At 68.4% G+C, this 57,671-nt stretch carries 52 protein-coding genes (2 of these 52 only partly in view); 41 read left to right on the forward strand and 11 right to left on the reverse strand.

Annotation, left to right across the window (positions count from 1 at the left end; genetic code table 11):
• Window positions 1-325: the end of a sigma-70 family RNA polymerase sigma factor gene (locus G3I17_RS01280; protein ID WP_203589582.1), read on the forward strand. It extends 521 nt beyond the left edge of the window; only the last 325 of its 846 coding nucleotides appear in the window; the start codon falls outside the window, past its left edge; its stop codon occupies window positions 323-325.
• Here G3I17_RS01280 and G3I17_RS01285 read toward each other — a convergent pair.
• On the reverse strand, window positions 307-1,959 hold the full coding sequence (locus tag G3I17_RS01285) for a bifunctional 3'-5' exonuclease/DNA polymerase (RefSeq protein WP_164593073.1): 1,653 nt from the start codon (window positions 1,957-1,959) through the stop codon (window positions 307-309). The genes G3I17_RS01280 and G3I17_RS01285 overlap by 19 nt on opposite strands.
• A 924-nt stretch (window positions 1,960-2,883) precedes the next feature.
• Between G3I17_RS01285 and G3I17_RS01290 the strand changes: the two genes are divergently transcribed.
• The 15 genes from G3I17_RS01290 (at window position 2,884) to G3I17_RS01360 (ending at window position 18,186) form a co-directional block, all read left to right on the forward strand.
• Window positions 2,884-4,212 carry a PLP-dependent aminotransferase family protein gene (locus G3I17_RS01290; RefSeq protein ID WP_203589583.1) on the forward strand — a complete coding sequence of 443 codons (1,329 nt, stop codon included), beginning with the start codon at window positions 2,884-2,886 and terminating at the stop codon, window positions 4,210-4,212.
• 141 nt (window positions 4,213-4,353) lie between these two features.
• The gene (gene pdxS, locus G3I17_RS01295) at window positions 4,354-5,256 is read left to right on the forward strand and encodes a pyridoxal 5'-phosphate synthase lyase subunit PdxS (protein WP_164593077.1); all 903 of its coding nucleotides are present in this window, start codon (window positions 4,354-4,356) and stop codon (window positions 5,254-5,256) included.
• Window positions 5,257-5,285: 29 nt separating this feature from the next.
• Window positions 5,286-5,831, forward strand: a complete 546-nt coding sequence (locus G3I17_RS01300; RefSeq protein ID WP_203589584.1) for a hypothetical protein — start codon at window positions 5,286-5,288, stop codon at window positions 5,829-5,831.
• A gap of 2 nt (window positions 5,832-5,833) precedes the next feature.
• Complete coding sequence (gene pdxT / locus G3I17_RS01305) at window positions 5,834-6,421, forward strand: pyridoxal 5'-phosphate synthase glutaminase subunit PdxT (protein WP_343238195.1); 588 nt, start codon at window positions 5,834-5,836, stop codon at window positions 6,419-6,421.
• Window positions 6,422-6,455: 34 nt separating this feature from the next.
• Window positions 6,456-7,217, forward strand: coding sequence for a YebC/PmpR family DNA-binding transcriptional regulator (locus tag G3I17_RS01310; protein ID WP_164593083.1), 762 nt, complete (start codon window positions 6,456-6,458; stop codon window positions 7,215-7,217).
• 100 nt (window positions 7,218-7,317) lie between these two features.
• Complete coding sequence (locus tag G3I17_RS01315) at window positions 7,318-7,779, forward strand: hotdog fold domain-containing protein (RefSeq protein WP_164593085.1); 462 nt, start codon at window positions 7,318-7,320, stop codon at window positions 7,777-7,779.
• Between the two features lie 60 nt (window positions 7,780-7,839).
• A complete protein-coding gene (locus G3I17_RS01320) occupies window positions 7,840-9,009 on the forward strand; it encodes a GNAT family N-acetyltransferase (RefSeq protein WP_164593087.1) in 1,170 nt (389 codons plus the stop codon).
• Window positions 9,010-9,095: 86 nt separating this feature from the next.
• The gene (ruvC, locus tag G3I17_RS01325) at window positions 9,096-9,707 is read left to right on the forward strand and encodes a crossover junction endodeoxyribonuclease RuvC (RefSeq protein ID WP_164593089.1); all 612 of its coding nucleotides are present in this window, start codon (window positions 9,096-9,098) and stop codon (window positions 9,705-9,707) included.
• Window positions 9,708-9,759: 52 nt separating this feature from the next.
• A complete protein-coding gene (gene ruvA, locus G3I17_RS01330) occupies window positions 9,760-10,362 on the forward strand; it encodes a Holliday junction branch migration protein RuvA (protein ID WP_164593091.1) in 603 nt (200 codons plus the stop codon).
• A 3-nt stretch (window positions 10,363-10,365) separates the two neighbouring features.
• On the forward strand, window positions 10,366-11,418 hold the full coding sequence (gene ruvB / locus G3I17_RS01335) for a Holliday junction branch migration DNA helicase RuvB (RefSeq protein ID WP_164593093.1): 1,053 nt from the start codon (window positions 10,366-10,368) through the stop codon (window positions 11,416-11,418).
• A gap of 235 nt (window positions 11,419-11,653) precedes the next feature.
• On the forward strand, window positions 11,654-12,109 hold the full coding sequence (gene yajC, locus G3I17_RS01340) for a preprotein translocase subunit YajC (RefSeq protein WP_164593095.1): 456 nt from the start codon (window positions 11,654-11,656) through the stop codon (window positions 12,107-12,109).
• Between the two features lie 83 nt (window positions 12,110-12,192).
• Window positions 12,193-13,944, forward strand: a complete 1,752-nt coding sequence (gene secD, locus G3I17_RS01345; RefSeq protein WP_164593097.1) for a protein translocase subunit SecD — start codon at window positions 12,193-12,195, stop codon at window positions 13,942-13,944.
• On the forward strand, window positions 13,944-15,137 hold the full coding sequence (gene secF / locus G3I17_RS01350; RefSeq protein WP_164593099.1) for a protein translocase subunit SecF: 1,194 nt from the start codon (window positions 13,944-13,946) through the stop codon (window positions 15,135-15,137). Before secD ends, secF begins: the two co-directional genes overlap by 1 nt.
• Window positions 15,137-15,676, forward strand: a complete 540-nt coding sequence (locus tag G3I17_RS01355) for an adenine phosphoribosyltransferase (protein WP_164594120.1) — start codon at window positions 15,137-15,139, stop codon at window positions 15,674-15,676. The genes secF and G3I17_RS01355 overlap by 1 nt, the downstream gene beginning before the upstream one ends.
• Window positions 15,677-15,795: 119 nt before the next feature.
• Entirely contained in the window at window positions 15,796-18,186 is a 2,391-nt protein-coding gene (locus tag G3I17_RS01360; protein WP_203589585.1) for a bifunctional (p)ppGpp synthetase/guanosine-3',5'-bis(diphosphate) 3'-pyrophosphohydrolase, read from the forward strand.
• Here G3I17_RS01360 and G3I17_RS01365 read toward each other — a convergent pair.
• A complete protein-coding gene (locus G3I17_RS01365) occupies window positions 18,145-18,462 on the reverse strand; it encodes a hypothetical protein (RefSeq protein WP_164593103.1) in 318 nt (105 codons plus the stop codon). The genes G3I17_RS01360 and G3I17_RS01365 overlap by 42 nt on opposite strands.
• Between G3I17_RS01365 and G3I17_RS01370 the strand changes: the two genes are divergently transcribed.
• The 3 genes from G3I17_RS01370 (at window position 18,449) to infA (ending at window position 20,364) form a co-directional block, all read left to right on the forward strand.
• Entirely contained in the window at window positions 18,449-19,123 is a 675-nt protein-coding gene (locus G3I17_RS01370; protein ID WP_203589586.1) for a hypothetical protein, read from the forward strand. The genes G3I17_RS01365 and G3I17_RS01370 overlap by 14 nt on opposite strands.
• 213 nt (window positions 19,124-19,336) lie before the next feature.
• Complete coding sequence (locus tag G3I17_RS01375; RefSeq protein WP_164593105.1) at window positions 19,337-20,137, forward strand: GNAT family N-acetyltransferase; 801 nt, start codon at window positions 19,337-19,339, stop codon at window positions 20,135-20,137.
• A gap of 2 nt (window positions 20,138-20,139) precedes the next feature.
• Entirely contained in the window at window positions 20,140-20,364 is a 225-nt protein-coding gene (infA, locus tag G3I17_RS01380) for a translation initiation factor IF-1 (protein WP_164593107.1), read from the forward strand.
• Between the two features lie 258 nt (window positions 20,365-20,622).
• Here the strand turns inward: infA and G3I17_RS01385 are convergent, their stop codons facing one another.
• Both G3I17_RS01385 and G3I17_RS01390 read right to left on the reverse strand, forming a co-directional pair.
• Window positions 20,623-21,168 carry a hypothetical protein gene (locus tag G3I17_RS01385; protein WP_203589587.1) on the reverse strand — a complete coding sequence of 182 codons (546 nt, stop codon included), beginning with the start codon at window positions 21,166-21,168 and terminating at the stop codon, window positions 20,623-20,625.
• A 62-nt stretch (window positions 21,169-21,230) separates the two neighbouring features.
• Window positions 21,231-22,457, reverse strand: coding sequence for a DUF349 domain-containing protein (locus G3I17_RS01390; RefSeq protein WP_164593109.1), 1,227 nt, complete (start codon window positions 22,455-22,457; stop codon window positions 21,231-21,233).
• A gap of 263 nt (window positions 22,458-22,720) precedes the next feature.
• Here G3I17_RS01390 and G3I17_RS01395 point away from each other — a divergent pair, with 263 nt between their 5' ends.
• The 6 genes from G3I17_RS01395 to G3I17_RS01420 all read left to right on the forward strand — a co-directional run bounded on the left by G3I17_RS01395 (window position 22,721) and on the right by G3I17_RS01420 (window position 30,354).
• Window positions 22,721-23,401, forward strand: a complete 681-nt coding sequence (locus tag G3I17_RS01395; protein ID WP_164593111.1) for an MBL fold metallo-hydrolase — start codon at window positions 22,721-22,723, stop codon at window positions 23,399-23,401.
• Window positions 23,402-23,406: 5 nt separating this feature from the next.
• The gene (hisS, locus tag G3I17_RS01400; RefSeq protein ID WP_164593113.1) at window positions 23,407-24,762 is read left to right on the forward strand and encodes a histidine--tRNA ligase; all 1,356 of its coding nucleotides are present in this window, start codon (window positions 23,407-23,409) and stop codon (window positions 24,760-24,762) included.
• Window positions 24,759-26,531: an aspartate--tRNA ligase gene (gene aspS / locus G3I17_RS01405; protein ID WP_164593115.1), complete on the forward strand. Its 1,773-nt coding sequence runs from the start codon at window positions 24,759-24,761 to the stop codon at window positions 26,529-26,531. Before hisS ends, aspS begins: the two co-directional genes overlap by 4 nt.
• Window positions 26,532-26,720: 189 nt before the next feature.
• Entirely contained in the window at window positions 26,721-27,674 is a 954-nt protein-coding gene (locus tag G3I17_RS01410; protein ID WP_164593117.1) for a glycoside hydrolase family 19 protein, read from the forward strand.
• A 115-nt stretch (window positions 27,675-27,789) separates the two neighbouring features.
• Window positions 27,790-28,143, forward strand: coding sequence for a GntR family transcriptional regulator (locus G3I17_RS01415; RefSeq protein ID WP_164593119.1), 354 nt, complete (start codon window positions 27,790-27,792; stop codon window positions 28,141-28,143).
• Between the two features lie 177 nt (window positions 28,144-28,320).
• Window positions 28,321-30,354 carry a GxGYxYP domain-containing protein gene (locus G3I17_RS01420; RefSeq protein ID WP_164593121.1) on the forward strand — a complete coding sequence of 678 codons (2,034 nt, stop codon included), beginning with the start codon at window positions 28,321-28,323 and terminating at the stop codon, window positions 30,352-30,354.
• 4 nt (window positions 30,355-30,358) lie between these two features.
• Here the strand turns inward: G3I17_RS01420 and G3I17_RS01425 are convergent, their stop codons facing one another.
• The 4 genes from G3I17_RS01425 to G3I17_RS01440 all read right to left on the reverse strand — a co-directional run bounded on the left by G3I17_RS01425 (window position 30,359) and on the right by G3I17_RS01440 (window position 34,397).
• Window positions 30,359-31,597: a vanadium-dependent haloperoxidase gene (locus G3I17_RS01425; protein WP_164593123.1), complete on the reverse strand. Its 1,239-nt coding sequence runs from the start codon at window positions 31,595-31,597 to the stop codon at window positions 30,359-30,361.
• A gap of 221 nt (window positions 31,598-31,818) precedes the next feature.
• Complete coding sequence (locus G3I17_RS01430; RefSeq protein ID WP_203589589.1) at window positions 31,819-33,000, reverse strand: MFS transporter; 1,182 nt, start codon at window positions 32,998-33,000, stop codon at window positions 31,819-31,821.
• Complete coding sequence (locus G3I17_RS01435) at window positions 32,997-33,755, reverse strand: DeoR/GlpR family DNA-binding transcription regulator (RefSeq protein WP_164593124.1); 759 nt, start codon at window positions 33,753-33,755, stop codon at window positions 32,997-32,999. The genes G3I17_RS01430 and G3I17_RS01435 overlap by 4 nt, the downstream gene beginning before the upstream one ends.
• Before the next feature lie 51 nt (window positions 33,756-33,806).
• Complete coding sequence (locus G3I17_RS01440; protein WP_164593126.1) at window positions 33,807-34,397, reverse strand: hypothetical protein; 591 nt, start codon at window positions 34,395-34,397, stop codon at window positions 33,807-33,809.
• A 94-nt stretch (window positions 34,398-34,491) separates the two neighbouring features.
• Here G3I17_RS01440 and G3I17_RS01445 point away from each other — a divergent pair, with 94 nt between their 5' ends.
• The gene (locus G3I17_RS01445) at window positions 34,492-35,292 is read left to right on the forward strand and encodes a GNAT family N-acetyltransferase (protein ID WP_164593128.1); all 801 of its coding nucleotides are present in this window, start codon (window positions 34,492-34,494) and stop codon (window positions 35,290-35,292) included.
• A gap of 60 nt (window positions 35,293-35,352) precedes the next feature.
• Window positions 35,353-37,824: an accessory Sec system translocase SecA2 gene (secA2, locus tag G3I17_RS01450; protein ID WP_239062087.1), complete on the forward strand. Its 2,472-nt coding sequence runs from the start codon at window positions 35,353-35,355 to the stop codon at window positions 37,822-37,824.
• 500 nt (window positions 37,825-38,324) lie between these two features.
• Here secA2 and G3I17_RS01455 read toward each other — a convergent pair whose 3' ends face one another.
• Together G3I17_RS01455 and G3I17_RS01460 are read right to left on the reverse strand one after the other, a co-directional pair.
• Complete coding sequence (locus tag G3I17_RS01455) at window positions 38,325-39,518, reverse strand: GGDEF domain-containing protein (protein WP_164593132.1); 1,194 nt, start codon at window positions 39,516-39,518, stop codon at window positions 38,325-38,327.
• 293 nt (window positions 39,519-39,811) lie between these two features.
• Window positions 39,812-41,053, reverse strand: a complete 1,242-nt coding sequence (locus tag G3I17_RS01460) for an MFS transporter (RefSeq protein WP_164593134.1) — start codon at window positions 41,051-41,053, stop codon at window positions 39,812-39,814.
• Window positions 41,054-41,212: 159 nt separating this feature from the next.
• Between G3I17_RS01460 and G3I17_RS01465 the strand changes: the two genes are divergently transcribed.
• The 10 genes from G3I17_RS01465 to G3I17_RS01510 all read left to right on the forward strand — a co-directional run bounded on the left by G3I17_RS01465 (window position 41,213) and on the right by G3I17_RS01510 (window position 52,654).
• Window positions 41,213-41,416 carry a hypothetical protein gene (locus G3I17_RS01465; RefSeq protein ID WP_164593136.1) on the forward strand — a complete coding sequence of 68 codons (204 nt, stop codon included), beginning with the start codon at window positions 41,213-41,215 and terminating at the stop codon, window positions 41,414-41,416.
• Between the two features lie 100 nt (window positions 41,417-41,516).
• Entirely contained in the window at window positions 41,517-42,881 is a 1,365-nt protein-coding gene (locus G3I17_RS01470) for a replication-associated recombination protein A (protein ID WP_343238196.1), read from the forward strand.
• Between the two features lie 481 nt (window positions 42,882-43,362).
• Window positions 43,363-44,472, forward strand: a complete 1,110-nt coding sequence (locus G3I17_RS01475; RefSeq protein ID WP_203589590.1) for a Gfo/Idh/MocA family oxidoreductase — start codon at window positions 43,363-43,365, stop codon at window positions 44,470-44,472.
• Window positions 44,469-45,635 carry a DegT/DnrJ/EryC1/StrS family aminotransferase gene (locus G3I17_RS01480; protein ID WP_164593138.1) on the forward strand — a complete coding sequence of 389 codons (1,167 nt, stop codon included), beginning with the start codon at window positions 44,469-44,471 and terminating at the stop codon, window positions 45,633-45,635. Before G3I17_RS01475 ends, G3I17_RS01480 begins: the two co-directional genes overlap by 4 nt.
• Window positions 45,632-46,336, forward strand: coding sequence for an acyltransferase (locus G3I17_RS01485; RefSeq protein WP_164593139.1), 705 nt, complete (start codon window positions 45,632-45,634; stop codon window positions 46,334-46,336). Before G3I17_RS01480 ends, G3I17_RS01485 begins: the two co-directional genes overlap by 4 nt.
• Before the next feature lie 83 nt (window positions 46,337-46,419).
• Window positions 46,420-47,019 carry a sugar transferase gene (locus tag G3I17_RS01490; protein WP_203589591.1) on the forward strand — a complete coding sequence of 200 codons (600 nt, stop codon included), beginning with the start codon at window positions 46,420-46,422 and terminating at the stop codon, window positions 47,017-47,019.
• The gene (locus G3I17_RS01495; protein WP_164593141.1) at window positions 47,016-48,740 is read left to right on the forward strand and encodes a lipid II flippase MurJ; all 1,725 of its coding nucleotides are present in this window, start codon (window positions 47,016-47,018) and stop codon (window positions 48,738-48,740) included. The genes G3I17_RS01490 and G3I17_RS01495 overlap by 4 nt, the downstream gene beginning before the upstream one ends.
• On the forward strand, window positions 48,737-50,251 hold the full coding sequence (locus G3I17_RS01500; protein ID WP_164593143.1) for a hypothetical protein: 1,515 nt from the start codon (window positions 48,737-48,739) through the stop codon (window positions 50,249-50,251). Before G3I17_RS01495 ends, G3I17_RS01500 begins: the two co-directional genes overlap by 4 nt.
• On the forward strand, window positions 50,248-51,627 hold the full coding sequence (locus G3I17_RS01505; protein WP_164593145.1) for a polysaccharide biosynthesis tyrosine autokinase: 1,380 nt from the start codon (window positions 50,248-50,250) through the stop codon (window positions 51,625-51,627). The genes G3I17_RS01500 and G3I17_RS01505 overlap by 4 nt, the downstream gene beginning before the upstream one ends.
• 67 nt (window positions 51,628-51,694) lie before the next feature.
• Window positions 51,695-52,654 (forward strand): hypothetical protein, encoded by a 960-nt coding sequence (locus tag G3I17_RS01510; protein WP_164593147.1) that lies wholly within the window; start codon window positions 51,695-51,697, stop codon window positions 52,652-52,654.
• On the opposite strand, the gene G3I17_RS01515 is transcribed toward G3I17_RS01510, so the two are convergent.
• Window positions 52,610-53,821 carry a glycosyltransferase family 4 protein gene (locus G3I17_RS01515; RefSeq protein ID WP_164593148.1) on the reverse strand — a complete coding sequence of 404 codons (1,212 nt, stop codon included), beginning with the start codon at window positions 53,819-53,821 and terminating at the stop codon, window positions 52,610-52,612. The genes G3I17_RS01510 and G3I17_RS01515 overlap by 45 nt on opposite strands.
• Before the next feature lie 206 nt (window positions 53,822-54,027).
• Between G3I17_RS01515 and G3I17_RS01520 the strand changes: the two genes are divergently transcribed.
• The 4 genes in view from G3I17_RS01520 to ruvX are tightly spaced (at most 58 nt apart) and all read left to right on the forward strand, a layout consistent with a single transcriptional unit that may run on beyond the window.
• Window positions 54,028-54,450, forward strand: coding sequence for a DUF948 domain-containing protein (locus G3I17_RS01520; RefSeq protein WP_164593150.1), 423 nt, complete (start codon window positions 54,028-54,030; stop codon window positions 54,448-54,450).
• Window positions 54,447-54,701, forward strand: a complete 255-nt coding sequence (locus G3I17_RS01525) for a DUF6167 family protein (protein WP_164593153.1) — start codon at window positions 54,447-54,449, stop codon at window positions 54,699-54,701. Before G3I17_RS01520 ends, G3I17_RS01525 begins: the two co-directional genes overlap by 4 nt.
• Window positions 54,702-54,706: 5 nt before the next feature.
• Window positions 54,707-57,376, forward strand: coding sequence for an alanine--tRNA ligase (alaS, locus tag G3I17_RS01530; RefSeq protein ID WP_164593155.1), 2,670 nt, complete (start codon window positions 54,707-54,709; stop codon window positions 57,374-57,376).
• Window positions 57,377-57,434: 58 nt separating this feature from the next.
• On the forward strand, window positions 57,435-57,671 hold the start of the coding sequence (gene ruvX / locus G3I17_RS01535) for a Holliday junction resolvase RuvX (RefSeq protein ID WP_164594132.1). The gene runs 240 nt beyond the window's last position; only the first 237 of its 477 coding nucleotides appear in the window; its start codon is at window positions 57,435-57,437; its stop codon lies beyond the right edge, outside the window.

The following is a 57,671-nucleotide window of genomic DNA, read 5'->3' on the forward strand; positions in this document are numbered from 1 at the left end:
CGCCGCGCTGATGCACGAGGACATCCGGATCACGATGCCGCCGTACCCGTTCTGGTTCTCGGGCCGGGTGGACGCCGAGCGGATCTGGGCCGCAAACCTCGAACCGGGCGGCGACACCAACCGGGGCGACTGGCGGTTCGTGGTCATCGGCGTGAACCGTCAACCCGGGCTGGCGGGCTACCTGAAGGTTCCCGGCGACAGTCTCTACCGGCCTTTCGGCATCGACGCCTTCCGGATCGAGGACGGCCTGATCGCCGAGCTGACCGCCTTCGAGTTCACCGACTTCGAGCGACTCGGACTACCGCCCTATTTGGCGTCGGCATAGACCTCCACGATGGCGGTCGTGAAGGGGAAGCGGGTGGGGGTCTCGCCGAAGGTGATCCGGCCCGCCAGGTCGCCCGCGGCCTGGATCGCCAGGGCAACCTCGTCGGCCTCACCGGCCGGGCAGTGCACGATCACTTCGTCGTGCTGGAAGAAGACCAGCTCGGCCTTGAGCTCGGTGATGGACTGTCGGAGCGCCGCCATCATCAACAGCGCCCAGTCGGCAGCTGACCCTTGGACAACGAAGTTCCGGGTGAACCGGCCGCGTGCCCGAGCGTGTCGTGCATCCGTCTGCCGCTCCTCCGACGGACCTTCCAGCATCGCCTCGTCGATCGGCGAGCCCGATGGCGGACAGGTCCGCCCGAGCCAGGTGCGGACCAAGCGGCCCTCCTCACCGGCTCGCGCCGCATCGTCGACGTACGCGACGGCCTTCGGGAACCGCTTCCGCAGCATGGCCAGATTCTTCAGCCCGTCGCCTGACGTCTGCCCGTAGATCGAGCCCAGTACGGCGAGCTTCGCCATCCCGCGATCGCCCGAGAACGCCTTGTCCGAAACGGCTTTGTAGAGGTCGCCCGAGTCGCCGGCGACCTCCATCAACCCGGGATCGCGGGAGATCGCGGCCAGTACGCGGGGCTCCAGCTGCGACGCATCGGCGACCACCAGCCGCCAGCCGGGATCGGCGACCACCGCGCGGCGGATGACCTTGGGGATCTGCAGCCCGCCACCACCGTTCGTCACCCAGCGCCCGGACACTGTGCCGCCGGGGATGAAGCCCGGCCGGAACCGCCCGTCGTGGACCCAGTCGTTGAGCCACGTCCAGCCGTTGGCCGTGTAGATCCGGTAGAGCGTCTTGTACTCCAACAGCGGCGCGACGGCCGGGTGGTCGATCCGCTCGAGCTCCCACTTCCTCGTCGTGCTGACCTGGTGCCCGGCGTTCTTGAAAGCCTTCAGCACGTCGGCGGGCAGATCCGGCCGGACCCGTCGGCCGAACGCCTCCGAGATCTGATCGGCCAACTCGGTCAGCCGTCGCGGCTCGCCACTGCCGGCGAACCGGTCGCCGAGCAGCTCGTGCAGCAACGCGCGATGCGTCTCCGCGCTCCAGGGCAGCCCGGCACGATCCATCTCGGCGGCGACGAGCATCCCGGACGACTCCGAGGCGGTCAGCAGCCGCATGCGCTCCGGATACTCGGCTTGTCGGTGCCGGCGAAGCTGGTCGGCGTAGACCTGGAGCAGCACCTCGAAGGCGATCGGCTCCTCGTGGATCTCGAACAGAGACGACTGCTCACCCGGTGTCGTCGACCGCAACGGCGGATCGGGAGGTACCGGCTTGCCACTCAACCGCGCCCACGCAGCCGCCGCCGACCGCGGCTCACCCCATCGCCCCTCATGCCCGAGCAGCAGCAACTCAGCAGCCTCGACGTCATAACACCGCTCAACCCGCACCCCCGCCGCGAGCAACCGCGGATAAATCTCCGGCGTAGACCGCCAAACCCACCGAGTCACCTCCGGCCGCGCCCCCACCGCCGCGGCCAACTCCCGCTCCCGCACCACCGCCCCAGCAGGCAGCCCGTCAGGACGCAGGGCAACAAGCAACGCCCCACCACCCTCCACCGGCGCAATCGCCCACCGCTCATCCATACCCCCGATCCTCACACCCCCCACCGACATTCCCCCCACCCACACCGCACCACTCACCGCACGGCCCAGCTCACCACTCACCTCACCCCGCAGGGCTCACCTCGCCTCGCGCCCGCTCGCGTCGCCCGGACCGCCCAGCCCGGCTCTGCCCGCCCCACCTCGCACCCGCTCACCTCGCCCCACCTCGCCTCGCGCCCGCTCGCCTCGCCCCGCTCCTACCCCTGGCCGTCGCCCATCGTTTGAGGGGTCAACCCCTCATACGATGGGTTGCCCCTTCGGAATCGGGCTGGTCAACCCACCGTCTGAGGGGTTGACCCCCGGGTTGACCCCTCAAACGTCGCCCAGCCGCATGCCAGGCTCCACCCCCTTGCACAGGGTTCCCCACTGCCCTGCCAACGGGCGTACCCCACAGCCAGGGGTCAGCTCCCCGCCGCGGGGTTCACCCCGCGATGAGGGTTCCGCCTCTCGTACCAGGCTCCGCTCCTCGTACTGGGGTTCCGCTCCTCGTACCGGGTTCCGCCTCTCGTATGGGGCGCAGCCTCGCGCCGAGGGGTTCGCTCGGGGAAGCGGGGGCGCCCTCGAGGTGGGTTCGCCTTCTTTGGTGGGTTCGCACATTGGCGTGGCAGTGGGGAGCCCCGTTGGCAGGGAGCGGCACCCCTTGGTGGGGTTCGCCTCGGGGGTGAGGGGCGCTCTTGGGTGGGTTGCGTGTTGGTCTGACGATGGGCGAACCCCACCAAGCGGGGTTAGCCCTCTTGGTGGGGTTCGCCCGCCGGGGTGGATGGGGGCGGGGCGGGAGTGCGGGGTGAAGGGGCGCGGGAGTGCCGGGGTGGGGGGGCAGGGGGTGCAGGGAGTGCGGGAGTGCACGGTGAGTGAGGCCAATTGTGGGAGGCTGGACTTATGTGGCGGGGGAGTGATTTGGATCCGGTGGATGGGACCAAGACCGAGCAGGTCGAGGCTCTTGTGTTGCGGCGGATCGAGCGGGGGGATCTGTCGATCGGATCCCGGCTTCCGTCGGAGCGGGTGCTGGCTGAGCGGCTGGGGCTCAGCCGGGTGACCGTTGTGCGGGCGTTGGACCAGTTGCGGGCCGACGGCGTGCTGGAGACGAAGCGTGGCTCCGGTACTCACGTCAGGCCGCTGGACAGGCTCCTGGACCCCATTGCGCCCGCCTCGACCGTCTCCGCGGGCGACCAGCCACTCCTGGATCTACGGTTCGCCACCACGGCCGCACCACACGACGTGGCCGAGGTAGCGGCGCAGATAGTGGCAGAGCGCCTCCCGCAGGCCATGGGCGGCGACGGCCCGCCGTCTGGCGGCTCACTAGAGCTCCGTACTGCGCTCGCGGAGCGCCTCACCTTGGAGGGCGTACCGACCGAGCCGGGCCAGTTGACGCTGACAGTAGGTGCCGCAGCCGGCCTCAACGCCGCCCTCGCCGGGCTAGACCTAGGACCTGGCGTGGCGATCACCGAGTCGCCGACGTACCCAGCAGCCTTCGACCTGCTCCGCCGACACCGGCTGGACGTGGTCGGCTGGCCGGCGGGTGTCTGGGACACGGATCAGCTGGCCCACCTCTGTCGGCGACACAAGCCGAAGGTGATCTACCTCCAGGCGGACAACCACAACCCCACCGGCCTCAGCCTCCCAGCGGACCGGCGTACGGCCGTAGTGGAGATCGCCCGGCGGTACGACGCGGCCCTGATCAGCGACGAGACCATGCGCCCGCTCTGGCTGGCCAGTGGCGATCAGGCCGAGCCTCTGAGCCGCTACCCGCGCACTGTCAGCGTCGGGTCGCTCAGCAAGACGGTCTGGGGCGGTCTGCGCGTCGGCTGGGTCAGAACCGGGCGCCAACTGCGCAGGCGGATCAACACGTCGGCCCAGCTCAGCGTGACGTCACCCAGCGCACTGGACGACCTACTGGCGCAGGCGATCCTTGGCCGGCTCGACCGGGTGATCTCCCGGCGCAAGACGCGACTCCGCTCCAACCTGGCCGCTCTCGAGACTGGGCTGAAGACCCTGGACGGAGTGGCGTGGCCGACCCCGACCGGTGGGATGACGCTGTGGCTCGAGTTCACCGAAGTACGCGCGAGGCGCGTGCTGGAGGCTGCTCGGGGGCAGGGGCTACTGCTGGGAGCAGGCGATCTCTTCACGCCGGACGGCACCGACCGGCGGCATATCCGGATTCCGTTCACCGCACCACCCGCCACGCTGCGACTCGTCGTCGCCCGCCTGAGCGCCGCGCTCGACCAAGCGAGCTGAGTCACAGCTCGGTCCGGTCTCAGTCCAGTTGATCCGAGGTGGACTGATGGTTGTCAGTCCAGTCGTCCTAGGCTGGACGTGTGCCAGGGCAGCAAAAAGGCAGCAAGAAGGCCGCAGCAAGGCCGTGACCAGGAGGATGCAGTGACCGAGACCCAGAACAGCCCGCAGACCGGTACCGCGAAGGTCAAGCGGGGGATGGCCGAGATGCTCAAGGGCGGCGTGATCATGGACGTCGTCACCGCCGAGCAGGCCAAGATCGCCGAGGACGCCGGCGCCGTCGCGGTGATGGCGCTCGAGCGGGTCCCGGCCGACATCCGCGCCCAGGGCGGCGTCTCCCGGATGAGCGACCCGGACATGATCGACTCGATCATCAACACCGTGTCGATCCCGGTGATGGCCAAGGCCCGGATCGGTCACTTCGTCGAGGCGCAGGTGCTGCAGAGCCTCGGTGTCGACTACATCGACGAGTCCGAGGTGCTCACCCCGGCCGACTACGCCAACCACATCGACAAGTGGAACTTCACCGTTCCCTTCGTCTGTGGCGCGACCAACCTGGGCGAGGCGCTGCGCCGGATCACCGAGGGCGCGGCGATGATCCGCTCCAAGGGCGAGGCCGGCACCGGTGACGTGTCCAACGCGACCACCCACATGCGCCAGATCCGCCAGCAGCTCCGCCACCTGCAGAACCTGCCCGAGGACGAGCTGTACGTCGCGGCGAAGGAGCTGCAGGCGCCGTACGAGCTGGTCAAGGAGGTCGCACTGGCCGGCAAGCTTCCGGTCGTGCTGTTCACCGCCGGTGGCATCGCCACTCCGGCCGACGCCGCGATGATGATGCAGCTCGGCGCCGAGGGCGTGTTCGTCGGCTCCGGCATCTTCAAGTCCGGCAACCCGGCCCAGCGCGCCGAGGCGATCGTCAAGGCCACCACCTTCTACGACGACCCGGACGTGCTCGCCAAGGTCTCCCGCGGTCTGGGCGAGGCCATGGTCGGCATCAACGTCGACGAGATCCCCCAGCCGCACCGGCTCGCCGAGCGCGGCTGGTAACGGCCCGGCTCTCGGTGGCAGACGAAGTAGTGAGTGAGCGGACCGCGCGCGAGTTGCGCGGTCTCGCTCGCGTTCTGGTCCGCTCCGGGTACGCCGACCGCGCGGCGGTCACCGCTGCGTTGACCGAGGCCGTGCAGGAAGACGCACCGGCGGCCGACCCGGTTGTACTCGTGCCGGAGCTGGTCGACGAGGCAGTGGCGGCACTGGCGAGCGACTCGGCTGGGTGGCCCGAGGAGACCGATCCGGACCGGCTGGACGAAGTACTGGCTGAGCTGGAGTCTCTGGGCGTTGTAGTAGTCCGCTACACCTCGGACCATCACGCTGCACGTGAAGTACTGGAGTCGGCGACCGACCCCAAGGGACTGGTGTTCTTCACCGACACCGACGTCTGGCACGCGGTCGACTTCAGCATGCTCGAGCTGAAGGTCTGGCACCCCGACACGGCCAACGTCGCGCCAGGGGAGTCGCTCCTGGACGACGTACTGGCTCTCCTGCGCGAGCGGGAGCTACCGGCCACCTTCGACGAGGGCCGGATCGAAGTGACCATCGACTGGCAACGGAGGGTTCAGCTGTGACCGTGATCGGCGTATTCGCGCTGCAGGGCAACGTGCGGGAGCACCTGGCGATGCTGGAGACGGTCGGCGTCGAGGCCCGGCCGGTACGCCGCCCTGCCGAGCTCGCCGCCGTCGACGGGCTGGTGCTGCCCGGTGGCGAGTCGACCACGATGGACAAGCTGGCCCGGACGTTCGAGCTGTTCGAGCCGTTGCAGAAGCGGATCGCGGACGGGTTGCCGGTCTTCGGGACCTGCGCCGGGATGATCATGCTGGCCAACGAGATCACCGGCGGGATCGAGGGCCAGGAGACGCTCGGCGGGCTGGACGTGACGGTCCGGCGGAACGCGTTCGGGCGGCAGGTCGACTCGTTCGAGGCGGATCTCGACTTCAGCGCGTTCGACGCGCCGTACCATGCCGTGTTCATCCGGGCACCGTGGGTGGAACGCGTCGGGCGCGACGTCGAAGTACTGTCGACAGTCCGGTCCGGCCCGGCCACGGGTAGGATCGTCGCGGTTCGCCACGATCGGCTGCTGGCCACGTCGTTCCACCCGGAGATGACGGGTGACGCTCGGCTGCACGGCTACTTCGCCGATCTGGTGCGCGACCTCTAGGTCAGTTGCAGGCGGTAGAAGGGTTGGGTTCGCGATGTCAGGCCACTCCAAATGGGCCACCACCAAGCACAAGAAAGCGGTCATCGACTCGAGGCGCGCCAAGCTCTTCGCGAAGCTGATCAAGAACATCGAGGTGGCCGCCCGGACGGGCGGTGGTGACCTCGCGGGCAACCCGACCCTGTACGACGCGGTCCAGAAGGCGAAGAAGTCGTCGGTCCCGAACGACAACATCGACCGCGCGGTCAAGCGCGGTTCCGGCGCCGAGGCGGGTGGCGCGGACTGGCAGTCGATCACGTACGAGGGCTACGGGCCGAACGGCGTCGCGATGCTGATCGAGTGCCTGACCGACAACCGCAACCGCGCCGCGGCCGACGTCCGGACGGCGATGACGCGTAACGGCGGCTCGCTGGCCGACCCGAACAGCGTCGCGTACCTGTTCCACCGCAAGGGCGTCATCGTGGTGAACAAGGAGCAGGACGGCAAGACCTACTCCGAGGACGACGTGATGGAGGCGGTGCTCGAGGCCGGCGCCGACGAGGTCAACGACCTCGACGAGTCCTTCGAGGTGATCAGCGAAGCCGGCGACCTGGTGAAGGTCCGGACCGCGCTGCAGACCGCCGGGATCGACTACGAGTCGGCCGACGCGTCGTTCGTGCCGTCGATGACGGTCGATCTCGACGCCGACGGCGCCGGCAAGATCTTCCGCCTGATCGACGCGCTCGAGGAGAGCGACGACGTCCAGAACGTCTACGCCAACTTCGACGTCTCCGACGAGGTGATGGCCGAGGTCGTCTGACCTCTGCACGGCGCAAAACGTCCGGCGAACCCACAGCGGGTTCACCGGACGTTTGTCGTCAGTGGCGCCAAATGCCCTACTCGTGGGTAATATAAGCCGCATGGCGAACCAGGTGCTGGGTATGTGGGAGAAGTTCCGCGGATTTCCGGGTGGCTCCAGGCTGTTCTCGCTGGCCTTCACCTGGAAGGCGCCGTACTTCCGGTCGATCCGCCCACACTTCGTCCAGGTGAGCCCCAACTTCGCCTCCCTCGTACTACCCAAGCGCCGCGCGGTCCAGAACCACATCGGCACCGTGCACGCCATCGCCGTCTGCAACGGCCTGGAGGCGGCGATGGGCGCCCTCGCCGAAGCGACCGTCCCCACCGGCAAGCGTTGGCTGCCGAAGGGCATGGAGGTCGCCTACCTCGCCAAATCCACTTCCGACCTCACCTGCTCGGCTGAGACTGACCCGGCCGCGTGGACGACCGGCCCCGACGTCCCCGTCCACGTCAAGGCCACTCGCGCCGACGGCACGGTCGTAGTACAGGGCACCATCAACCTCTGGGTCACCGACAAGAAATAACTGGGTCATCGCAAGATGAAGGCTGCGTACTCCGGTCCCTCGCCGTCGTAGGGTCTGGGCGTGGCTGATGACTTGCGGTTGGTGGATGTCCGGACCGAGCAACTGGAGGATGTCGAGCGGGTGCGGTCGAGGTCTTTCGGCCTCCTGGAGCCTGCGCGGCGCGAGGCGTGGATTGCCGACGCGCAGACGTTCATCGACGACGGCCGGATGCTCGGGGTGGTGGATGGCGACGAGCTGATCGCCTCGGCTCGGTACTGGCCGTTCCAGCAGTGGTGGGGCGGCCGCAAGGTGCCGATGGCCGGCGTGGCGGGTGTCGTCGTCGCTCCGGAGTACAGGGGGCGTGGTGTCGGCAGCAAGCTGATGCGCGGGGTGCTCGCCCGAGCAGTCGAGCAGGGCTATCCGCTGTCGGGCCTCTACCCGGCGACCACTGTCATCTACCGGCACCTGGGCTACGAGTTCGGTGGCGGCCGCTTCCGGTGCACCTTCCCCGCCGCGGACCTGCGGTCGCTGGGTGGCAAGGACGTCACTGTCCGCCGCGCCGGTTCTGCTGACGCCAAGCGTTTCCTGGAGCTTGCCGACCAACTGCACAGCTCCGCACGGATCAGCGGACCGCTGGTATGGCCAGAGGCGAAGGTGGCCGAGTGGCTGGGGGAGGACAACAGCTTCTGCTACCTGGCTGACGACGGGTTCGTCGTCTATGGCTGGGAGGGCGACATGCTGCGAGTGGAAGAGTTGGTGGCCGGCTCCGAGGCCACTGCGCGTGCCCTTTGGTCGGTAGTGGGCTCAGGGTCCTCCATCTCGACGGACGTCGATGCCTACCTGTCTCCTGACGACCCTGCTCATCTCCTCGTCGACCAGGAAGCTGACAAGCAGAGAGTGGTCCAGCAATGGATGCTGCGGCTGCTCGATGCTCCGGCAGCGATCGCGGCGCGCGGCTTCGGGCCAGGCGTTTCACTGGAGGTCGATCTGGAGCTGGACGACTCAGAGCTCGCCGCCAACACCGGCCGCTGGCACCTGTCCGTCTCAGGCGGCTCCGGCGCGCTGACCCCATCCACCTCCTCCGGCGACGCCCTGCGACTCGGTTCCCGTGGCCTGACGGCCCTGTACTCCGGTACGCCGCTCGCCTCGGTGCGCAAGGCCGGGCTGGCGTCGGGTGGCGCGGCCGCCGACGACGGGGCGATCGACACGGCCTTCGCGGGCGCGACGTCGTACATGCTCGACTACTTCTGAGGTCGTCCACAGCCTGCGGAGTGTCGATTTCGTGGGCTTCGGGCGCGGCGTCTAGGGTAGTCGAACAAACGTTCGGAGGTGATCCAGTGCGCGTGCTCGGTGTCGACCCGGGACTGACCCGGTGTGGCCTCGGTGTCGTCGAGGGCACCCCCGGCCGGCCGCCGACGCTAGTCGCCGTCGGGGTGATCCGGACGCCGCCCGATCTGGACGTCGCGAAGCGGCTGGTCCGGATCGAGGCGGAGCTGGAGGAGTGGATCATCGAGCACCGGCCCGACGCGGTCGCGGTGGAGCGGGTCTTCGCCCAGCAGAACGTGCGGACGGTGATGGGCACGGCCCAGGCCGCCGGGGTGGCGATGGTGGTCGCCGCGCGGCGCGGATTGCCGGTGGCGCTGCACACGCCGAGCGAGGTGAAGGCGGCGGTCACCGGTTCGGGCCGGGCCGGCAAGGAGCAGGTGACCACGATGGTGACCCGGATCCTGAAGCTGCCCGAGCGGCCGACCCCGGCCGACGCCGCGGACGCCCTCGCGCTGGCGATCTGCCACGTCTGGCGAGGCGGAGTGACGAACCGGCTGGAAGAAGCAGCCGGCACCCGTGCGAACCTCGAGGCCGCCGCCCAGGCACAGTCGCGCCTGCAGGTCGCGAGGCTGAGAGCAGCGGTGGCTGCCCAAGCCGCACCGACCCAGAAGGGCCGACGATGACGGCGGTGAACTTGGTAGGGAAAGCCCCGGCCGGGGCGCGAGGAGGGAAACGATGATCGCGTTCGTGCGTGGCCCGGTGGCCGCGATCGGGCTGGACAGCTGTGTGATCGAGGTCGGGGGAGTCGGGCTGCAGGTCTACTGCCACCCCGGCACGCTGGCGACGCTGCGGCCCGGGCAGGAGTTCAAGCTGGCCACTTCGATGGTGGTCCGCGAGGACTCACTGACTTTGTACGGCTTCGCGGAGGCGGACGAGAAAGAGCTGTTCGAGCTACTGCAGAGCGCCTCGGGCGTCGGCCCGAAGCTGGCGCAGGCAGCCCTTGCAGTGCTGAGCCCGGATCAGCTCCGGCAAGCGGTTGCTTCCGAAGACCTCGCGATGCTGGTGAAGATCCCCGGCGTCGGCAAGAAGGTGGCGCAACGGCTCGTGCTGGAGCTCAAGGACAAGATCGGCGCGCCGTCGCGGATGGTCGCCGGCCGCCCACTGCAGCCGGCCGAGGTCTGGCGCGACCAGGTGCATGCCGGTCTGGTCGGCCTCGGCTGGTCGGCCCGCGACGCCGACGACGCGGTCATCGCGGTCTCCCCGCTGGCCGCGGGCGAGGCAGAGCCGTCGGTGCCCGACCTGCTGAGGGCCGCACTCCGCGCCCTCTCGAAGGCCTAGCGGATGGACGACAACGTCAGGCCACTGGTGTCCGCGGACGCGATGGACATCGAGGAACGCAAGATCGAGTCCGCGCTGCGGCCGCGCACCCTGGCCGAGTTCGGTGGGCAGCGCCGGGTCAGTGAGCAGCTCGAGCTGGTCCTGCACGCGGCGCGCGGCCGCAACCGGGCGCCCGACCACGTGCTGCTGTCCGGCCCGCCCGGGCTGGGCAAGACCACGCTGGCGATGATCATCGCGGCCGAGCTCTCGGCGCCGTTGCGGATCACGAGCGGTCCCGCGATCCAGCACGCCGGCGATCTGGCGGCGATCCTGTCCGGTCTCAACGAGGGCGAAGTGCTGTTCCTCGACGAGATCCACCGGATGTCCCGCCCCGCCGAAGAGTTGCTCTACATGGCGATGGAGGACTTCCGCGTCGACGTGATCGTCGGCAAGGGTCCTGGCGCGACCGCGATCCCGCTGGAGATCCCGCCGTTCACGCTGGTCGGCGCGACCACCCGGGCCGGGCTGCTGCCCGGGCCGCTGCGGGACAGGTTCGGTTTCACCGGGCACCTGGAGTTCTACGACTCGGCCGAGCTGGAGAAGATCGTCAACCGGTCGGCGGCGTTGCTGGAGGTCGACATCACCAAGGAGGCCGCGGCCGAGATCGCCTCCCGGTCCCGCGGCACACCCCGGATCGCGAACCGGCTGCTCCGCCGCGTCCGCGACTTCGCGGAGGTACGCGCCGACGGGATCGTCACGATCGCGCTGTCGAAGGCCGCCCTCGAGCTGTACGAGGTGGACCGGATGGGCCTCGACCGGCTGGACCGGTCCGTCCTGGACGCGCTCTGCCGGCGGTTCGGCGGGGGACCGGTGGGACTGTCCACGCTGGCTGTCGCGGTCGGCGAGGAGCGTGAGACGGTGGAGGAAGTGGCCGAACCGTTCCTGGTCCGGTCGGGCTACCTGGCCCGGACGCCGCGTGGGCGGGTCGCCACCCCGGCGGCCTGGCGGCACCTCGGCCTGGCGGTTCCGAAGGGCGCGACCTTCGCGGACACCCTCTTCGACACCGACGACGAGTGACGGCGCAGCACTGACGACGAACGACCAAGGCGAAAACCTGGGCACGAACAGCGGGTGGGTGACGTTGAACGGGTAACGAGTGACTTAAACGTGACCCCCTGTTATTCGGTACTTGTTCCCGCCCAGGGTTAGACTCCCCGGTGGCCCGTACCCGGGCCATCCCCGCCGCGACCTGCGCGCTTGAGCAGAGCGTGCCGGGTGCCCGTACTCTCTCGACGAAGGATTTTGAGTCCCGATGGTTTTGATTGCCGCACCGATGGCCTCCTCCGGCGGTGGGGGCATCACGCTCCTGCTCCCGCTGATCCTGATCGTCGGGATGATCTGGTTCATGAGTCGTACCCAGCGCAAGCAGCGCGCCAAGCAGGCCGACACGGTCGCTGCGCTGCAGCCGGGCACCAAGGTGGTCACCACCAGCGGCGTCGTCGGCATCGTCGAAGAGGTCGACGACGAGTACGTGACGCTGGAGATCTCCGACGGTGTCCTCGTGCAGTTCGTCAAGGCCGCGATCGGCCGGGTCATCCCCGAGGAGATCGAGGAGACCGAGGACGCTGCGGACGAGCCGGTGGATGAGGCCACCGACGAGACCGCGGTGGAGCCGGCCGAGGTCAAGGACTCCGTGGAGGTGCCGGACGCCGGTGCCGCCAAGGTCCAGGACAAGGCCAAGCTGCCCCCCACGCACACCGAGAACTGATCCACCCCGTCCTATCGGCGTGCGGCGCGCGGGCATCCCAAGTGGTGCCCGGGCGCGCCCAGTAGCGCAAGGAAGAATTTGACGTGGCAACGACGACGACATCCCGCCCCGGGCGGAACCTGATCGTCCTGGCGGTCATCCTGGTCCTGTTGTTCGGGATCATGGCGATCGGCAAGACCTGGGCGCCCAAGCTCGGCCTGGACCTGCGCGGTGGCACCACCATCACGCTGACTGCCAAGCCGGTCGCCGGCGGCGCTGCGGTGACCGCCGAGCAGCTGTCCGAGGCGAAGAACATCATCTCCCAGCGCGTGAACGGCGCCGGTGTCGGTGAGGCGGAGATCGCCACCTCCGGCCGGGACCACATCACCGTGTCCGTGCCGGGCGCCAACCAGGACAGCCTGGTGAGCCAGGTCGGCCAGACCGCGCTCCTGTACTTCCGGGTCGTCTACGACACGCAGTCCGGTGCCCCGCTGCCGCCCGTGCAGCCGTCGGCCACGCCGACCGGCAAGCCGACGACCACGCCGAAGCCGAGCACGACGCCGAAGCCGAGCACCACGATCAAGCCGTCGACCACGGCCACGCCGAACGGCCGGGCCTGGTCCAGCGTGCTCGGTGCCGCCACGCCGACCCCGACCCCGACCCCGACGCCGAAGCCGAGCACGCCGGCCACGCCGCCGCCGTCGACGCCGCCGGCCAACACCGGCGACCCGCTGACGTACGAGCCCGACGCCGCCACCACGGCGGCCTTCGCGGCGTTCGTCTGTAACAAGGACAAGAAGCCCACGGCGCCCGAGGACTCCACCAAGCCGCTGTTCTCGTGCAGCGAGGACTACACCACGAAGTACCTGCTCGGTCCGGCGATCCTCAAGGGCCAGGACCTGTCCGACGCCTCCGCGGGCATCCCGCAGGGTGGCTTCAACTGGCAGGTCAACCTGAAGTTCACCGGCGAGGGTGGCGACAAGTTCCTCGACGCCACCACCGCGATCGCCAAGCGCCCGGCCCCGTCGAACCTGTTCGCGATCGTGCTCGACGGCGTCACCATCTCCACCCCGAGCGTGACCCAGCCGATCCCCGGTGGTCAGGCCCAGATCACCGGTTCGTTCACCGAGGCCGAGGCCCGCGACCTGGGCAACGTGCTGAAGTACGGTGCGCTGCCGGTGTCGTTCGACACCTCGTCGGTCGAGTCGATCTCGGCGCAGCTCGGTGGCGACCAGCTCTCGGCCGGAATCACCGCCGGCCTGATCGGCCTCGGCCTGGTCATCTTGTTCTCGTTCCTGTACTACCGCGGCCTCGGCCTCGTCGTCGTGATGTCGCTGCTGGTGGCGGCGTCGCTCACCTACGCGTCCGTGGTGCTGCTCGGCAAGACGATGGGCTTCGCCCTGACGCTGTCCGGGATCGCCGGTCTGATCGTGGCGATCGGTATCACCGCGGACTCGTTCGTCATCTACTTCGAACGACTGCGGGACGAGGTCCGCGAGGGCCGGAGCCTGCGCTCCTCGGTGGAGACCGGCTGGGCCCGCGCCAAGCACACCATCATCGCGGCCGACTCGATCTCGCTGCTCGCCGCGGCGGTGCTCTACGTCCTGGCGGTCGGCAGTGTGAAGGGCTTCGCGTTCACGCTCGGCCTGACCACGCTGATCGACCTGCTGGTCGTGTTCATCTTCACCAAGCCGCTCGTGACGCTGCTGGCCCGGACCGACTTCTTCGGCCACGGCCACAAGCTGTCCGGTCTAGACCCCGAGCATCTCGGCGTCGACCGGCTGCCCGGCCAGATGAAACCGTCGGCCCGTCCGGCCGCGAAGTCCGCGCGCAAGCCCGTGGGAGGCGAGGTCTGATGTCGAAGCTCGGAACCATTGGCGCCCGGTTGCACCGGGGCGAGATCTCGTACGACTTCATCGGCAAGCGCAAGATCTGGTTCGCGGTCTCGATCGTCCTGATCGTCATCTCGCTCGGCGCGCTGCTGGCCAAGGGGCTGGCCCTGGGCATCGAGTTCAAGGGCGGCGTCGAGTACCAGGCGAAGGTCCAGGTCACCGACAACACGGTCACCGACGTCACGAACGCGGTGAAGGCGACCAACGCGAAGGACCTCGGCGACCCGGTCGTCACGACGGTCGGCGACGGGCAGGTCCGGGTCCAGACCAAGCCGCTGGCCCAGGACGATATCGCCAAGGTCCGCGCTGCGATCGGCAAGCAGGTCGGCGTACCGGCCGACCAGGTGAGCAACCAGCAGATCGGTGCCTCCTGGGGTTCGCAGATCGCCAACAAGGCGATCCTCGCGCTGATCGTCTTCCTGGTCCTCGTCTTCGGCGTGATCTGGGCGTACTTCCGAGAGCCCAAGGCGTCGATGGCAGCGATCATCGCGCTGGTCCACGACGTCTTCATCACCGTCGGCGTCTACGCCCTGATCGGCTTCGACGTCACACCGGCCACGGTGATCGGCGTGCTGACCATTCTCGGTTACTCGCTCTACGACACCGTCGTGGTGTTCGACAAGGTGCGGGAGAACACCCGCGGCATCACCGGGTCGAACCGCTACACCTACAGCGACGCGACCAACCTGGCGGTCAACCAGACCATCGTCCGCTCGATCAACACCACGCTGATCGCGCTGATGCCGGTCGGCTCGATCCTGGTCGTCGGCACCGTCGTACTGGGCACCGGCCCGCTGAAGGACCTGTCGCTGGCGCTGTTCGTCGGTATCGCCGTCGGTGCGTACTCGTCGATCTTCATCGCTCCGGCGTTGCTGGCCATGTTCAAGGAGCGCGAGCCTGGCATGCAGGCCCTGCGCCGCCGGGTGCTCGCCAAGCGCGCCCAGGCGGCAGCTCCGGCCGGTACTGCGGTGCCGGTCGCGGCCGGCACTGGTGCAGGTACTGGTGGTGGTGGTGCGACTGTCACCACGAGCTCCCCGGCCAAGCAGGACCGCCCGAAGGCCAGTACGCCGGTGACGTCGAGCCGGCCGGTCAGTTCGACCAGCTCGGCCGGTCGACCGCAGCCCACTCGCAAGCCGCGGTCCAAGCGCGGCAAGTGATGCGTTCGCTGGAACAAGTGCTCTCGGAGGGCATTCGCGACATCCCCGACTACCCGCAGGCGGGGGTGGTGTTCAAGGACATCACCCCGCTGCTGGCGGACCACGCCGGCTTCAGCCAGGTGGTGGAGGCGCTGGCCGCCTCCGGCCGGGATGCCGACGGCAACGTCGTGGTCGACAAGGTGGTCGGGATCGAGGCCCGCGGCTTCATCCTGGCCGCCCCGGTCGCGCTCGCCCTGGGCACGGGATTCGTCCCGGTCCGCAAGAAGGGCAAGCTGCCGGCGGCGACGTACGAGGAGTCGTATGCGCTGGAGTACGGCGAGGCGACCATCGAGGTCCACCAGGACGCCTTCGCGCCGGGGGAGCGGGTGCTGGTGATCGACGACGTGCTCGCCACCGGCGGCACGGTCGAGGCCTGCCTGCGCCTGGTACGCCGCTGCGGCGCCGAAGTGGCCGCCACCTCGGTACTGCTCGAGCTATCCTTCCTGCCCTGGCGGGAGCGGCTCGCGGGAGAGCGTGTGAACACGCTCGTCACTGTCTGAAGTCAAGCGGCTACATCCTTTCGGCGTGTTGTCCACAGGCCGGGTCGGCCGCGTTGGCTCCTTCCCCCTAGACTGGTGGTCTGTCGGCGGAGGGAAACAACGTGGGCGAAGACCCGGCGATGACTTCAGCGGTGCCTGACGTGGTGCCGCACGAGCCTCCGCGCGCTCCGGTGAGCCGCCCGGCGGCCAGTCCCTCGCCGTCTCCAGCCGCCGCGCCGCCTCCTTCGGCGCAACCGCCCAGGATCGCGCCGGCCCGGGTTCGTGCCCGGCTGGCCCGCCTCGGCGGCACCCGGCACCCGAACAGGGCGCCGATGCTCGAGCCGCTCTTCCGGGTGGTCCGGGCGACCCACCCCAAGGCCGACCTGGCGATGATCGAGCGGGCCTACCGCACCGCCGAGAAGCACCACACCGGCCAGCTCCGCAAGAGCGGCGACGCGTACATCACGCACCCGCTCGCGGTGGCCACCATCCTGGCCGAGCTCGGGATGACCGCGCCGACGCTGTGTGCGGCGCTGCTGCACGACACCGTCGAGGACACCGACTACACGATCGCCGAGCTGACGAAGGACTTCAGCGAAGAGATCGCGATGCTGGTCGACGGCGTCACCAAGCTGGACAAGGTCAAGTACGGCGAGTCCGCGCAGGCCGAGACGATCCGCAAGATGGTCGTCGCGATGGCCAAGGACATCCGGGTGCTGGTGATCAAGCTCGCCGACCGGCTGCACAACATGCGCACGCTGGGCTTCCTGCGGCAGGAGAAGCAGGAGCGGATCGCCCGCGAGACCCTCGAGATCTACGCCCCGCTGGCCCACCGGCTGGGTATGAACACGATCAAGTGGGAGCTCGAGGACCTGTCCTTCTCGACCCTGCACCCGAAGGTGTACGACGAGATCGTCCGGCTGGTCGCCGAGCGCGCGCCGTCCCGCGATGAGTACTTGGCCTCCGTGATCGACCAGGTGCACGAGGACCTGCGCGCCGCCAAGGTGAAGGCGACCGTCACCGGCCGGCCGAAGCACTACTACTCGATCTACCAGAAGATGATCGTCCGTGGCCGCGAGTTCGGCGACATCTACGACCTGGTCGGCATCCGGGTGCTGGTCGAGTCGGTCCGCGACTGTTACGCCGCTCTTGGAGTCCTTCACGCACGATGGAACCCGGTCCCCGGCCGGTTCAAGGACTACATCGCGATGCCGAAGTTCAACATGTACCAGTCGCTGCACACCACCGTGATCGGCCCGCAGGGCAAGCCGGTGGAGCTGCAGATCCGGTCCTTCTCGATGCACCGGCGCGCGGAGTACGGCATCGCCGCGCACTGGAAGTACAAGGAAGACCCGAACGCACCGGCGCCCGAGGTGGGTGCGCCGCCGACCACGGAGATCGGCGCGCCGAACGACATGCCCTGGGTGCGGCAGCTCGTCGACTGGCAGCGGGAGACGTCCGACCCGTCGGAGTTCCTCGACTCGCTGCGGTTCGAGATCAACAACTCCGAGGTCTACGTCTTCACCCCGCGCGGTGACGTGATGTCGCTGCCGACCGGGTCCTCACCAGTCGACTTCGCCTACGCGATCCACACCGAGGTCGGGCACCGATGTATCGGAGCCCGGGTCAACGGGCGGTTGGTGCCGTTGGAGAGCACCCTGGAGAACGGCGATGTTGTCGAGGTGTTCACCTCGAAGGCGCAGGGTGCCGGGCCGTCGCGCGACTGGCTGATGTTCGTCAAGAGCCCGCGCGCCCGCAACAAGATCAAGCACTGGTTCTCCAAGGAGCGCCGCGACGAGGCGATCGAGCACGGCAAGGACGCGATCGCCAAGCAACTGCGCAAGGAGGGCCTGCCGCTGCAGCGCCTGCTTTCGCACGAGACGCTGACCGCGGTCGCCAACTCGCTGCGCTACCCCGACGTGACCGGCTTGTACGCCGCGGTCGGGGAGAGTCACGTGAGCGCGCAGGCCGTCGTCCGGCGGCTGATCGAGACGTATGGCGGCGAAGAGGGCGCGGCGGAGGATCTCGCCGAGGGCCTGCGGCTGCCCGCCACGCGAGAGCGCCGCAAGCGGACGGCGCGCGGCGACGCCGGCGTCATCGTCAAGGGCGCGACCGACATCCTCTCGAAGCTGGCCCGGTGCTGTACGCCGGTGCCGGGTGACGAGATCATCGGTTGGGTGACGCGGGGTGCGGGTGTCTCGGTGCACCGGGCCGACTGCGCCAACGTGGAGAACCTGCAGACCCAGCCGGAGCGCATCGTCGAGGTCGAGTGGGCGCCGACCGCCCAGTCCGTCTTCCTGGTCGCGATCCAGGTCGAGGCGCTGGACCGGGCCCGCTTGCTCTCCGACATCACGCGAGTCCTCTCGGACTACCACGTGAACATCCTGTCCGCGGCGCTGACCACCACCCGCGACCGGATCGCGAAGTCCCGCTTCACCTTCGAGATGGGTGACCCGACCCACCTGGGTCACGTCCTGAAGGCAGTCCGCTCAGTAGAGGGCGTCTTCGACGTCTACCGAGTCACCCAGTAACGGGTCCAGTACCAGCAGGCCGCAGCTCACCCGCCGCGGCCTGCTGGTACTAGGCGTGGGCGGAGTCCTGGCCGCGTGCAGCTCGAACGACAGCAACTCGTCAGCCGGTACGCCGGGCCCGACCTCTGCAGCGTCGACGCCCACACCTTCGACGCCTGTGCCCTCGACGTCGGCGACTCCCGGTGTGACGGTGCCCAGCTCGCCGCCCGCCGGCGCTGTACTGCCCAGCGTGCGGCCGTGGGTGCCTGGGAGTGGGGAGTTGGTGCCGGAGGCCAAGCGGGCTGCTGTGGCGGCTGTCCAGAAGCAGTTGGGCGGCTCGGGCAAGGCGGTTGAGGTGATCGACGCCCAATACGGCGGGCTGTTGGCTGATACCGCGAGTGTGTTGGTGCCTTGCCGCGTCTACTCGCTTGCCGGCGGCAAGGTGGTCACCGGTGGTACGACGATCGACGTACGGCTGAGCAGATCGGGTCAGAGCTGGCGGGTGACGGCCCTGCATCCAGCAGAACCTGGATCAGCCGCGCGAAGCCTGTCTGCGGCGGCGCGACAGGTGCTCGCCAGCGACCGCATCATCCTCCCACCGGCATCGGCGGCCGACATCCGTTCGGGCAACATCCACGACAGCGTCCTGACCGCGATGCTCACGCTGTCGGAGACCTACCGAATCGGCATCAGCGTGCTCCGCTCCGGCCACCCCCTGAACGTCTTCGGCACCACCCGCCCCAGCGATCACCCCCAAGGCCGCGCCTTCGACACGTGGCAAATCAACGGCCGAGCCGTGGTCGATCCGGCCACCCCTCGCTCGCTGATCACCACCTTCATGCAGGCAGCCGCGACCGCCGGCTCCTACAACGTCGGCGGCCCCTACCAACTCGCCGGCGCGACGTACTTCTCCGACCGAACTCACCACGACCACGTCCACGCCGGCTTCCGCACCTGACGCCCGCGGAGGACCGTACGGAGAAAATGGCTGGCCGGCCCGGTGGCCGGGTTGGTACCGTGCCGTGGTCCGTGACATCACGCCTGGAGGTGAGACCCCATGAACGCTGTAGCGCAGTGGGTGCTCCCTCTCCCGTGGTCACGGGCGGGCGATTGACGTAGGTGTCGCCGGGAGCGCCTCGAGATAGTTCGGCACTCCCGAAAGGAAACACCTATGAACTCTTTGCCTTTCAGTCCGGGGCTCGGCGACCAAACGGTGACGATCTCGCGCGTCGCGGACAATCAATGGCACGCGGTGGAGAACGACCTGGTGGTCGGCCGCGGTCACGCTTCGCGTCGGCTCGACGGCCGCACCTTCGTCAGCATCGACACCTGGCGCGGCGCCGTCTTCGACCGGCTCGCTGCCGCGATGCGGGCCGACGGATCGGGACCGCTGTACACGGTGATCGACGAGACCGACCGCGATCTCGCGGCCAGTTGGGAACGGGCCGGGTTCACGAGCTCGCGTCGCGAGTGCGAGTTCGTCGTACCGACCGATGTCGGGCTCACTCCGGCTGCTGTGCCTTCAGGAGTGGTCATCGCGACCGCCGGTGAGGTGGTCGAGGGTCCGCTGCGCGAGCTGGACCACGCGATTCGTAACGAGGTCGAGGCCGCCGTCGGCTGGCAGACGATGCCTGCGGAGGTGCTGCCCTGGCAGGGCGGGTCGCGGCCGATGGACCCGTCGAAGTACACGGTCGCGGTACGGCGTGATCGGTACGTCGGGCTGGTACGGGTCGCGACGATGACCCGGCGCCCGCGAATCGGGCTGGTCGCAGTCCTGGCCACCGAGCAACGGCACGGCATCGCGCGGGCGCTGCTGAGTCAGGTGCTGCAGGGGCTGCACCGCTCCGGTGTCGAAGCGGCCACGGCGGAGGTCGACGAGACCAACACGGCCGCGGTGGCGCTGTTCGAGGGGCTCGGCGCCCGTCGTACGGGGAGCACCCTCGAACTGGTCAGCCGACCGGGAAAGGCCTGACGATGCCCAGAACACCAACCGGCATCGAAGTCGAAGGCACCGTCGTCGAGTGCCTCCGCAACGCCAACTTCCGGGTCGAGCTCGCCAACGGCCACAAGGTCCTCGCCCACATCAGCGGAAAGATCCGGAAGAACTACATCAAGATCCTCCCCGAGGACCGCGTCCTGGTAGAGCTGAGCCCCTACGACCTAACCCGAGGCCGAATCATCTTCCGCTACCGAAACTGACCCACACCCGAATCCCGCGCCCGGCAACACCCCTCTACCGAGCGCGGGGTCCGAGGTTCCTGCCCAGGCAGGCTCGCGGCGCCTGCGTCGCGGCGCTAGGCCGGCTGCATCGCGGGTGGAGGCTGGTGCTGTGGCGCGCGAGCCCGTGGAGGTGAGTTAGGTGCCTGGGGTTTGACGGGTGTGTCGGGCACGGGCGAGCAGGGTGCGTGGGGCTTGCCAGATGTGTGTCGGGCGCGGGCGGGGGCTGTCGTGCGGGTTTTACCAGCGGCGGGGGAGGCGGGGCCAGGTGCAGAGGAAGGCGCCTACTGCTAGTTCCAGGGCGGGGTAGGAGCCCCAGAGGTCGGTGCGGTGGACGGGGATGATGTGCCAGCCAAGGGTGCCTAGTTCCTTGCGGCGGGTCTCGTCGCGTGCTTGTTCGCGATCGCTTGAGTGCCAGCGGTCTGAGTCGTACTCGAGGCCGAGGCGTTGGTTGTCGATCGGTTTGGGGTAGGCGGTGTCGATGCGGTAGTCGCGGGTTCGGCCTCTTACGCGGAACTGCAGTTCTGGCTTGCCGAAGCCTGCGTCTATCAGTCGGAGCCGGAGCCACGATTCACCTGGCGACTCGGCGCGGCGGTCCGCGTACTGGAGGATTTCGCCGGCCTGGCGAATGCCTGGCCTGCCGGCGTACTCGGCTGAGGCTGCTCGGATTGCCCGGCGGTCGGCTTTGCCGGATCGGAGTAGGGCGTCGACTGCTGATAGGGCGAACGGGCGGGGGAGTTGCATCGCGAGTTCGACGCCGGTGGTGATCGGGCTGATCACTGGCACGCCGGTGAAGCAGCCTGCCTCGCCTGACTGGGCCAGGGACGGCAGGCTGCTCGGTTACAGGGTCAGCTGAAGTCGGTTAGGGCGTTTTGGGCTTGGGTTAGCCATTCGCGGCGGGCTTCGATGGCTTCTCGGGCCTCGTTGGCCTTGCGGGCGTTGCCCTGGGCCTCGTGTTTGGCGGCCTGCTTCTCCAGGTCGGTGATCAGGGACTGGAGTTGCTTGACCGTGGCTTCGGCGCGGGCGCGGGCCTCGGGGTTGCTGTTGTTCCAGACCTCGTCCTCGGCGGACTTGACCGCCTGCTCGACGGCGCGCAGCCGGCCGTCGATGGAGCGCATCGAGTCGCGCGGGATCTTGCCGATCGCGTCCCAGCGGTCGAGCAGGTCGCGGAGCTGGTCGCGCGCGGTCTTCGCGTTGGTGACCGGCAGGATCGCCTCGATCTCGATGAGCAGGGTTTCCTTGGCCGCCTGGTTCGCGACCTGCTCCTCGTTCTCCTCGGCCTGGATCGCGTCGCGGGCGCCGAAGAAGGCGTCCTGCGCGCTGCGGAACCGGGCCCACAGCTTGTCGTCGACCTCGCGGGGAGCAGGACCGGCGGCCTTCCACTGGCGCATCAGATCGCGGAAGCGGCCGGACGTCGGGCCCCAGTCGGTGTTCGAGGACAGGCCCTCGGCCTCGGCGGCGAGCCGTTCCTTCACCACGGCGGCTTCGTCACGCTTGGAGGACAGCTCGGAGAAGTGCTGCTTGCGGTGTCGCGTGTACGTCGTTCGCGCGGACGAGAAGCGGTGCCACAGCTCGTCGTCGCTCGACTTGTCGAGCCGGGGGAGTGCCTTCCACTCGTCCAGCAGCTCGCGCAGCCGGGTGACGCCGTGCCGCCAGTCGGTGCCGGCGGCGATCGTCTCGGCCTCGGTCGCGATCTTGGTCTTCGCGTCGCGAGCCTCCTCGACCTTCGCGGCGCGCTCGGCCTTCTTCTTCTCGCGCTGCTGGGCGACCAGCGGGGCGAGCGCGTCCAGCCGGGTCCTGAGTCCGTCCAGGTCGCCGACGGCCTGCGCCTCGTCGATCGCGCCGGTCACCTTCTTCACCGCGGCCCGGGCGTCGTCGGGCGAGACGGTCCCCGCCTGGACCCGCTTCTCCAGCAGATCCACCTCGAACGCCAGGGCGTCGAACCGGCGGGTGTAGAAGGCGAGTGCCTCCTCAGGGTTCGCGTCCGGCCACTGACCGACCGCTCTCTCCCCGTCCTTGGTCCGTACGAAGACCGTTCCGTCCTCGGCTACCCGGCCCCAGCTTTCCTCGGCCACAACTCGCCCCTTCCGGCGGTATGTACTGCGCTCGTCCCCATTCTGGCCAGTCGCCGGTTCATCCGGTCGGCAGGGTCCAGTCGGGCGCGTCGGGAACTATCCCCACGCGTATCACTGAACAATCACAAACTCCCGGCCGCTACGCAACGGGGTTGCCATCACAATCAGGCAGACAGAGAACAAGCAGAGCAATCCGGTGCGTACTCCGCCCGCCGTCACCGGTAGCCTTGACAGGTCCCTCATTCGCTCCAGGAAGGTCTGTCGTGCTCATCGCCGGGTTCCCCGCGGGGTCGTGGGGTACGAACTGCTACGTCGTCGCCACCGGCCAGGGCGCGGAGTGCATCGTGATCGACCCCGGACAGGACGCCACCAGCGGAGTCGAGCAGGTGGTCCGGGAGAACAAGCTCAAGCCGGTCGCCGTGCTCCTCACGCACGGCCACATCGACCACATGTTCTCCGTACTTCCGGTCTGCGGCACCTACGACAGCACCGCCTGGATCCACGCGGACGACCGGCACCTGCTCGCCGACCCGATGGCCGGTATCAGCGCGGAGAGCGCACGGATGCTGCTCGGCGGTGACCACAAGTTCGCCGAGCCCGACGACGTCCAGGAGCTCAAGGACGGCCAGCGGCTCGAGCTCGCGGGGCTGCACTTCACTGTCGACCACACCCCGGGGCACACTCGCGGCTCGGTCACCTTCACCACGCCGTACCTGGGTCCCGAGGACGTACCGGCGGTGCTGTTCTCCGGTGACGTGTTGTTCGCCGGGTCGATCGGCCGGACGGATCTGCCCGGCGGCGACCATCCGGCGATGCTGCATACGTTGGCCACCAAGATCCTGCCGATGCGCGACGAGATCGTCGTCCTGCCGGGTCACGGTGGCCAGACCACGATCGGCCGGGAAAAGGCGACCAACCCTTACTTGCAGGACCTGGAGACATAAAAATCATGAGCAAGGTGACCCCTATCAGTGGGTTCCCGGAGTTTCTCCCGTCGGACCGAATCGTCGAGCAGCACTTCCTCGACGTGATCCGGGAGACGTTCGAGTTGCACGGCTTCGCGTCGATCGAGACCCGCGCGGTCGAGCCGGTCGAGCGACTCTCGAACCAGGGCGAGGACGCGGACAAGGAGATCTACGCGGTACGCCGGCTCGGCGCCCCCGCTGACGAGAAGTCGGATCTCGGCCTGCACTTCGACCTGACCGTGCCGTTCGCCCGGTACGTGCTGGAGAACGCCGGCAAGCTCGCGTTCCCGTTCCGCCGCTACCAGATCCAGAAGGTCTGGCGTGGTGAGCGCCCGCAGGAGGGCCGGTACCGCGAGTTCGCCCAGGCCGATATCGACATCGTCGGCGACGGCACGCTGCCGTTCCACTACGAGGTCGAGCTGCCGCTCGTCATCGCCGACGCGTTCAGCAAGCTGCCGATCCCGCCGTTCCGGATCCAGGTCAACAACCGGCAGATCCCCGAGGGTTTCTACCGGGGCCTCGGCATCGAGGACGTGGCCTCCGTACTGCGGATCGTCGACAAGCTCGACAAGATCGGCGCGGACAAGATCACCCAGCTGCTGACTGCGGAGAACGGCCCGGCGCTATCGGCTGAGACCGCCAAGCAGGTGCTCCGGCTCGCGGAGATCTCCAGCACCGACGCATCCTTCGTCGAGCAGGTGCGGGCGCTCGGCGTCCAGCACGAGATCCTCGACGAGGGCCTCGAGCGGCTGGCCGCGATCATGACCGCCGCCAACGAGCACGCCCCCGGCCTGCTGGTCGCTGACCTGAAGATTGCGCGCGGCCTGGACTACTACACCGGTACCGTCTACGAGACCCAGTTGATCGGCCACGAGTCCTACGGCTCGATCTGCTCGGGCGGCCGCTACGACTCGCTCGCCAGTGACGGCAAGACGACGTACCCGGGCGTCGGGATCTCCATCGGGGTGTCCCGGTTGATCACCCGGCTGTTCAGCCAGGGCCTGGTCAAGGGCTCCCGCAGCACGCCGACCGCGGTACTGGTTGCCTTGAACAACGAAGACGAGCGGGCCGACGCGATGCGGACCGCGATCGCCCTGCGCGCGCGGGGGATCCCGGTCGAGGTGGCCCCGGCCGCGGCGAAGTTCGGCAAGCAGATCAAGTTCGCCGATCGGCGCGGCATCCCGTTCGTGTGGTTCTCCACCGAGAACGGCGCCGAAGTGAAGGACATCCGCAGCGGTGAGCAGGTAGTGGCCGACCCGGCCACCTGGACGCCGCCCGCGCACGACGTACGACCAAGTATTGAAACACCGCAGCTCGAAACCCCTCAGGAGAACTCGTGATCCGTACCCATTCCGCCGGCTCCCTGCGGGCCGAGAACACCGGCCAGACCGTCACGCTGGCGGGCTGGGTGGCGCGGCGGCGCGATCACGGCGGCGTGGCGTTCATCGACCTGCGCGACTCCAGCGGCACCGTCCAGGTCGTCATCCGCGACGAGGAAGCGGCCGGCGAGCTGCGCGCGGAGTACTGCCTGAAGATCGTCGGCGCCGTCGCGGCCCGCCCCGAGGGCAACGCGAACGCGGACCTGCCGACCGGCGAGATCGAGATCATCGCCGAAGAGATCGAGGTCCTCAACGAGGCCGCGCCGCTGCCGTTCCCGGTCGAGGAGCACCACGCTACGCCGGTGAACGAGGAAGTACGGCTCAAGTACCGGTACCTCGATCTGCGCCGGCAGGGCCCGGGCTCGGCGCTTCGCCTGCGCAGCAAGGTGAACAAGGCCGCTCGCGCCGTGCTGGACAAGCACGACTTCATCGAGATCGAGACGCCGACGCTGACCAAGTCGACGCCGGAAGGCGCGCGTGACTTCCTGGTCCCGGCGCGTCTGCAGCCGGGCTCGTGGTACGCGCTGCCGCAGTCGCCGCAGCTGTTCAAGCAGCTGCTGATGGTCGCGGGCATGGAGCGGTACTTCCAGATCGCGCGCTGCTACCGCGACGAGGACTTCCGCGCCGACCGGCAGCCGGAGTTCACCCAGCTCGACATCGAGATGAGCTTCGTCGACCAGGACGACATCATCGCGCTGTCCGAGGAGATCCTGACCGAGCTGTGGAAGCTCGCCGGGTACGAGGTGCAGACGCCGATCCAGCGGATGACGTACGCCGAGTCGATGGCGCGGTTCGGCAGCGACAAGCCCGACCTGCGGATGGGGCTCGAGCTCGTCGAGTGCACGGAGTACTTCAAGAGCACGCCGTTCCGGGTGTTCCAGGCGCAGTACGTCGGTGCCGTGGTGATGCCGGGTGGCGCCGACCAGCCGCGCAAGCAGCTGGACGCGTGGCAGGAGTGGGCGAAGCAGCGTGGTGCACGCGGGCTCGCGTACGTGCTGGTCGGTCAGGATGGCGAGCTGGGCGGTCCGGTCGCCAAGAACCTGTCCGAGGAGGAGCGCGCCGGGCTGGCCGACCACGTCGGTGCGAAGCCGGGCGACTGCATCTTCTTCGCGGCCGGCGCTGTGAAGGCGTCCCGGGCGCTGCTCGGTGCCGCGCGGCTGGAGATCGGCCGGCGCGGTGGGCTGATCGACGAGTCGACCTGGTCGTTCGTATGGGTCGTCGACGCGCCGCTGTTCGAGCCGGCCGACGACGCGACCGCCGCTGGTGACGTCGCCGTCGGTTCGGGTGCGTGGACCGCGGTGCACCACGCGTTCACGTCGCCGAAGCCGGACTCGCTGGAGAGCTTCGACACGGATCCGGGCAGCGCGCTGGCGTACGCGTACGACATCGTCTGCAACGGCAACGAGATCGGTGGCGGGTCGATCCGTATCCACCGCGAGGACGTGCAGAAGCGCGTCTTCAAGGTGATGGGGCTGACGGACGAGGAGGCGACCGAGAAGTTCGGCTTCCTGCTCGACGCGTTCAAGTTCGGCGCCCCGCCGCACGGCGGCATCGCGTTCGGCTGGGACCGGATCACGGCCCTGCTGGCCGGCACGGAGTCGATTCGCGACGTGATCGCCTTCCCGAAGTCGGGCGGCGGTTTCGACCCGCTCACAGCGGCCCCGGCCCCAATCACCCCGGCCCAACGCAAGGAAGCCGGCGTAGACGCCAAGCCAGAACCGAAGGAGTAACCCGCCAAGGCCTTACGTCCGAAGAAGTGGCTACCACGTCCCTCGACTTCTTCGGACGCAAGGATCGGGCGCGGTCGCGGTTGTGTACTTGAGCAACCGCTGGCGGGCGGTGGGAAAGTGGCGGTGTCGTGACTGGTTTTGGTAATTGTTCACGGCGCCTTATGCTCCTCCTTCCGCCCAGGAGTTGTCATGTTCAAGCGCGTTCTTTCCTCTCTGGTCGCATTGGCTGCGGTGACTGCGGGCAGTCTGCTCGCCGCCGCTCCCGCCCACGCCGTCGCCTTCCAGACCACCGCCAGCGCCCTCAACATCCGCTCGGAGCCGTACCTGTCCGCGGCTGTGGTGAAGGTGCTGTCCGGGCCGACCTCGGTCGACGTCGACTGTCAGAAGCAAGGCGACTCGGTCACCGTGCCGGGTCGCGCCGCCACAACCTGGTGGGCGCACCTGCCTGCGCATGGTGGGTACGCGACGGTCGGGTACATCAACACCACCGCGACGAAGCTGCCCGGAGTACCGGACTGCCCGGCCGACCCGCCGCCGCCCGCTGGTGACGTCACGCTCGCCGACGTCCAGGCGATGTTCGGCACTCGCATCGCGAACCCGTCGCTCGTCCAGACCGGGCTCCCGTTGCTCAACCAGGCAATGCGCGACGCCAGCATCAACACCCCGCGCCGCAAGGCCGCCTTCCTCGCAACCCTCGTGCACGAGTCCCGCCTCGAGTACGACATCCGCGAGATCGGCGACACCCGCGTGTACGGCGGCCGCGGCTACATCCAGCTCACCGGCGACTTCAACTACGGACCCGCAGGCCGGTACTTCGGTATCGACCTACTCGGCACCCCCGAACTAGCCCGCTCGCTGCAGTGGAGTGCCCCGATCGCCCGGTGGTACTGGACGGTCGCCCGCAACATCAACCCGTTCGCGGACCAGCTCAACATGGGCAAGGTCAACGCCGCGATCGGCTACCCGGCCGGCGCTGAGGACGGGCGCCGCTGCGACTCGTTCAAGAACGCGATCCGGGTGCTGACCGGTTCGGTGCCCGGCGGCATCATCTGCACCCGCTCGAAGGCCCTCAGCGGCGACACGAGCAAGCTCACCCGCACCCAGTTCGACGCCCTCACCAAGGTAGGCGGCGGCCTCGGCTGACCCGTCCAGCTAGAGCGAGCCCTCCGCTCCGTCCAGAGACTCGGCCGCCGCCGAAAGTCCGGGCAGCCACGGAGTGCTCCTTGACAGAGCTCTTTGTGTCAATACGATTGGCACAATGATCATCTTGGTGGATCCGGCTGCCTCGCGGCCGCCGTACGAGCAGGTGAAGCAGCAGATCGAGCAGCTGATCCGGCGCGGGGAGATGGCGCAGGGGACGCGGTTGCCCACCGTCCGCCAGCTCGCCGGCGACCTCGGGCTCGCGGTCAACACGGTGGCCCGGGCGTACAAGGAGCTGGAGGCCGACCGGCTGGTCGAGACTCGCGGCCGCAATGGCACCTTCGTGCTCGCCGCGCGCAGTCAGGTGGACGACGAGGAGACCCATGCGGCGGCGACGATGTTCGCGCGTGCCGCCCGGCGAGCCGGTCTGAGTGTGGCCGAGGCGACCCGGATCCTGCACGAAGCCTGGTGACCGGAAGCTGCTGACCCGAGCCCGGTGACCGGTATCGGCCATGGGCTGGCGAGCCTCGAACGGAAACGATTCCAAGCAATCTGCCGACAACGTTGTCCGAGGTATCGACACGCGGCGTAATGCTGGTTAATCTCCCCGTCATTTGACAGCGATGTCAGCGACAGGGGAGTGGTCACGATGGTATCGAGACGGACGTTCCTGGCAGGCAGCGGCGCAGTGACGGCGGGGGGATTCGGGCTGCTCCCCGGACTCCCCGCGGCCGCGGCAACGGGCCCGGCAGCAGGCCAGGCAGGCCCGAGCAGCAGTGGAGACGGCAGGCTGTTGCCGGCCTTCGGCAGACCGAAACACCTGCACTACGGCGATGTCAGCAAACTCGGCGGCGGCGACCAGACCCTGCTCACCACCTTGCAGGGCATCGTCAACCGCGCCGAGCCCGAGCTGTACTTCAGCTTCGACACCGGCACCATGAGTACGCCGGATGCCAAATGGCTCGCCGACATGCACCTGCCCACGACGACGTACCGGAACCCCTTGGACCTGGTGGCCAAGTACCGGCATCGCGTGCGTGGCGCGATCATCCACGATCCCGCCGTACCGGATTCGCTGAACGTCGCGACCACCTTGGCCGGGCTGGAGAACGCCGTCGTCGCCGATGCGGCTCAGGCCAAGGCGCACGGGCTGCGGATCGTGAAGGACCTGCGCGGGATGTTCGACGGCGACCGGGTGAAGACCTACCGGTGGCAGCTCGACAACCTGTTCCCGCGGGTCACCCACCAACTGCTGGCCGGCCTGCCACCGACCCGGGTGGTCGCGGTCGAGAACGTGCAGTGGCAGGAGATCGCCCGCGAGACCCGGCAGATCCGTGACTCGTCGAACCGCGGCGGCTACGAGCTCGACGTGTCGGCCAAGCTCGGCAAGGGGGCCGTCTACGTCAGGTTCCAGGACTCGTTCACCGATGACGGCTGGGGCGGATCGGTCTCCGAGATCACCGTGAAGGCGAACGGCACCCAGATCGCCCACTTCCTGCCAGGTACGCCGGAAGAGGCGCCGTACCTGTTCGACGGCGTCAACTCGTCGATCGGCGGTGAGGCCAACCGCTTCAGCGACGGCGGCGGCTACTTCATCTACCGGTTCGAGCCACCGGCCGGTACGACGTCCCTGGTGGTGACCGCGACGATGTGGAACCAGTACCTGGTGACCGCGACCGACACCTCACCGACCCGGATCGAGCCGTTCGCGTACTTCCGGGACTACGTGGTCGCCACCAAGGCGCTGGTGAGCTGGCTGCCCCCGGGCGGCGAGACCGGGGACCTGCTGATCGAGCACTTCGCCAGGTACCCGACGCTTGCGCCGTACATGGGCTGGTTCGCCAACGACGTCTCCGGTGAGTGGGACGGCGTCGACCTTGCCTCGCAAGGCGGTTCGCCGGTGATCGCGGCCGACTTCTACATGAACGGGACCGTCCACGCCGGGTTCACGGCGCCGATCTCGGCCAGGGTCCGGCCGGTCCGGCGGATCAACAAGCCGAAGAACAAGGTCTACCTGACACTGACGTTCGGCGAGGGCGACAACATCCAGTACTGCCAGCGGCACATGCGCGACCTGTGGGACGACCCGAAGCGTGGCGAGGCGCCGGCCAACTGGACCATCAGTCCGCTGCTCCTGGAGACCGGTCCGGGGTTGTTCAGCCACTACCAGCGGACCGCGACGGCCAACGATCTGCTGGTCTGCGGCCCCTCGGGTGCGGGCTACACCTATCCCGGGTCGTGGGCGGCCGGCCAGTTCACCGAGTTCCTGAAGCTGACCGGCTCGACGCTGCGCCGGACCGGGATAGACGTGGTGTATTCCTACAGCCACCGCGAGAACGACAAATGGGTGCTGCTGTCGGAGGAGATCGCCCGCGGGTTCGCGAAGTACACGCCGCTGAAGGGGATCATGCAGACCTGGGACGGTGAGCTGCTCACGGTCCGCCAGGGCGGTCTGCCGATCGTCGGCCAGTGGAGTGCACCGGGCAAGGCAGCGGAGTACAAGGCCGCGCTGGACGCCCAGGTCGCGAAGTGGGACGGCGCGAAGCCACTGTTCATCTCGGGCGGGATCAATGCGTGGTCGTGGACCCCGTCGGACATCGCGGAGCTGGCTGCCCTGCTCCGCGACCCGTACGAACTGGTACTCGCGAACACCTTCTTCGACCTACTCAACCGCGTGCTCTAGAGGATCAGCGGAACAGGCGGTCCGCGTCGCGGAGAGCGTTGGCGGCTACCTGGCGGCCGAGGGTGACCCCGGCTGTGTCGGCAGTGCGCGTGTGGATGCCGGACCAGACTCGGGCGTCGACGTTCTCCGCGGTGAGGTGGTGCCAGTCCGTGTACGTGCGGGTGATGCCCGGAGCAGTGGGGCTGAGGATCGTGTACGGCCTGGCCGTGTGGGCGCCGACGAGTGAGGTCAGCACCTGCTCGGCCGCACCGGCGTAGGTGTTGTGGCCGCTCGGATAGTCCGGGTGCGCTGGTGTGGCGTGCAGCGGCGTCCAGTTCGCGTCGTCCGTCGCACGGATCGCGGTGACCGGGCGCCAGCGCAGGTACGCGTACTTCGAGTCCGAGGTTGCGATCTGCGTGTCTACGGAAGCCACATGGAACAAGGCGACCAGTTTCGTCCTTTCTGCGAGCGGCTTACGTGCGGACTCCGCCAGGGCCACCCGCAGCGGAGCGGTGTAGAGCACGTACGACGAGCCTAGCCAGAAGGTCGCCGTATCGGTCTGGGCCTGAGTCCTGGTCGTGCTGTCGACTGCCCCGTCTGCACGCACCTCGGCCAGATCGCGCTCGTAGCGGTTCGAGCCGAGAGCAGGCGGCGGTCCGAGGCGGAACTCGTCGGCACTGCGTAGCAGGAACGGCTTGGCCACGCGATTCCCGTACTGCGCCGCCGGGCTGAAGGTCGGCGGAGTCGGCTGCCAGATCCCTGGATCCGTCGAGGGCGGGGTGAACGGGGCATTGACCGAGGCCGGATCCAACCCGTCGTCGGCGCGCGCGGCCAGTACTGCCTTGGCCTGCTGTCGTCCTGCGGCCACACCGGCGGTTTCGGCGGGCCCGTCGGTGATTCTGGCGAGGGTGGTGGTCAGAGCCTGGTCGACCTCTGCCTTGCGGGCCGGAACCAGGGTGGTGAGCGTTTCATGGATCGCGCCGGCGATCGCGGCCTCGCGGTAGTCCTGTGGACGCGCAGTGGCCGGTGTGCGGAGCAGGGCGCGGGTGGCGGCAAGCCAGCCGATCGCCCAGGTGCGGTTGTTGGCCACCTGGGCCGGCGCACCGGCCGCGGTGATGGTGTTGGCGGTGATGTCGTACCACTCGAGCGCGACGTCGACTCGTTGCCGGGTCGCCGACGCACTCGGCACGGCGAGGACGGCGGAGAAGGCGAGCGCGGGGGTGACCGCCAGGGCGAGGGCACGACGGACCGATCGTTGACGCATGAGAACTCCTCGGAGGACGCAAGGATCAAGCGCAGGCAGAGAGCGCTGCGCGGAAAGGGTGAAACCAGTGACAGCCGGAGTCGATCAACAGCCGGCGCTGGAGGTACGCATCAGATCGACGTGGCGTCGGGCCACCAGTCTGATCTCTGCGCTCATACGAAGAATGATGGCACGCCGAGCACTGCCGCGCGGTCCCGTATTACTACCTGGACGGTAGACATTCAGCTGGACTGATCGACCTGTTCGTCACGAGGGAGAACGGCCGAAACCGCGACCAGGCAGGCGGATAGGACCAAGGGCAGGATCATCGCGTGCTGGATGCCGAAGTGCGCGGCGAGCTGGCCGATGATCGCGGGGCCGACGAGGAAGGCGGCGTAGCCGAACGTCACGACGATCGCGAGCATCCGGCCGCCGCCGACGTGGCCGGCCACGGCGTAGACCTGGGGAGCGACCAGGCCCACGCCGAGGCCGACCAGCGCCCAGCCGATCAGCAGGAGCGGGAGCGGGTGGGCGAAGACGGTGATCAGGTAGCCGCCGATGGCAGTGACGGCGCCGACGCGGACGACCGTGCGGCGGCCGACGCGTGCGACGGCTCGGTCGCCGAGCAGGCGGATGATCACCATGAAGCCGCTGACGGCGACGAGGCCGAGGGCGCCTGTGGACGGGTCGATCTTGGCGACGTCGGTGACGTGGACCGACGACCAGTCGACGGCGGTGCCCTCGGCGAGGCCGAAGCAGAACGCCATCAGGCCGAGCGCCCAGGCGAGTCGCGGGATCGCAGTACGGACGCCGTCAGTGGTGTGCTCGATCCGGCGGCCCTCGGGCACGATGCGGACGCAGACAGCGATGGAGATCAGGCTGACGACGCAGATGGTGCCAAGAGCCGGGCCGACGTTGGCGGCGCCGGTCTTGTCGAAGAGGTGCGCGATCAGGACGATGGTGCCGGCCGCGCTCAGGTTGCCGATGCTCCAGAAGGCATGGAAGCGGCTCATGATCGGCTTCGGGCGAGCTTGCTCGACCTCGACCCCGAGCGAGTTCATCGCGACGTCCATCGCGCCGTTGCCCAGCCCGGCGAGCACCATCGCGAAAATTGCCCACGGCAACGATGAGGTGAGGGAGAGGGCGCCGACGCCGAGCGCGAGCAGAGTCAGCGTGACGAGCGCGACCGGCCGTGCGCCGATCCGATCGGCCAGCCGCCCACCCACCTGCATCGACACGACGGCCGAGGCGGCCAAACAGAACAACAACAACGAAAGCCCTGCAGCGCCGATGTCGAGCCGGTCCCGAAGAGCAGGCAGGCTGCCGCCGACGCCGCCGATGAGCAGCCCATTGGTCACGAACAGCAGGAAGACAGCCCCCGCCGCGGTCCGGGTGGACATGGGATTGGGGGCGGTGGTGGTCATGCGAACCTGATCTCGACGTCGGCGGAGCGGAACGCTTCGAGTGCCTCGGCGTCCGCCTCGGCGTCGGTGATCAGGATGTCGACGGACTCGAGGCCGGCGACCGTCACCATCGCGGTGCGTTCCAGTTTGGCTGATTCGACGGCCAGCAGGACGCGGGTGGAGGATTCGATCAGCGCGCGCTTCATCGCGGCATCGGCGAGGGTGTTGGTGGTCAGGCCGTGCGCCGGTAGCGCCGCGCAGCTGCTGATGACCGCGGTGTCGAAGTGGATGCCGCGGACGCCGGCCTCCGCGGCGGCGCCGTACGCCGCCAGTTCGGGGGAGCTCACCTCGCCGCCGGGCATGATCAGTTTGGTGCGCGCCGCCTCGCCGAGGACGACGGCTGAGTGCAGGGACAGCGGCATCACCGTGATCGCGCGCCCGGCCAGCTCGCGGGCGACCGCGAGGCAGGTGGTGCCGTTGTCGAGCGCTACCGCCTCGCCGTCGGCGATCAGCTCGGCGACGGCCGCGCCGAGCCGTCGCTTGACCTCCTTGCCCTGCTTGTCGCGCAGGGTGAACGGGATGATCTCGCCCCGCAACGCGACCCCGACCGCGCCGCCGCGGACCCGGCGTACCAGGCCCTGGCTCTGCAGCAGATCGAGGTCGCGGCGGATCGTCATCTCCGACGTCCCCGTGCCCTGGGCAAGCTCGGCGACGCCGACCCGCCCGGTACGAGCGAGCTCCTCGACGACGAACCTCAGCCGTTCCTCACTGTTCACATGTTCATTCGAACACAGCTGATGTTCGCCGCGCAACTCACCGGCGCTGGTTCACCAGTGATGGGCCACGTCGATCACGAGCCGGGTCGTGTTGCCCGGACCGGTGAGGACGTGGGTCTGGAACGGCAGCCGAGCCCGGACGCCGAGCGCCAGAGTCGTCTGGCCTTCGAAGCTGCCGCCCCAGGCCACTTGGCGGAAAGTGTCGTACCCGGCGACGGCAGACAGTTCCCGCTGGTTCTTCATCCGGTACGTCGCGCGGCCGGCCGCGTCGTACGCCGGTCCGTTGACGACGATCTGCAGGACGGCGCCCCCGCGAGTAGGGACCGGTGTGCCTGCTCCATCCATGGTGGCGACCTTGACGTAGCTGACCCGATACCCGGTCGCGCGCTTGCCGGCCAGGTCGATGACGAGCCGGTCGTAGCAGGCGTGCCGGCCGGTCCGGACGTTCTTCACGGCCGGCCCGGTCCAGGCTGTGCTTGCCTCAGGCAACGAACCCCAGGCGGTCGCGCAACTGCCCGAGCGGGCAGTCGATCGCTCGACGAGTGGGCTCGCCTGCGCCGGTACGGCGACCGCGGCGCCGGTGGCCAGAGCGGCGATCGCCAGCGTGACGATCGGGCGGCGAACGGAACTGAAGCTGCTCATGACGTTCATCCCTTCCGTGCTTGCTGAGGGGCCCTACTGATATGACGCCGAAAAGGGGGTGACGGTTGACCGGGAGGGGGACAAGATGGCGGTGATGACACCTGATGAGCTGCTAGAGGTTTTCCACCGCCGGATCCGCCTGCCGGACGCCGACACCATCCCCGGCTGGAAGCAGGAGCTGGACGGGCTCGTCCACCGCTCGTACTTCGAGGGCGAGGGTGGCGGCGGATTCGTCGAGGCCCCGCGCGGGCTCGGCGACGACCCGGACGCGGTGATCGCGGGGCAGATCGAGTTCTTCCGCGAGCGCGGGCTGGAGTTCGAGTGGAAGACCTATGGCTACGACGAGCCGGCTGACCTCGGTGAGCGGCTGATCGGCGCCGGATTCGTCGTGGCGGACCCGGAGACGCTGATCCTCGGCGAGGTGGACGCGATCTTGGCCCGGCCGGGGGCGCTGCCGTCGAAGGTGCGGATGCGGGACGTCGAGGGCGATCCGGCCGACTTCCACCGGATCGCAGTACTGATGGACACGCTGTGGCACAGCGGGCTGGAGGGGATCGAGGAGCGGCTGGCCGCGGAGCACCGGATGTTCCCGGACCGGCTGTCGGTGGCGCTGATCGAGGACGCGCTGCGGGGTCCCGAGGGGCCGGCGTTGACGGCCGCGTGGATCCGGTTCCATCCGGGGACGGGGTTCGCCAGCCTGTGGGGCGGCGGGACGCTGCCGGAGTGGCGGCGGCAGGGGCTCTACAGTGCGATCCTGGTCCACCGGGCGAAGATCGCGAAGGCGCGGGGGTACGAATTCCTCCGCGTCGACGCCTCCGAGGACTCCCGCCCGATCCTGCAGAAACTCGGCCTGCACGCGGTCGCCACCACCACGCCGTACGAGTGGAAGCTCTGACACGCCCAACCCGGTGCGCGGAACGACCTGTGCAGGTTGTACGTTTCGGAGATCATGGCCATGAAACTCACTTCGCGCTTCCGCCGGCTGCTGCAGCGCCCCGGCTCGATCGACCTCGGCCCGTACGAGAAGCTGACCACCGCGGTCGGTGATGCGGAGGAGTCGCTCCAGGACCTCACCGACGACGAACTCACCGAGGTCGTCACCGAGATGCGCACCACCGGCGGGCTCGACGAGGGTGACCAGATCGAGTTCCTCGCGCTCGCCCGGGAGGCCGGCCAACGAGCGATCGGCGAGCGGGCCTTCGACGGCCAGATCGTCGGCGCGCTCGCGCTGCTGCAGGGCCGGGTCGTCGAGATGGCGACCGGTGAGGGCAAGACCCTGGCCGGCGCGTTCGCCGCCGCCGGGTACGCGATCGGCGGCCGGCGCGTCCAGGTGATGGCCGTCAACGACTACCTCGCCCGCCGCGACGCGGAGTGGATGGGGCCGGTCTACAAGCTGCTCGGCGTCACGGTCAGCCACCTCGGCCAGGCGTCGACGCCGGAGGAGCGCCGCGAGGCGTACCAGGCCGACGTCTGTTACGCCCCGGTGAGCGAGCTGGGCTTCGACGTACTGCGTGACCGGCTGGTCGCCGATGTCGCCGACCGGGTCACCGTCAAGCCCGACGTCGCGCTCGTCGACGAGGCCGACTCGGTGCTCATCGACGAAGCCCGGGTGCCGCTGATCCTGGCCGGTGCGACCCGCACCGAGGAGCTCGACGACGACGTGGTCGCGCTGGTCCGCACGCTGCGCGCCGGGATCGACTACGAGATCGACGGCGACGGCCGGACGGTCGCGCTGACCGACAAGGGCACCGACAAGGTCGAGGAGAACCTCGGCGGCATCAACCTGTACGAGGACGAGAACCTCGACCGGCTGACCCAGATCAACGTCGCGCTGCACGCCGAGGTACTGCTGCGCCGCGATGTCGACTACCTGGTCCGCGACGGCAAGGTCAGCCTGATCAACAACAACCGCGGCCGGATCGCCAAGCTGCAGCGCTGGCCCGACGGTCTGCAGGCCGCGGTCGAGGCCAAGGAGGCCGTCCCGGTCAGCGACTCCGGTGAGGTGCTCGACAGCATCACCGTGCAGGCGCTGGTCAGCAGCTACCCGACGCTGTGCGGCATGACCGGTACAGCGGTCGTCGTCGGCGAGCAGTTGCAGGAGTTCTACAAGGTCGAGGTCGCGGTCGTACCGCCGAACACGCCCAACATCCGCGTCGACGAGCTGGACCGGCTGTACCTGACCGTCGACCAGAAGAACACGGCGCTGGTCAAGCACATCGGCGAGGTGCACGAGACCGGGCGGCCGATCCTGATCGGGACGCACAGTGTCGAGGAGTCCGAGCAGCTGAGCGACAAGCTCGAGGTCGCCGGGGTGCCGCACGTCGTACTGAACGCGAAGAACGACGCCGAGGAAGCCGCCATCGTCGCCGAGGCGGGTGTACCGGAGACGGTGACCGTCTCGACGCAGATGGCCGGCCGCGGTACCGACATCCGGCTGGGCGGGCGGGACGAGTCGCACGACAAGGACCGCGCCATCGAGCTGGGCGGGCTGTACGTGATCGGCACCGGTCTGCACGCGTCGAGCCGGCTGGACGACCAGCTGCGGGGCCGCGCCGGGCGGCAGGGCGACCCGGGCGGCTCGCTGTTCTTCGCGAGCCTCGCCGACGAGCTCGTCACCCGGTACTCCGTGACGTCGGGCCTGCGTCCGTCGCCGGACGAGGACGGCAGGCTGACCGACCGCAAGGCGATCGGGATGCTGGACCACGCGCAGCGGGTCGCCGACGGCGCGAACGCTGAGCTGCACCGGACGACCTGGTCGTACCACCGGCTCACCGGCCAGCAGCGGGCGATCCTGCTCGACACGCGCGAGAAGGTGCTGACCGAGGACCTGGCCGCCGAGGAGCTGGCGGAGCGAGCCAAGGAGCGGTACGACGAACTGGTCGAGGAGCTCGACGAGGACACGGTCAAGGCGGCGGCGCGCAAGATCGCTCTGCACCACCTGGACCGCAAGTGGACCGACCACCTGGCGTACCTGGCGGACCTGCGAGAGGGCATCCACCTCCGCTCGCTGGCCGGCGGCATCGTGCACATGAAGCCGATCGACGAGTTCAACAAGTCGGCGATCGCCTCCTTCGACACCCTGATCGCCGACGCCTGGACCGAGGCCGCCGAGACCTTCAAGGAAGCCGAGATCACCGCCGAAGGCCTGGACGAGGAAGCATCCGGCGTACCCCGCCCGACGGCGACCTGGACCTACCTCGTCAACGACAACCCCTTCGGCACCGAAGCCGACCGAATCCTCGGCCGCCTCCGCAACGCCATCAAGCCCGAGTCGTTCGGCCAGTCGGAAGAGATCCCCGCCGAGGTCTTCGACGAGGACGACCTCCCCGAAGAACTCCGCGACCTGGACGAAGACGACCTAGCCGACGACCTCCCCGAGGAACTCCGCGAAGCCGACGACGAGAAGAAGCCAGACACCAAAGACTGACTCTCTAGCCAACAGCCACCACAGCAACCTGTGGTGGCTGTTGTATGTGCCCCACTCGTACTCGTGTCGCGGGCCGGCGCATGGTGCCCACCCGAACCCCATGCGGTGCGCCCTTGATCCGTTCGGGGCACCCCGGTCACACGAAGCTGCGGGTCGGGACCAAGCAGGCCATCGGTCTCGAGGTGGCGCAGTACGTCGATGAGCCTGGCTGGCGCCCGGCTCGGGCCTGGCGACTAGGGATGTCGCCGGCCCGAGCCAGGCGGCGCTAGCTAGGAGTCAGACCGGCTTCGCTTTCGGCCGTCGGAAGGGTGATGCTCCATTCCCCGACTGAGTCGTTGCGAACCGAGACCCGGCCGACCAGGCGGCCCGCGGGAAGCTCGCCGTTTGCCCCTGGTGGCACGTTCGTTACCGGCCCCCAAGTTCGAGTTGGATCGAACCCACGGGTACAGGCGCTCCAGTATCAGCCCCCGACCCGTGGGTTCCCGCCGAGAAACGTTCAGTTAGCGTGAACATACGGGAGCTGTGACGACGCAGTTCCGCCCCGCATTCTTGGCGGCATACGTCGCGGTGTCTGCCGCCAGCAGCAGTTCGTCGAGGGTGCTGCCTGCGGTCGGGTAGGCCGCGGCACCGATGGAGCAGGTGAGACTGTCGACGGTCGTCAGACCTTGAGCGGTGAGGACGACGGTCGTGAGGGCGGCGATCCGGCGGCGGATCCGCTCGGCCGCCTGTTCGGTTTCGTCGTCGGTGGTGTTCGGCAACAGAATCGCGAACTCCTCACCGCCAAGGCGGCCGACCAGATCGTCGGTCCGGATCTCGTGCTTCAGCTCATCGGCGGCAGCCTTCAGCACCTGATCGCCGGCCAGATGACCGTAGGTGTCGTTGATCGCCTTGAAGTGGTCCAGATCCAGATAGAGCACCCCGAGCGGAGTGTTGCCGTTCCGTGCCCTGTCGAGTTCTTTGGCTGCGATCTCATGCCAGAACACGCCGTTCGCCAGTCCGGTGTGCTGGTCCGTCCGCGCGGCGAACTGGAACTGCCCGACCAACAGTGAGCGGTGCAGCCCGAGCACCGTGCTGAGCGCGACGAGAGTCAGCCACGGCTGTGTACTCAGTAGCACCGCGGTGGCGATGCCGAGCCCCAGTTCGGCGGCCACGATGATCTGGTCGCCCGGGCGACCGAGAACCTTGCCGACGCTGCTGTCCGGATTGGAGAGCGAGACCGCGCCGACGACCAGAGTGAAGTTGACGAACCAGTAGCTGGCCGCCGCCGCGACCACGGCGACCAGTCCGATCAGACCGCCGGCGTAGCCGGGGTGCGAGCTCGGGTTGATCGTGTTGACGCACATCCAGGCAGCTCCCGAGGCCAGTACGAGGGTGGCCGCCGAGAAGAAGCTGCGATGCGGAGCGATCCGCCGCAGCCGGAACCAGGAGTGCAGCGAGCTGAAGGCGATGATGGCGATCGCCAGCGGTGGCGACAGGATCAGGACGCCGGCGAAGATCCACATCGACTTCAGGTTCACGTAGGTGGCGCCTTCGGCGGCGGCCCAGCGTAGCCGCTCGATCTCGCGGCCGGCTTCGATGTGGATCGCGGATCCGAGGGCCAGGATGCCGAGCCGGATCCAGTCGTCGGCAGTGGTGCGGAGGCCGCCGAACGAGACGGCCAGCACGGCGACGGCCAGCAGGTCGACCGAAAGCACGTATCCCAGCACAGCAGGGCGCGCGGACCACAGAGCCCAGTGCGAGGGCGACCATGACGAGACGGCGTCGGTCTCGCGACGGCGCCTGCGCTTTGGTCTCCAATGCCGGATACTCGACATTACGTTTCCCCCAGCCCCACTGGTGGTCCTCACTGACCAGAGTAAACGTGACATCACGCAATGTCACTGCGTCAGGCCGCGGCGGCGATCAGGACCGGGAGGAGGTGTCTCGCGATGCACAACGAGTGGCCGTGATCTGTTGATCCAGCGCCAGTCCTCGCCAAACCCCCAAGCTAAGCAGCAACTGCGCGCTGATAGCCGCGGGCGGCACCGACGGCGAAGAGGACTCCCAGGACACCCGCAGCTGCTACGACCAAGCTTGGCTGCACGCTGTCTGCCGCAACTCCGGCGGCGAGTACCCCAATCCCCTGAGAAACGATCAGCGCGGTGCGGGCCAGGCCGATTGCCTGACCGCGCTGCGCGTCAGGTATGTCCTGGACGAAGGTGGCCTGCGCGGTGGGCAGGTATGCCGCAGACAGTCCTGACAAAGCCCACAAGGCCACGGTCACCCACAAGCCGGGGCTGAACACGCACGCCATCAATGGGACGCAGGTGCCGATCGCGAGTGGTCCGAGGATGGTCAGCCGTTTCGACGGGGCCATCCGGGAGAACAGCAGGATGCCGACGACCTGCCCGGCCGGATTCGCCGCGAAGAGAACACCCGCCGCGGCCGCACCGCCGCCGACTGTCGCGGCGTACGGAACGGCCAGTCCTTCGACCGTTATATAGAAGCCGGGTACACAGACGAGTGCCGTCAGGTACCGCAGCTTCCGGTTGCCCCAGACGAGCCGTGCTCCGGCGGCCAGCGAACCCCACCAGCTCGGCCGGGCAGTCGGGCCGTCCCAGGTGGGAACCGGGCGTTCCTTCACACCAAGCTGCAGCAGTACTGCCGACAGTGCAAAGGAGGCCGCGTTGAGCGCCAGCGCCTGACTCGCCCCTAGGGCGGCGACGAGTGTTCCGCCGGAGACGAACCCGATCAGCTGGGCGCCCTGACCGGTGACGACGGAGAGTCCGGTAGCGGCCTTGTACTTGTCGCCGGTCATGATCGTCGCCAGCAGTGCGGACCGGGCGGACTGGAAGGGTGCCGCGAGCAACTGCACTACGACCAGCAGTACGCACAGGACCCACAAAGGCGCGCCGGGGATCGCCATCATCGCGACCAGCGCCGCGCGGGCGAGGTCGCAGCCGACCACCAGGCGGCGGCGGGGGTACCGGTCGGCGAGGCCGCCCAGCAGTGGACCGCCGGCGATGTCGGGCAGGAAGGTGAGGGCGTAGGTGAGTGCGGACAGACCTGCTGAGCCCGTCCGGTCGAACACCAGCACCGCGAGGGCCACCCGGGCCAACTGGTCGCCGATCACAGAGCCCACGAGAGCTGCCCAGAGCCAGCGGAACTCCGCTACCGCGAAGACGTCGCGGTAGGTTGCCGGTCGGTCGGCGGGGTCGGTTGTGGCGGGGTCGGCGGGGCGGCGGGCCATCCGATCAAGCTACCCAGGGTCGGGGGTCGCCTGCCTGCGGTCACGGTGTGCCGTTATCCGTTCGGTGCCCGCAGTGGGTGTGATCTGGGTGACGCCGGGTCTGGTGAAACGTTGGGGGGCTCTTCTGCGATGTAGGAGACAGGGGAGAACTGGGGACCGATGGGACGACATGAATTGCCGGGGCGAGTGGCGGCCGGTACTGCGGGGCAGGAGGTCTCGTTGCGCCTGCGTGGCTTGTGGTTGCTGATTGCGAGCGGCACGCGGCAGGCCACCGAGCAGGATGACGAGGAGCTGCTGAATGGGCTGAACACCTGTGATCCGCCGCCGCGGCAGGCGCTCCGCCGGTGCCGGCGGAGGATTTGACAGCGGTGGCCGGAGCCGGGTTCTGGGCTCGGAGCGCGGGACTGTCGGTGGGGTTGGTTAGGGTCGGGGGGTGAGTGATGGGTTGTTCGAGCTGCCAGGAGTGCCTGCTTCCAGTCGTGGGGGCGGGAGTTTGGCCGACGCCGATCACACCTCGGCTCCGTTGGCGGTGCGGATGCGGCCGCGGAGTCTGGACGAGCTGGTCGGGCAGCAGCATCTGCTGAGTCCGGGGTCGCCGTTGCGGCGGCTGGTCGAGGGCGATCAGCCGATGTCGTTGCTGTTGTGGGGACCGCCCGGGACCGGGAAGACCACCATCGCGGCGGTGGTGTCGCATGCCACCAACCGGAAGTTCGTGGAGTTGTCCGCGGTCACCGCCGGGGTGAAAGAGGTCCGGCAGGTGATCGACGGCGCCCGGCGGGACCTGACCCGGGCCGACACCGTCGAGACCGTGCTGTTCATCGACGAGGTGCACCGGTTCACGAAGGCCCAGCAGGATGCGCTCCTGCCGGGCGTGGAGAACCGCTGGGTGACGCTCGTCGCGGCGACCACCGAGAATCCGTTCTTCTCGGTCATCTCGCCGCTGCTGTCCCGCTCGCTGCTGCTCACGCTCGAGTCGCTCACCGACGACGACATCGCCGTACTGCTCGACCGGGCACTCATCGACGAGCGCGGGCTGAACAACGAGTACCGGCTGGAAGACGACGCGAAGGACCACCTGCTCCGGATGGCCGGCGGCGACGCCCGCCGGGCTCTCACCTACCTCGAGGCAGCCGCCGGCGCCGCCAAAGCCAAGGCCAAGGATCCCAAGGCCAAGGATCCCAAGGCCGAGGTAGCCGTCATCGACCTGAAGACGCTGGAGACCGCGGTCGATCGGGCAGCCGTCCGGTACGACCGGGCAGGCGACCAGCACTACGACGTCACCTCCGCGATGATCAAGTCGATCCGCGGCTCGGACGTCGATGCCGCGATGCACTACCTGGCCCGGATGATCGAGGCCGGTGAGGATCCGCGCTTCATCGCCCGCCGGCTGGTGATCTCGGCCAGTGAGGACATCGGTATGGGTGATCCGACCGCGCTGGGTGTCGCCGTCGCGGCCGCCGAAGCGGTGCAGTTGATCGGAATGCCCGAGGCAAGGATCAACCTGGCCCAGGCCGTCGTCGCACTCGCCCTCGCACCGAAATCCAATGCCGTCATCATGGCGATCGACGCGGCGATCGCCGACGTCAAAGCCGGCAAGATCGGCCCGGTCCCATCGCACCTGCGGGATGCCCACTACGCCGGCGCCAAGAAAATCGGTCACGGATCGTCATATCAGTACTCCCACAACGATCCCCGCGGTGTGGTCGGCCAGCAGTACGCCCCCGACGTCGTCGACAAGGTGGACTATTACCAGCCGACCCGGCGCGGCGGTGAGGCGGCCTATGCCGAGGCGCTGACCAAGATCCGGGAGATCCTCCGGAAGCGCTGAGTCACCCATTCAATTCACCCGGTGAATTTCCTTGGTATTTCCACGGTAAATCATCGGGGAAAAACCGGCTGCGCAACAATTGCCCGGGCCCGATCGCCAACGAGACGCATCGGTGTCGAATATTTCGTCGTCGACGCAAGCCCGGAGACCGTCCTGGCCGGCTGGCCGAAAAAGCGCGGCAGGTAAAGGAGTTCCGGCCGAAGCCCTGGTGAACAGTGAGAATTTGCCCGGAAGTGTCAGTCATCTAGCCCTTGCGGGCGGCTGCCCGACTGTGATTCTCTGGAGTCGTCCGATTACCCAGCGAGTTTGCGACACGCGAGTCGACGTAGGCCTATACGTGGTCTGAAAGTCGGCCTATTGTTTCGCTGTCGGTTCAATCGACATTTGCTGACCGGGGGGTCGGTCAGGGGGTCAGCGGGGGCTGAGAGGCACCGCTGGTTGGCAGGGTCAGGGGTGGTCTCACTATGGGGGTTTTCCGGCAATGACAAAAGCTACTGGTCTGCGCGTCGGCGTGGTTGGCTGCGGTTACTGGGGATCGAAACACATCCGGGTTCTTCACTCGCTGGAGTCGGTCTCGACGATCGCGGTGATCGATCCGAACCCGGACCGCGCGCTTCAGCTGTCCCGGAACTATCCGGCGCTGGAGGCGTACAAGGATCTGGACGAGGCGCTTCCGCACCTCGACGCGGTGATCATCGCGACACCGCCGAGCACGCACAAACCGCTTGCCCTGAAGGCGATCGAGGCGGGTGTGCACGTGATGGTGGAGAAGCCGCTGGCGACCACCGCGGCGGACGCACGGGACATGATCGAGGCCGCGAAGGCCAAGGACGTCGTCCTGATGGTCGGCCACACCTTCGAGTACCACTCGGCGGTCTGGCAGTTGCGCGAGATGGTCCAGAGGAAGGAGCTCGGTGACCTGTACTACCTGGACACCGCGCGCCTCAACCTGGGGCTCTACCAGCACGACTGCAACGTGTTGTTCGACTTGGCGCCGCACGACGTCTCGATCCTGAACTACGTGCTCGGCGCGACGCCGGTCAGCGTGCAGTGCTGGTCGTCGCACCACGCGAACGCCAAGCTCGAGGACGTCGGCTACTTGCGGCTGCACTACAAGAACCCGGACGTGACGGCCAACGTGCACGTCAGTTGGCTGGACCCGTGCAAGGTCCGCCGGGTCACCATGGTCGGCAGCCAGAAGATGGTCATCTTCAACGACCTGTCGTCGGAGGAGCGGATCAAGGTCCACGACAAGGGCGTCTCGCAGTCGCCGCAGCTCGGCGAGGACCTGACGCAGCCGCCGATGTCCTACCGGTACGGCGATGTCGTGTCTCCTCACCTGGTGATGAACGAGCCGCTGATGGTCGAGGACGAGCACTTCGTCGACTGCATCCTGCTCGGGATGTCGCCGCTGACCGGTGGGGCGAACGGCCTGGCCGTGGTCGAGGTACTCGAGGCAGCCCAGTTGTCGGCCGCCGAGGGCCGTGAGGTCCTGATCGACGAGATCCGGGCCGGCGGACCGCAGAAGGTCGTACTGGAAGAGGTCAAGATCCACCAGAACGGTTCGGCCTCGGTAGGTGAACTGCGGTGACCGCGGGCATCTCGACCGACCGGCAGCAGCCGGCTCGGTCCTCCGAACCTGTGCCCTTTCTGGACATCTCGGGCGCTACCGCCGACGTCGTCGCCGAGGTCCGCCTCGGCTGGGACGAGGTGCTGCGCACCGGCCAGTACGTCGGTGGCGCCGCGGTCACCCGCTTCGAGCAGGAGTGGGCGCAGTACTGCGGGACCGACTTCGCCGTCGGTGTTGCCAACGGCACCGATGCGTTGCACCTGGCGATGCGTGCCTTGGGCATCGGTCCCGGCGACGAGGTGATCGTTCCCGCGAACACGTTCGTGGCAACGGCCGAGGCAGTCGTCCTGGCCGGCGGCGTACCGCGGTTCGCCGATGTCGACGACGGCACCCTGCTGCTCACCGCCGAGACGATCAAGGCTGCGGTCACACCCGCCACGAAGGCCGTCGCCGTGGTTCACCTCTACGGCCAGCTGCCCGACATGACGGCGATCTCGCAGATCTGCGAGGAGCTCGGCCTGATCCTGATCGAGGATGCCGCCCAGGCCCAAGGGGCGACGTGGGACGGCAAGAAGGCCGGTTCGTTCGGCGCGGTCGGCTGCTTCAGCTTCTACCCGGGCAAGAACCTCGGCGCCTTCGGCGACGCGGGTGCCGTGGTCACCTCGGACCCGAAGCTGACCGACCTGATGCTGTCCATCCGCGACCACGGCCGGATGCAGTCCGCCGGGGGTCACTACTCGCACGGAGTGCTGGGGATGAACAGCCGGCTGGACGGGGTCCAGGCGGTGGTGCTGTCGGCGAAGCTGCGACACCTCGACGAGTGGAACCAGCAGCGGCGCGCGCTGATGGCGACGTACCGGGAGCTGATCGATCCGGAGCGGGCGAAGCTGGTCGAGCAGCTCGAGGACGGCGAGGGTGTGCATCACCTGGCCGTCGTGCAGGTGGACCAGCGCGACCGGGTCCGCGAGCTGCTCGCGGAGCGCGGGATCGGTACCGGGATCCACTATCCCGTTCCCTGCCACGTGATGGGGCCTTACGCGCAGTACGCCGACGGCCCGCTACCGGTGGCAGAGGCGGCCGCCGCGCGGCAACTGTCGCTGCCGATGTTCCCGCACCTGTCTCAGGATGACGCACGCCGGGTCGCCGAGGGACTGAACGAAGTACTGGCGGAGCTGGACCGATGAGCAGCCACCCATCGATCAACGCCGATCCGGGGGTCCAGATCGGCTACCCGGCGGCGCGGGTGGCCGATGCGGAGCTGACCCTCGGCGCGGATGCCAGGCTGCGCAGCGGCACGATCCTGTACGCCGGATCGCGGATCGGCGACCGGTTCGAGACCGGGCACAACGTGGTGGTCCGTGAACAGTGCGAGATCGCCGACGACGTGTCGGTCTGGAGCAACACCGTGATCGACTACGGCTGCCGGATCGGCGCCGGCGTGAAGATCCACACGAACTGCTACGTCGCGCAGTACACCGAGATCGGTCCGGGCGCGTTCCTCGCACCCGGCGTGACGATCGCGAACGACCTGTACCCGGGCAGTGCCGAGTCGGCCCAGCTGATGTCCGGGCCGTCGATCGGGGCCGGCGCGCAGCTAGGCGTGAACGTGACCGTGCTGCCGTTCGTCCGGATCGGGGCGAACTGCCTGGTCGGAGCGGGCTCGGTGGTCACCCGTGACCTGCCCGCGGGCACCGTCGCGTTCGGGAACCCGGCCCGCGTCCGCGGTCTGGTCGGTGAGCTGGAGGACATCGGCTCGCGGATCCAGGCGGACGACGAGTCGGCCTCGCGCTACCGGTTCTCCTCCGCAGAGAAGTCGGACCGGACAGACCAGGCCGAGCCGGAGACGGCGCTTGGCCGAAGTGTCACGATGGAGGTATTGGGATGAGTCTCCTCCGCGGTAGCCGGGCAACCCCCGTAGTCCGGCCTATTCCCGTCCGCGGAGTGAGCCGCATCATTCCGGTGGGGTTGGTGAAAAGGTCTCTCGACCTGATCCTTGCTCTCACCGGGATGGTGCTGGCTGCGCCTGTACTGCTGGCCATCTACGGGTGGATCCGGCTGACCAGCCCGGGACCTGGTCTGTTTCGTCAAGCCCGGCTCGGGGCCGGGCAGCACGACTTCGTGATGTACAAGTTCCGGACGATGAGGACCGACGCGGACCCGGCGGTGCACGCCGAGTACGTCCGCAGGATGGCCGCGGGTGAGGTCGAGAAGGTCGACGGTCTCTACAAGCTGCACCAGGACCCGCGGGTCACCAAGGCGGGCAGGTTCCTCCGCAAGACCAGCCTTGACGAGCTGCCGCAACTGATCAACGTACTGCGTGGCGAGATGTCGCTGGTCGGACCGCGCCCGATGCTGCCGTTCGAAGCCGACCTGATCGGGGAGTGGGCCCTGCGCCGCTTCGAGGTCAAGCCCGGCCTGACCGGGTTGTGGCAGGTCAACGGCCGCAACAAGCTGACGATGGACGAGGGCCTGCGCTGGGACCTCGAGTACGTCGCCACCCGCAGCGTCCGGCTGGACCTGCGGATCATCTTCAAGACCATCCCGGCCCTGCTCGGGGGAGCGCGTTGACCGCGGCCGATCAAAGTGAGCAAGTCGCGTCGTCGGAGCCCGTGACCGGCTCCGGCGGCGAGGTGCTGGATGACCTGACCAGTGCCAGCGGTACGGCCCGCGACTCGGTCACGGTCGGCGTCTGGACGGCGCTCAGCCGCGGTACCGGAGTGATCCGGGTCGTGGTGATCGGAGCCGTCCTCGGCCCGACCTTCCTCGGCAACACCTATCAGCTGACGAACTCGCTGCCGAACCTGATCTACTACGGCTTCCTGGCCGGCTCGCTGTTCGTCTCGCTGCTGGTCCCCGCGCTCGTCCAGCACATCGACGAGCGCCGCCCGCGCGACGTCGCTCGGGTCAGCGGCGGATTCCTCGGTATCGCGCTCGCCTCCCTGCTCATGCTGGCACCCGTCGCGGTGGTCCTGCTCCCGGAGTTGCTGAAGGTGACAGCTCTCGGCGGCGTGGGGATCAGCGGTTCGGCGGCACAGGACGGCAGCCAGATCGGTGTCACCCGGCTGCTGATCCTGCTGACCATCCCGCAAGTCTTCCTGTACGCCGTCGTGGGCTCGGCGACAGCGGTGATGTACGCGCATCGCAAGTTCGCCCTGGCGGCTGCGGCGCCCCTCGTGGAGAACCTCGGCATCATCCTGGTCCTGGTGCTGAGCGGGTTGTTCTACGGCACCGGCAAGGAGCTCGGAGCCCAGTCCACCGGGCAGGTCCTGCTCCTCGGCCTGGGTTCCACCGGTGCGGTCGCCCTGCATGCCGCGATCCAGTGGTGGGGTGCCCGGAGGTCCGGAGTACTGCTGCGGCCGAGGGCGGGCTGGCGTGATCCGGAGGTTCTCGTCACGATCCGGAAGGCGCTGCGCTCGGTCAGCCAGGCCGGTCTGCTCGCACTGCAACTGCTGGCGCTCCTGCTCGTCTCGAACCGGGTCGCCGGCGGTACCGTCGCCATCCAGATGGCATTGAACTTCTACTACCTGCCGATCGCACTGGCCGCGACGCCGGTGGCGCTCGCCTTGCTGCCGAGGCTCTCGCGGTTGCATCAGAGCGACTCCACCGATGAGTTCACCAGCACGTTCGTCGAAGGTCTCGGCCTGGCATTGTTCCTGGCCGTCCCCGCGGCGGTCGGCTTCGTCGTACTGGCCGACCCGATCGCGCACACCATCGCCGCCGGCCAGATGGCTTCGCCCGAGGGCCTCGCGATGATCTCCGGTGCGCTGGCGGCGCTCTCCCTCGGCCTGATCGGCGAGACCACCTTCTACGTCACCACCCAGGCGGCCTATGCCCGTGGTGACACCCGTACGCCGCTGGTGTCGATGGCACTGCAGGCGGGCATCTGCCTGACGCTGTGCGCGTTGGCCACCTTCGCGCCGGCCCACTCGTTGCTACCGGCCATCGCCGCCGCGTATGCCGTCGCGGCCATCCTCGGCGGCGCGCACCTGTTCCTGCGAATGGGACTGGGAAGACGTGGCCGGCAACTGCTCGGATCACTCGGCCGGATCGTGATCGGTGCGATCGTGATGGCTGTGCCCGTCTACTTCATCGCCCGGCTGCTCGTGGCCCACCTCGACGGCCGCCTCGGTCAGATCGCTGCCCTCATCGTCGGAGCCGCGGTCGGGGCGATCACCTTCGGCCTCACCCAACTGGTACTGCGTTCCCCCGAGCTCGCCTGGCTGGGAGCCGGCTTGCGCAACCGGCGAGCGGCACCAGTTGCCGAGGTTGCCGGTGGGGAGACCCAGTGACGGTCACCTTTCCCACCACGGTCGCACCCACCAGACGTCGGGCCGGCCGGCCGCGGATGGACCTCATCGGTCTGGCGCTGGCCGGTCTTTGCCTTGCCCTCCTGCTGGGTGCGCTCGTCGCAGTGTCGGCCAAGTTCGCGCTCGCCTTCGTCGGGGTCGCCGGCCTGTCCGTGCTCGTCTGGCTCAGGCCGGTCACCGCGGCGTACCTGATCATCGGCCTGACGCCGCTGGTGGCCGGCATCGACCGCGGCCGGATCGTCCCGGTCCTGCGCCCGAACGAAGCGCTGACCGTCTTCTGCGCGGGCATCCTGACGCTGCGGTACTTCGTCCAGTTCCGTCCCGGGACGCCGATCCGGCCGTACATCACCCGGATCGAGCTGGCGCTGGTCTCGATCGCGGTCAGCAGTTCGATCCTGCCGCTGGCCTGGATGTTCCTGCAGGCCAAGGAGATCTCGGCGGACGACATCTCCTACGCGCTGGTGCTGTGGAAGTTCCTCGGCGTCTACGCGGTGGTCCGGTTCACCGTCAAGACCCAGCGGCACGTGCGCAACTGCCTGGCGGCGTCGATCGGTTCGGGGGTCGTGCTCGGCACGATCGCCATTCTGCAGACCCTCGACGTCCCCGGCATCCGCCCGTTCCTGCTGACCTTCTGGGCGCCGTTCGGGTACGAGGAGCAGCTGGCGATCCCGCGTGGCAGTTCGACGCTCTCGTTGCCGGCGGCAACCGCCGACGTCCTGATCTTCAACCTCGCGATAGCGGTGGCGATGCTGTGGAAGAGCCGTCGCCAGATCGCTGTGCTGGCCGGCGCCTGCCTGGTCTTCGTGATCGGCACCTTCGCCGCCGGGGAGTTCTCCAGCGTGCTGGGTCTGGTCGTCGGGCTGGTGTGCATCGCGATGGCCCTGCGCCGGCTGGACCTGCTGAAGTATGTGCCCGTCGGGTTGTGCGTCGCCATCATCGCGGCCTGGCCCGCGGTGACGCATCGGCTGGAGGGCTTCCAATCGGCCCAGGGGTTGCCGAACAGCTGGATCGTGCGCTGGTACAACCTCTCGATGTACTTCTGGCCGGACCTGTTCAGCGGCTCCAACGTGCTGTTCGGCGTCCGGCCGTCGGCCCGGGTGGCGGTGCTGTCGCAGGGCACCGGCTACGTCTGGATCGAGAGCGGCTACACCTGGTTGTTGTGGGGTGGCGGGATCCCGCTGTTCGCGGCGTTCTGCTGGTTCGTCCGGGTGTCGTTGCGCGAGTTGTGGGCCCGGTGCAAGGACCTGACGGACTGGAGTGCGGTCGCGGCGGTCGGCGCGTTCACCGCGGTGATGGTGATCGTCGCAACGATGAACTTCGACCCGCACCTGACGTATCGCGGGACGGCGGACCTGCTGTTTGCGCTGCTGGCGCTGGCGGCGGTCGGGAAGGGGCCGCCGGACAAGATCGGGCGTCAACAGCGGCCCGGCACTGTCGAGGAAGGGCAAGGGGAGCCCATCATGGGGGCAGACGACAGGGGAGTAAGCAGATGAGTTCAGCCCGGCACCACACGGTGAAAACGCGCGGGATCGTCCGCAGCTATCTGTGGTTGATCATTCTGGTCACCATTCTGACGGCCGGCGCCGCGGCAGCGACCGTGATCAGCCGGCCCAAGGTGTACGTCGGTGTGTCGCAGGTCGTCGTGTACGCCGATCCGGGCCGTGGCGCCGGAGCGGTACCCGACATGGGCACCGAACGTGAGGTGGCGAACTCGGGTCTGGTGTCCGCCGCGGCCGCCAAGACACTGCGGATCGGGGTGACCCAGGCGACCGACGGACTGTCCGTGTCCGTGCCGGTCGATGCCAACGTGCTCCAGTTCAAGTACACCTCGGCCAGCCGCGTCCGCGCGCTGAACGGGGCAGCCGCCTTCACTGACGCCTATGTCGACTACCGCAACAACGGCCGGAAAGCGAAACTGGCCGACGTGATCTCGCCGGCCACCGTGCCGACCGAACCCGAAGAAGCGAACCTGCCGCTGATCGTCGGCCTCGGCCTGGTCCTCGGCGCGATGCTCGGCATCGGGTTCGCCTTCGTCTGGGACCGGGTGCGCGGCCGCTTCCGCGGCTCCGGCGATGTCACCAGGCAGACCGGCTTGAAGGTACTCGCCCAGGTCCCGGCCGTCCGGCTGCGGTTCCCGTTGATCCCGGAGACCGGACCGCCGACACCGACGCGAGAGGTGTTCGGCTATCTGGCCGCACACCTGACCACTCTGATCAGCCGGGGCAAGGGTGCTTCGCTGGTGGTCAGCAGCCCGGCTCCAGGAGCCGGCAAGACGACCGTGGCCGCCCAGCTGGCGATCGCGATGGCCGCGACCGGCAAGGAGGTCGTGCTGATCGGGGGAGACCTGCGGCATCCCGACCTGCACCTCCTGTTCGGCACCCCGCTGACGCCGGGGCTGACCGACGTACTGAGCGACCGCTCCAAGCTGGACCGGGCGGTTCACGCGACCGAGTTCGTCAATCTGCGGGTGCTGGCGAGCGGGACTCCGCGGGTCGGGGCCTGGATCAACGTCGAGGATCTCGAGCTGCTGCTCCAGGGGTTGTCCAAGCACGCGTTCGTGGTGATCGACGCGCCGACCGCGATCGGTGCCTCCGAGGCCGCCGTATTGGCGGGACGGGCCGATTTCACCTTGCTGGTGGTCGATCCGCACCGCGGTTCGCGGGCCGAGGCCGAGTCGGCGGTGGCCGCGCTCACCGCTGTCGGAGCGAACTTGATCGGCTGCGTCGCGAACCAGCCGAGGTCACGGCGGTTCCATCGCAAGACCGTTCCGGCCGCCGCCGAGTCCACCTCGGGCGTGACCAGGGCGCCCGCCGCCGGTGAGCCGGTGGACGGTGGAACGGTCACTACGTCGGAACATGTCGGGTACTGACCGGAGACCAGGGCGGCAGGGCGGGGAAGGCGTGAATTGGTCTGACAGTCGACTCCGTAAGCGGCTGGTGCGGGGGATCGTAGTTGTCCTCACGCTGGCGGGGGTCTGGGTCGCGCTACCGGGAATGCACGGTCGCGGGAGCGGCCCTCCACCGGCTGATGGCTACTGGCAGACCCTGCCCACCGCCTCCTGGTCGAAGCTGCCCGGCGACGCCGCGTGTGCGGCGAAGGTCCATCGGTCGGAGTGGGAGCCCCGGCCAGGCAACCAGGAGCCGAACCAGACGATGCCTCCCGAGCTGGCGGTCCACGCCTCGCTGGCGGCCCGGCCGCATGACCCGCGGGCCGAGGCCTACGACTCGCAGTGGGACAAGTGGTTGCTCCCCAGGGTGACGGGGCATCACACCGGCACGACCGACGAGAACATCCAGTGGGCAGCCTGCAAGTGGGGCCTGGCCGACAATCTGGTGCGTGCGGTCGCCAACGCCGAGTCGACCTGGTACCAGAAGGATCTCTATCCGACCGGCGCGTGTGTGGAGAAGCGTGGCTGCGGTGACCTGTTCCCGAAAGCGACTCCCGCCTCCAAGGAGTTCTGCAACGGCCTGAAGATCCATGGCTACGACTACCAGCGCGACTACGGCACCGACCGGTGCCCGAAGACGTTCTCGATCATCGGCGTGATGTCGTACCAGGATCCGGCCTGGGGAGAGGTGCCCGAGAACCAGAACGGCACCTTTCCCTTCAACCGGGACTCGACCGCTTTCGCCCTCGACTACTACGGCGCCTTCATGCGCGGCTGCCTCGAGGGCTGGGCCTGGTGGCTCAGCGGCAAGGACGTCGCGGCAGCCGGCACCGAGCGACTGGACGGCTGCATCGGTGCCTGGTACGCCGGAGCGTGGCGCACCAAGCCGGCCCAGGACTACGTCGTGACGGTGAAGAAGTTCATGGCGGAGCGGCCCTGGCTCGACCGGGCCTGGGCCTCGCCCTCACCCTTCTGCAGCTGGCTCCGGCACTGTCCCGGTGAGGGCTGAACCCTCGCCGCCGATGGCCTTCAGGTAGACGGGCGTCTGCCGCTCCCAGGCCAGCTGCTCGGTGATCAGACGCCGGCCGGTGTCACCCAGCTGCTTGCGCGTGGTCGGGTCGTCCAGTAGTTCGGCCACCTTCGTGGCGATCTCCGCGACGTCGCCCACCGTGGTGAAGACACCGGCGCCGTCGGCCAGCCGCCGGCTCTCCTGCAGGTCGAAGCAGACCACCGGCAGGCCCTGGGCCATGTACTCCATCACTTTCACCGGTGAGACCTCCACCTGCAGGCTGGTGTCGATGCCGATGTCGGCGGTGGCGAGGTAGCTGAACAGCTCGCTCTCCGGAATCCAGCCGGGGAACGACACCCAGCGTTCCAGCCCGAGTTCGCGGGTCAGGGCGATGTGCTCGTCGAGGCACTCCCCGTCGCCGAGCAAGACGAAGCCGCAGTCCTCGCGGCCGAGCTCGTGAATCAGGTGGTTGGCAGCCTGGACGACGAGCTCGACCCGGTCCTGCCGGCCCATCTTCCCGGCCCAGCAGACCAGGTAGCGGTGGTCGCCGTGCAGACTCGGCTCGGCGACCGCGTTCGCAGTACGGGCGAGGACCGGGCCGTTGTAGACCAGGGAGACCTGGTCCGGGTCGGCGCCGGCTCCGACGAGGCGGTCCTTGAGATAGGAGTTCACCGTGATGCTGTGGTGGGCCACCCGCCGGGAGCGGCGCTCGAGCCAGTGCAGCACCTTGAACATGAGCTTGGGCGGTTCGTCGTACCGGTCGCGGAGCAGTTCTGGCATCAGATCCCGCTGATCCACCACGATCCGGGTGCCGACCCAGCGCAGTACCCAGGCCAGCGGGAAGTAGATGTCCGGCGGCTGGCAGAGCTGCAGTACGTCGATCCGCCCCCGCAGTCGCAGCCGGGTCAGGTACCAGGTGGCCCAGGCGAACGAGATCCCGTACTCGCCGACATAGCCGACCGCGCTGGTGGGCTGGGCCGGTGGCTTGTACTCGTACAGGGTCAGCCCCGGCACTTCGCGGTACTTGGCGTTGCCGTCGTCGCGCATGGTGATCACCGAGACGCGGGCGCCGGCAGTGAGCAGATCGTCGACCTGTTTGCGCAACCTGGTGTCCACACAGAGTGGAACGTTCTCCACGATGACGGCGACGTGCAACGGCTTCGGCATACTTCCCCCTACCCCCTGAACGGACTCCCCCCGGAGCTTCGGCCAGTATTCCCTATCCGGTGACGGAGCGCACTGGTTCGGTGCCGGGTCGCTGAGGCGGCAGCGAGGGTGTCCCTGTGGCCGGGACTGTGCTACCCGCGCGATAAGGTCCCTGAGGTACCCGGGGTCTCGGGACGGGGCAGACGAACGGAAGGTGGATCGTAACCATGAGCGTCGGTGAAGTCGCGGGGCTGATAGCGGCCTGCGCACTGCTCATCCTGGTAGGCCTGCTGGCCTATCCGATCCTGAAGCTCGGCAAGGTGTTCGACGAGACCCGGATCATGGTCAAGGGTGTCGCCGACTCCAGTGTGCCGCTGCTCGGCGAGGTGACCAACACGGTCGCGACGACGAACGCGCAGCTGGCGAAGGTCGACACGATCACCGACAACGCCACCACCGTGACAACCAATGCGGCCGCTCTCGCGTCTTTGTTCGCAGCGACCGCCGGCGGGCCGCTGGTCAAGGCGGCGGCCTTCACCTACGGCGTCCGCAAGGCGCTGGGCGAGAGCCAGCGCCGCGACGTGTCCCGCCGGGTGAAGGACGAGATGAAGGCCGAGCGCAAGGCGAAGAAGCGAGGTGACGTGCGATGAAGCGGATCCTGTGGCTGATCGTCGGCATCCTGGTCGGCGTCTACGCGGTGACCCGGCTGAAGAAGCGGGCCCAGCAGCTCGCGCCGGACAGCCTGCAGCAGTCGGCGGAGAAGGTGGCCAGCGCGATCCGGCACTTCGGCGACGAGGTACGGGCCGGAATGGCCGAGCGGGAGACCGAGCTGCGCGACGCACTCGGGATCGATACAGCAGCTGACCAGAACGATTCAACACAGCGTGAGGACTACCGGTAACACCCATGGATACCAGTGAAGTTCGCCGGCGGTTCCTGAACTACTTCGAAGAGCGCGACCACACGGTGGTGCCGAGCGCACCGCTGCCGTCGCCGGACCCGAACCTGCTGTTCAACGTGGCCGGGATGGCCCAGTTCGTGCCGTACTTCGTCGGCCAGCAGACCCCGCCGTACCCGCGCGCCACCAGCGTGCAGAAGTGCGTCCGGACCCTCGATATCGAGGAGGTCGGCAAGACCACCCGGCACGGCACGTTCTTCCAGATGAACGGCAACTTCTCCTTCGGCGACTACTTCAAGGAACAAGCCGTCCAGTACGCCTGGGAACTCGTCACCAAGCCGCAGAGCGAAGGCGGCTACGGTTTCGACGAGTCGGTCCTGTACGCCTCGGTGTACTACGAGGACGACGAGGCGATCGACATCTGGAAGCGGGTCGCCGGGCTGCCCGACGACCGGATCGTCCGGCTCGGGATGAAGGACAACTTCTGGTCGATGGGCATCCCGGGTCCGTGCGGCCCGTGCTCGGAGATCCTGATCGACCGCGGCCCGGAGTTCGGCGCGGACCGGGACTGGGAGGCGGGCGACCGCTACCTGGAGTTCTGGAACCTGGTCTTCATGCAGAACGTCCGCGGTGAGGGTGGCGGCAAGGAGGGCTACCCGATCATCGGCGAGCTGCCGAAGAAGAACATCGACACCGGTCTGGGCCTCGAGCGGGTCGCGTACCTGCTGCAGGGCGTCGACAACATGTACGAGATCGACGAGATCTTCCCGGTGATCGAGAAGGCCTCCGAGCTGAGCGGCCGCAAGTACGGCGCGGACCACGTCGACGACGTCCGCTTCCGGGTGATCGCGGACCACGTCCGCAGCGCGCTGATGCTGATCGGCGACGGCGTCACCCCGGGTAACGAGCAGGGCGGCTATGTACTACGCCGCCTGCTGCGGCGCTCGATCCGGTCGATGCGCCTGCTCGGCTACGAGGACCCGAGCCTGGTCGAGCTGCTGCCGACCAGCCTGGAGCAGATGAAGAAGTCGTACCCCGAACTGGAGGCCGACTTCCCTCGGATCAGCCAGATCGCGTACGCCGAGGAGGAGGCCTTCCGGCGGACCCTCACGGCCGGTACGAGCATCTTCGACCTCGCGGTGAAGAACCTGAAGGCCGACGGCGGCGCGCAACTGGCCGGAAACCAGGCTTTCCAACTGCACGACACGTATGGCTTCCCGATCGACCTGACCGTCGAGATGGCCGCCGAGCAGGGCCTGCAGGTGGACACCGACGGCTTCCGCTCGCTGATGAAGGAACAGCGCGAGCGGGCCAAGGCCGACGCGCGGGCCAAGAAGTCCGGCCACGCTGACACCTCGGGCTACCGTGAGCTGCGCGAGAAGGGCGTCACCGAGTTCACCGGGTACGACGAGCTGGCGACCGACTCGCAGGTTCGTGGGCTGCTGCGTGAAGGCGTGGTGGCCGGTTCGGCCGAGCAGGGCGAGACCGTCGAGGTCGTGCTCGAGAAGACGCCGTTCTACGCGGAGTCCGGCGGCCAGATCGCCGACGAGGGGCTGATCGTCGGCGACGGCGTCAAGCTGAAGGTGCTCGACGTCCAGCGCCCGGTCAAGGGTCTGATCGTGCACCGCGTCGAGGTGGTCGAGGGTGTCCTCCAGCCCGGCCAGGACGTGCACGCACAGGTGGACAAGGAGTGGCGCATCTCGGCCTGCCAGGCCCACTCGGGCACGCATGTCGTCCACGCCGCCCTGCGCCAGGTGCTCGGGCCGACCGCGTTGCAGAGCGGTTCGTACAACAAGCCGGGGTATCTGCGGCTCGACTTCGCGTGGTCGTCGGGGCTGGACCAGGCGACCCGGAGTGAGATCGAGGAAGTAGCGAACCTTGCCGTCCGGCAGGACCTGCCGGTCTCCGCGCAGTACATGTCGCTGCCCGAGGCCCGGGAGTGGGGTGCGCTGGCGCTGTTCGGCGAGACCTACGACGACTCCGTCCGCGTGGTGGAGATCGGCGGGCCCTGGTCTCGTGAGCTCTGTGGTGGCACGCACGTGAAGCACTCGTCGCAGGTCGGTGCGCTGACCGTGACGAGTGAGGCGTCGGTCGGTGCGGGGGTTCGCCGGCTCGAGGCGTTCGTCGGGATGGAGGCGCTGCACTACCTGGGTCGTGAGCGGGCGCTGGTGCGGCTGCTCTCGGAGAACCTGAAGACGCGTCCGGAGGAGCTGCCCGCGAAGGTGGCCGACCTGTCCGAGCGGCTGCGGGCCGCGGAGAAGGAGCTGGAGAAGATCCACGCCGGTCAGGTGCTGGCGGCCGGAGCCGAGCTGGCGAAGGCGCCCAAGGACGTCTTCGGTGTCGCCTACGTCGGTCACCGCGCCCCTGACGGCGTGAACGGCGGCGACCTGCGCAAGCTGGCCCTCGACGTCCGCGGCCGGATGCCGGCCGGCAAGCCGGCGGTGGTCGCTGTACTGAGCGTCAACGACGGCAAGCCCGGCGTAGTCATCGCCGTGAACGACATCGCCCGCGAGTGGCGCCTCAAGGCGGGCGACCTGGTCCGCACGGCCGCGGAGCAGCTCGGCGGCCGGGGCGGCGGCAAGGACGACGTGGCCCAAGGCGGCGGCACCGACCCCGCAGGCACCGAAAAGGCCCTGAGCGCCGTAGAACACGCCATCGGCCAACTGGTCACCGGCTGACCATGAGTCCCCGCCTTCGTCTCCCGCACTCCACGCGGCGCAGCCGCGTGGAGTGCGCCTGTGGTGGGGCACACTAGTGCGCCGGGGCGTACGGGTTGCGCTGGACATAGGTGACGCGAGGATCGGTGTGGCCACCTCGGACCCGAGCGGGATTCTTGCGACTCCGGTGGAGACGGTTCGGGCTGGAGCAGGGGCGCTGGAGCGGATTGTCGGTCTGGTGAGTGAGCTGGAGGCGTTCGAGGTCGTGGTTGGGTTGCCCCGGTCGTTATCAGGTGGGGAAGGTCCGGCCGCGGTC

It is taken from the genome of Streptomyces sp. SID13031 (assembly GCF_010548305.1).
GTDB lineage: Bacteria > Actinomycetota > Actinomycetes > Propionibacteriales > Kribbellaceae > Kribbella.

Coding starts and splice junctions, on each gene's coding strand:
- G3I17_RS01525 (WP_164593153.1), top strand. CDS start 54,447: ATGAAGCGGATCCTGTGGCTGATCGTCGGCATCCTGGTCGGCGTCTAC.
- G3I17_RS01505 (WP_164593145.1), top strand. CDS start 50,248: ATGAGTTCAGCCCGGCACCACACGGTGAAAACGCGCGGGATCGTCCGC.
- G3I17_RS01310 (WP_164593083.1), top strand. CDS start 6,456: ATGTCAGGCCACTCCAAATGGGCCACCACCAAGCACAAGAAAGCGGTC.
- G3I17_RS01415 (WP_164593119.1), top strand. CDS start 27,790: ATGATCATCTTGGTGGATCCGGCTGCCTCGCGGCCGCCGTACGAGCAG.
- G3I17_RS01420 (WP_164593121.1), top strand. CDS start 28,321: ATGGTATCGAGACGGACGTTCCTGGCAGGCAGCGGCGCAGTGACGGCG.
- yajC (WP_164593095.1), top strand. CDS start 11,654: ATGGTTTTGATTGCCGCACCGATGGCCTCCTCCGGCGGTGGGGGCATC.
- G3I17_RS01440 (WP_164593126.1), bottom strand. CDS start 34,397: ATGAGCAGCTTCAGTTCCGTTCGCCGCCCGATCGTCACGCTGGCGATC.
- G3I17_RS01515 (WP_164593148.1), bottom strand. CDS start 53,821: ATGCCGAAGCCGTTGCACGTCGCCGTCATCGTGGAGAACGTTCCACTC.
- G3I17_RS01285 (WP_164593073.1), bottom strand. CDS start 1,959: ATGGATGAGCGGTGGGCGATTGCGCCGGTGGAGGGTGGTGGGGCGTTG.
- hisS (WP_164593113.1), top strand. CDS start 23,407: ATGAGCAAGGTGACCCCTATCAGTGGGTTCCCGGAGTTTCTCCCGTCG.
- G3I17_RS01465 (WP_164593136.1), top strand. CDS start 41,213: ATGGGACGACATGAATTGCCGGGGCGAGTGGCGGCCGGTACTGCGGGG.
- G3I17_RS01355 (WP_164594120.1), top strand. CDS start 15,137: ATGCGTTCGCTGGAACAAGTGCTCTCGGAGGGCATTCGCGACATCCCC.
- ruvA (WP_164593091.1), top strand. CDS start 9,760: ATGATCGCGTTCGTGCGTGGCCCGGTGGCCGCGATCGGGCTGGACAGC.
- G3I17_RS01410 (WP_164593117.1), top strand. CDS start 26,721: ATGTTCAAGCGCGTTCTTTCCTCTCTGGTCGCATTGGCTGCGGTGACT.
- ruvB (WP_164593093.1), top strand. CDS start 10,366: ATGGACGACAACGTCAGGCCACTGGTGTCCGCGGACGCGATGGACATC.
- G3I17_RS01485 (WP_164593139.1), top strand. CDS start 45,632: ATGAGCAGCCACCCATCGATCAACGCCGATCCGGGGGTCCAGATCGGC.
- G3I17_RS01430 (WP_203589589.1), bottom strand. CDS start 33,000: ATGACCACCACCGCCCCCAATCCCATGTCCACCCGGACCGCGGCGGGG.
- G3I17_RS01475 (WP_203589590.1), top strand. CDS start 43,363: ATGACAAAAGCTACTGGTCTGCGCGTCGGCGTGGTTGGCTGCGGTTAC.
- infA (WP_164593107.1), top strand. CDS start 20,140: ATGCCCAGAACACCAACCGGCATCGAAGTCGAAGGCACCGTCGTCGAG.
- secA2 (WP_239062087.1), top strand. CDS start 35,353: ATGAAACTCACTTCGCGCTTCCGCCGGCTGCTGCAGCGCCCCGGCTCG.
- alaS (WP_164593155.1), top strand. CDS start 54,707: ATGGATACCAGTGAAGTTCGCCGGCGGTTCCTGAACTACTTCGAAGAG.
- G3I17_RS01360 (WP_203589585.1), top strand. CDS start 15,796: ATGACTTCAGCGGTGCCTGACGTGGTGCCGCACGAGCCTCCGCGCGCT.
- G3I17_RS01315 (WP_164593085.1), top strand. CDS start 7,318: ATGGCGAACCAGGTGCTGGGTATGTGGGAGAAGTTCCGCGGATTTCCG.
- G3I17_RS01445 (WP_164593128.1), top strand. CDS start 34,492: ATGACACCTGATGAGCTGCTAGAGGTTTTCCACCGCCGGATCCGCCTG.
- secF (WP_164593099.1), top strand. CDS start 13,944: ATGTCGAAGCTCGGAACCATTGGCGCCCGGTTGCACCGGGGCGAGATC.
- G3I17_RS01460 (WP_164593134.1), bottom strand. CDS start 41,053: ATGGCCCGCCGCCCCGCCGACCCCGCCACAACCGACCCCGCCGACCGA.
- G3I17_RS01375 (WP_164593105.1), top strand. CDS start 19,337: ATGAACTCTTTGCCTTTCAGTCCGGGGCTCGGCGACCAAACGGTGACG.
- G3I17_RS01520 (WP_164593150.1), top strand. CDS start 54,028: ATGAGCGTCGGTGAAGTCGCGGGGCTGATAGCGGCCTGCGCACTGCTC.
- G3I17_RS01425 (WP_164593123.1), bottom strand. CDS start 31,597: ATGCGTCAACGATCGGTCCGTCGTGCCCTCGCCCTGGCGGTCACCCCC.